Origin of the sequence: Bradyrhizobium sp. 187 (assembly GCF_023101005.1) — a bacterium.
GTDB lineage: Bacteria > Pseudomonadota > Alphaproteobacteria > Rhizobiales > Xanthobacteraceae > Bradyrhizobium > Bradyrhizobium canariense_D.
Window position 1 is genome coordinate 1,312,102 of record NZ_CP064693.1, and the last position, 57,671, is coordinate 1,369,772.

Annotated in this window: 43 protein-coding genes and 3 pseudogenes (2 of these 46 only partly in view); 32 read left to right on the forward strand and 14 right to left on the reverse strand. The window is 59.7% G+C overall.

Features of this window, described 5'->3' with window-relative positions:
• From IVB19_RS06400 to IVB19_RS06415, 4 genes are all read left to right on the forward strand, one after another.
• Positions 1 to 411: the final stretch of an enoyl-CoA hydratase-related protein gene (locus IVB19_RS06400; protein ID WP_247821138.1), read on the forward strand. 441 nt of this gene lie to the left of the window's left edge; only the last 411 of its 852 coding nucleotides appear in the window; its start codon lies beyond the left edge, outside the window; it ends in the stop codon at positions 409 to 411.
• Positions 412 to 450: 39 nt separating this feature from the next.
• On the forward strand, positions 451 to 1,677 hold the full coding sequence (locus IVB19_RS06405; protein WP_247821139.1) for a CaiB/BaiF CoA transferase family protein: 1,227 nt from the start codon (positions 451 to 453) through the stop codon (positions 1,675 to 1,677).
• Between the two features lie 81 nt (positions 1,678 to 1,758).
• Positions 1,759 to 2,544 carry an enoyl-CoA hydratase gene (locus IVB19_RS06410; protein ID WP_247821140.1) on the forward strand — a complete coding sequence of 262 codons (786 nt, stop codon included), beginning with the start codon at positions 1,759 to 1,761 and terminating at the stop codon, positions 2,542 to 2,544.
• A 2-nt stretch (positions 2,545 to 2,546) separates the two neighbouring features.
• On the forward strand, positions 2,547 to 3,110 hold the full coding sequence (locus tag IVB19_RS06415; protein ID WP_247821662.1) for an NADPH-dependent FMN reductase: 564 nt from the start codon (positions 2,547 to 2,549) through the stop codon (positions 3,108 to 3,110).
• A gap of 46 nt (positions 3,111 to 3,156) precedes the next feature.
• Here IVB19_RS06415 and IVB19_RS06420 read toward each other — a convergent pair whose 3' ends face one another.
• The 4 genes from IVB19_RS06420 to IVB19_RS06435 form a co-directional block, all read right to left on the reverse strand.
• Entirely contained in the window at positions 3,157 to 3,606 is a 450-nt protein-coding gene (locus IVB19_RS06420) for a hypothetical protein (RefSeq protein WP_247821141.1), read from the reverse strand.
• A gap of 48 nt (positions 3,607 to 3,654) precedes the next feature.
• Positions 3,655 to 4,992, reverse strand: a complete 1,338-nt coding sequence (locus IVB19_RS06425; RefSeq protein ID WP_247821142.1) for an NAD(P)/FAD-dependent oxidoreductase — start codon at positions 4,990 to 4,992, stop codon at positions 3,655 to 3,657.
• Positions 4,993 to 5,170: 178 nt separating this feature from the next.
• Positions 5,171 to 5,551 carry a threonine/serine exporter family protein gene (locus IVB19_RS06430; protein ID WP_247821143.1) on the reverse strand — a complete coding sequence of 127 codons (381 nt, stop codon included), beginning with the start codon at positions 5,549 to 5,551 and terminating at the stop codon, positions 5,171 to 5,173.
• Between the two features lie 86 nt (positions 5,552 to 5,637).
• Positions 5,638 to 6,117, reverse strand: a complete 480-nt coding sequence (locus tag IVB19_RS06435) for a threonine/serine exporter family protein (protein ID WP_247821144.1) — start codon at positions 6,115 to 6,117, stop codon at positions 5,638 to 5,640.
• An 849-nt stretch (positions 6,118 to 6,966) separates the two neighbouring features.
• Between IVB19_RS06435 and IVB19_RS06440 the strand changes: the two genes are divergently transcribed.
• The 10 genes from IVB19_RS06440 to IVB19_RS06485 all read left to right on the forward strand — a co-directional run bounded on the left by IVB19_RS06440 (position 6,967) and on the right by IVB19_RS06485 (position 21,513).
• Complete coding sequence (locus IVB19_RS06440; protein ID WP_247821145.1) at positions 6,967 to 8,010, forward strand: heme o synthase; 1,044 nt, start codon at positions 6,967 to 6,969, stop codon at positions 8,008 to 8,010.
• 40 nt (positions 8,011 to 8,050) lie between these two features.
• Positions 8,051 to 8,890, forward strand: coding sequence for a ubiquinol oxidase subunit II (cyoA, locus tag IVB19_RS06445; protein ID WP_247821146.1), 840 nt, complete (start codon positions 8,051 to 8,053; stop codon positions 8,888 to 8,890).
• A complete protein-coding gene (gene cyoB, locus IVB19_RS06450; RefSeq protein WP_247821663.1) occupies positions 8,887 to 10,875 on the forward strand; it encodes a cytochrome o ubiquinol oxidase subunit I in 1,989 nt (662 codons plus the stop codon). The genes cyoA and cyoB overlap by 4 nt, the downstream gene beginning before the upstream one ends.
• The gene (gene cyoC, locus IVB19_RS06455) at positions 10,872 to 11,504 is read left to right on the forward strand and encodes a cytochrome o ubiquinol oxidase subunit III (RefSeq protein WP_247821147.1); all 633 of its coding nucleotides are present in this window, start codon (positions 10,872 to 10,874) and stop codon (positions 11,502 to 11,504) included. The genes cyoB and cyoC overlap by 4 nt, the downstream gene beginning before the upstream one ends.
• A complete protein-coding gene (cyoD, locus tag IVB19_RS06460) occupies positions 11,501 to 11,896 on the forward strand; it encodes a cytochrome o ubiquinol oxidase subunit IV (RefSeq protein WP_524536740.1) in 396 nt (131 codons plus the stop codon). Before cyoC ends, cyoD begins: the two co-directional genes overlap by 4 nt.
• 1,091 nt (positions 11,897 to 12,987) lie before the next feature.
• Positions 12,988 to 13,788 (forward strand): acetoacetate decarboxylase family protein, encoded by an 801-nt coding sequence (locus IVB19_RS06465; RefSeq protein WP_247821148.1) that lies wholly within the window; start codon positions 12,988 to 12,990, stop codon positions 13,786 to 13,788.
• A gap of 129 nt (positions 13,789 to 13,917) precedes the next feature.
• A complete protein-coding gene (locus IVB19_RS06470) occupies positions 13,918 to 14,718 on the forward strand; it encodes an acetoacetate decarboxylase family protein (protein WP_247821149.1) in 801 nt (266 codons plus the stop codon).
• A 348-nt stretch (positions 14,719 to 15,066) separates the two neighbouring features.
• A complete protein-coding gene (locus tag IVB19_RS06475) occupies positions 15,067 to 15,654 on the forward strand; it encodes a helix-turn-helix domain-containing protein (protein WP_247821150.1) in 588 nt (195 codons plus the stop codon).
• On the forward strand, positions 15,651 to 18,500 hold the full coding sequence (locus IVB19_RS06480; protein WP_247821151.1) for an ATP-binding protein: 2,850 nt from the start codon (positions 15,651 to 15,653) through the stop codon (positions 18,498 to 18,500). The genes IVB19_RS06475 and IVB19_RS06480 overlap by 4 nt, the downstream gene beginning before the upstream one ends.
• A 115-nt stretch (positions 18,501 to 18,615) precedes the next feature.
• Positions 18,616 to 21,513, forward strand: coding sequence for an ATP-binding protein (locus IVB19_RS06485; protein ID WP_247821152.1), 2,898 nt, complete (start codon positions 18,616 to 18,618; stop codon positions 21,511 to 21,513).
• 14 nt (positions 21,514 to 21,527) lie between these two features.
• Here the strand turns inward: IVB19_RS06485 and IVB19_RS40610 are convergent, their stop codons facing one another.
• The 3 genes from IVB19_RS40610 to IVB19_RS06495 all read right to left on the reverse strand — a co-directional run bounded on the left by IVB19_RS40610 (position 21,528) and on the right by IVB19_RS06495 (position 23,663).
• Positions 21,528 to 21,662, reverse strand: coding sequence for a LuxR C-terminal-related transcriptional regulator (locus IVB19_RS40610; protein ID WP_524536761.1), 135 nt, complete (start codon positions 21,660 to 21,662; stop codon positions 21,528 to 21,530).
• A 1,101-nt stretch (positions 21,663 to 22,763) separates the two neighbouring features.
• Positions 22,764 to 22,937 (reverse strand): hypothetical protein, encoded by a 174-nt coding sequence (locus tag IVB19_RS06490; protein WP_247821153.1) that lies wholly within the window; start codon positions 22,935 to 22,937, stop codon positions 22,764 to 22,766.
• Positions 22,938 to 23,081: 144 nt separating this feature from the next.
• The gene (locus IVB19_RS06495) at positions 23,082 to 23,663 is read right to left on the reverse strand and encodes a PepSY domain-containing protein (RefSeq protein WP_247821154.1); all 582 of its coding nucleotides are present in this window, start codon (positions 23,661 to 23,663) and stop codon (positions 23,082 to 23,084) included.
• 1,474 nt (positions 23,664 to 25,137) lie between these two features.
• On the opposite strand from IVB19_RS06495, the pseudogene IVB19_RS40615 reads away from it, so the two are divergent.
• From IVB19_RS40615 to IVB19_RS40630, 4 genes and pseudogenes are all read left to right on the forward strand, one after another.
• A pseudogene (locus tag IVB19_RS40615) lies at positions 25,138 to 25,557 on the forward strand (GAF domain-containing protein); the annotation flags it as partial.
• Positions 25,558 to 25,638: 81 nt separating this feature from the next.
• Positions 25,639 to 26,769: pseudogene (locus IVB19_RS40620) on the forward strand (PAS domain-containing protein); the annotation flags it as partial.
• Positions 26,770 to 26,829: 60 nt separating this feature from the next.
• A pseudogene (locus IVB19_RS40625) lies at positions 26,830 to 27,249 on the forward strand (GAF domain-containing protein); the annotation flags it as partial.
• An 81-nt stretch (positions 27,250 to 27,330) separates the two neighbouring features.
• Positions 27,331 to 28,104, forward strand: a complete 774-nt coding sequence (locus IVB19_RS40630) for a sensor histidine kinase (protein ID WP_524536762.1) — start codon at positions 27,331 to 27,333, stop codon at positions 28,102 to 28,104.
• On the opposite strand, the gene IVB19_RS40345 is transcribed toward IVB19_RS40630, so the two are convergent.
• The gene (locus tag IVB19_RS40345) at positions 28,007 to 28,528 is read right to left on the reverse strand and encodes a response regulator transcription factor (protein ID WP_346283649.1); all 522 of its coding nucleotides are present in this window, start codon (positions 28,526 to 28,528) and stop codon (positions 28,007 to 28,009) included. The two genes, IVB19_RS40630 and IVB19_RS40345, sit on opposite strands and share 98 nt — an antisense overlap.
• Before the next feature lie 238 nt (positions 28,529 to 28,766).
• Between IVB19_RS40345 and IVB19_RS06520 the strand changes: the two genes are divergently transcribed.
• The 6 genes from IVB19_RS06520 (at position 28,767) to IVB19_RS06545 (ending at position 36,717) form a co-directional block, all read left to right on the forward strand.
• Complete coding sequence (locus IVB19_RS06520; protein ID WP_247821155.1) at positions 28,767 to 29,402, forward strand: response regulator transcription factor; 636 nt, start codon at positions 28,767 to 28,769, stop codon at positions 29,400 to 29,402.
• Between the two features lie 321 nt (positions 29,403 to 29,723).
• Entirely contained in the window at positions 29,724 to 31,295 is a 1,572-nt protein-coding gene (locus IVB19_RS06525) for an ATP-binding protein (protein ID WP_256474591.1), read from the forward strand.
• Between the two features lie 1,477 nt (positions 31,296 to 32,772).
• On the forward strand, positions 32,773 to 33,927 hold the full coding sequence (locus tag IVB19_RS06530; protein ID WP_247821667.1) for an OpgC domain-containing protein: 1,155 nt from the start codon (positions 32,773 to 32,775) through the stop codon (positions 33,925 to 33,927).
• 218 nt (positions 33,928 to 34,145) lie between these two features.
• A complete protein-coding gene (locus IVB19_RS06535; RefSeq protein WP_247821157.1) occupies positions 34,146 to 35,216 on the forward strand; it encodes an adenylate/guanylate cyclase domain-containing protein in 1,071 nt (356 codons plus the stop codon).
• 1,103 nt (positions 35,217 to 36,319) lie between these two features.
• The gene (locus IVB19_RS06540) at positions 36,320 to 36,511 is read left to right on the forward strand and encodes a hypothetical protein (protein ID WP_247821158.1); all 192 of its coding nucleotides are present in this window, start codon (positions 36,320 to 36,322) and stop codon (positions 36,509 to 36,511) included.
• A complete protein-coding gene (locus IVB19_RS06545; RefSeq protein WP_247821159.1) occupies positions 36,508 to 36,717 on the forward strand; it encodes a hypothetical protein in 210 nt (69 codons plus the stop codon). The genes IVB19_RS06540 and IVB19_RS06545 overlap by 4 nt, the downstream gene beginning before the upstream one ends.
• Before the next feature lie 220 nt (positions 36,718 to 36,937).
• Here IVB19_RS06545 and IVB19_RS06550 read toward each other — a convergent pair whose 3' ends face one another.
• Positions 36,938 to 42,802 carry an AAA family ATPase gene (locus IVB19_RS06550; protein ID WP_247821160.1) on the reverse strand — a complete coding sequence of 1,955 codons (5,865 nt, stop codon included), beginning with the start codon at positions 42,800 to 42,802 and terminating at the stop codon, positions 36,938 to 36,940.
• Between the two features lie 323 nt (positions 42,803 to 43,125).
• On the opposite strand from IVB19_RS06550, the gene IVB19_RS06555 reads away from it, so the two are divergent.
• Both IVB19_RS06555 and IVB19_RS06560 read left to right on the forward strand, forming a co-directional pair.
• Positions 43,126 to 44,448, forward strand: a complete 1,323-nt coding sequence (locus tag IVB19_RS06555; RefSeq protein ID WP_247821161.1) for a sensor histidine kinase — start codon at positions 43,126 to 43,128, stop codon at positions 44,446 to 44,448.
• Between the two features lie 280 nt (positions 44,449 to 44,728).
• Positions 44,729 to 46,264, forward strand: a complete 1,536-nt coding sequence (locus tag IVB19_RS06560; RefSeq protein WP_247821162.1) for a PAS domain-containing sensor histidine kinase — start codon at positions 44,729 to 44,731, stop codon at positions 46,262 to 46,264.
• Between the two features lie 200 nt (positions 46,265 to 46,464).
• Here IVB19_RS06560 and IVB19_RS06565 read toward each other — a convergent pair whose 3' ends face one another.
• Positions 46,465 to 47,760: a tyrosine-type recombinase/integrase gene (locus IVB19_RS06565; RefSeq protein ID WP_247821163.1), complete on the reverse strand. Its 1,296-nt coding sequence runs from the start codon at positions 47,758 to 47,760 to the stop codon at positions 46,465 to 46,467.
• A 249-nt stretch (positions 47,761 to 48,009) separates the two neighbouring features.
• On the opposite strand from IVB19_RS06565, the gene IVB19_RS06570 reads away from it, so the two are divergent.
• Entirely contained in the window at positions 48,010 to 48,543 is a 534-nt protein-coding gene (locus IVB19_RS06570) for a 2'-5' RNA ligase family protein (RefSeq protein WP_085349596.1), read from the forward strand.
• Positions 48,544 to 48,605: 62 nt separating this feature from the next.
• Here the strand turns inward: IVB19_RS06570 and IVB19_RS06575 are convergent, their stop codons facing one another.
• The gene (locus tag IVB19_RS06575; protein ID WP_085384409.1) at positions 48,606 to 49,559 is read right to left on the reverse strand and encodes an alpha/beta hydrolase; all 954 of its coding nucleotides are present in this window, start codon (positions 49,557 to 49,559) and stop codon (positions 48,606 to 48,608) included.
• A gap of 1,009 nt (positions 49,560 to 50,568) precedes the next feature.
• Here IVB19_RS06575 and IVB19_RS06580 point away from each other — a divergent pair.
• Both IVB19_RS06580 and IVB19_RS06585 read left to right on the forward strand, forming a co-directional pair.
• Entirely contained in the window at positions 50,569 to 52,059 is a 1,491-nt protein-coding gene (locus IVB19_RS06580) for an amidohydrolase family protein (RefSeq protein WP_247296148.1), read from the forward strand.
• Positions 52,060 to 52,062: 3 nt separating this feature from the next.
• On the forward strand, positions 52,063 to 53,028 hold the full coding sequence (locus tag IVB19_RS06585; RefSeq protein WP_247296146.1) for a CobW family GTP-binding protein: 966 nt from the start codon (positions 52,063 to 52,065) through the stop codon (positions 53,026 to 53,028).
• A gap of 10 nt (positions 53,029 to 53,038) precedes the next feature.
• On the opposite strand, the gene IVB19_RS06590 is transcribed toward IVB19_RS06585, so the two are convergent.
• Complete coding sequence (locus tag IVB19_RS06590) at positions 53,039 to 53,416, reverse strand: tautomerase family protein (protein ID WP_247296144.1); 378 nt, start codon at positions 53,414 to 53,416, stop codon at positions 53,039 to 53,041.
• Between the two features lie 110 nt (positions 53,417 to 53,526).
• Here IVB19_RS06590 and IVB19_RS06595 point away from each other — a divergent pair, with 110 nt between their 5' ends.
• Positions 53,527 to 54,126, forward strand: coding sequence for a TetR/AcrR family transcriptional regulator (locus IVB19_RS06595; protein WP_247821164.1), 600 nt, complete (start codon positions 53,527 to 53,529; stop codon positions 54,124 to 54,126).
• Between the two features lie 3 nt (positions 54,127 to 54,129).
• Here IVB19_RS06595 and IVB19_RS06600 read toward each other — a convergent pair whose 3' ends face one another.
• Both IVB19_RS06600 and IVB19_RS06605 read right to left on the reverse strand, forming a co-directional pair.
• The gene (locus tag IVB19_RS06600; RefSeq protein ID WP_247296140.1) at positions 54,130 to 54,603 is read right to left on the reverse strand and encodes a hypothetical protein; all 474 of its coding nucleotides are present in this window, start codon (positions 54,601 to 54,603) and stop codon (positions 54,130 to 54,132) included.
• A 12-nt stretch (positions 54,604 to 54,615) separates the two neighbouring features.
• Positions 54,616 to 54,966, reverse strand: a complete 351-nt coding sequence (locus tag IVB19_RS06605; RefSeq protein ID WP_018453636.1) for a hypothetical protein — start codon at positions 54,964 to 54,966, stop codon at positions 54,616 to 54,618.
• A gap of 440 nt (positions 54,967 to 55,406) precedes the next feature.
• Between IVB19_RS06605 and IVB19_RS06610 the strand changes: the two genes are divergently transcribed.
• Both IVB19_RS06610 and IVB19_RS06615 read left to right on the forward strand, forming a co-directional pair.
• The gene (locus IVB19_RS06610; protein ID WP_247821165.1) at positions 55,407 to 57,089 is read left to right on the forward strand and encodes a methyl-accepting chemotaxis protein; all 1,683 of its coding nucleotides are present in this window, start codon (positions 55,407 to 55,409) and stop codon (positions 57,087 to 57,089) included.
• A gap of 12 nt (positions 57,090 to 57,101) precedes the next feature.
• Positions 57,102 to 57,671, forward strand: the 5' portion of a protein-coding gene (locus tag IVB19_RS06615) for an aspartate/glutamate racemase family protein (RefSeq protein WP_247296136.1). The gene runs 96 nt beyond the window's last position; 570 of the gene's 666 nt are visible here — the first part of the coding sequence; its start codon is at positions 57,102 to 57,104; the stop codon falls past the right edge of the window.

Below are 57,671 nucleotides of genomic sequence, written 5' to 3' on the forward strand. Positions count from 1 at the left end.
TCGGAGCACGCCAAGTTCGGGCAGCCGGAAGTGAAGTTGGGACTGCTGCCTGGCGGCGGCGGCACGCAGCGGCTGCCGCGGCTGGTCGGAAAGGGCCGAGCGTTGCAGCTTATCCTAACCGGCGAAACGATTTCAGCACAGGAAGCGTTTCGCATTGGTCTCGTCAACGAAGTCGTTTCAGCCTCTAGCCTGATTGACCGTGCGGAGACGATTCTGAAGCAGATCGCCGCTAACGCTCCGATTGCTGTGAAGTTCTCTCTGGAGGCGGCTAACAAGGGGCTGGATGCCAGCCAAGGCGAAGGCCTTGCATTGGAGGCCTCTTATTTCGGCATTTGCGCCGCCACTGAAGACAAGAAGGAAGGCACCGCCGCCTTCCTCGAGAAGCGCGCGCCGCAGTTTCGCGGACGCTGAGACGAGGCCGCTCCCTACGAGGATTTGGAAAGCACACCCATGGCAAACGACAACATTTTCTCCGGACTGAAAGTGGTGGACCTCGCGAGCTTCATCGCAGGCCCCAGTGCCGCCGTGATCCTGTCCGATTTCGGTGCGGACGTGATCAAGGTCGAGCCGCCGAGCGGCGAGCTGTGGCGACACGCGAATCGCCTCCCGCCGCAGCCGGTCGCTGACGATGCCTATCCCTGGCATTTGGCCAACCGCAACAAGCGCGGCATGGCGCTTGATCTGAAATCTCCAGGTGCCCATCAGGTTCTCGAAAAGCTCGTCAAATGGGCCGACGTTCTCATCGTCAACACGCCGCACCCGGCACGCAAGAAATTGAAGATCGAATATGAAGATGTGGCGGCGTGGAATCCGCGGCTGATTTACGCCGATATTACCGGTTTCGGCGACAAGGGGCCGGATGCGAACCTTCCCGGATTCGACATTACGTCGTACTGGGCTCGGAGTGGATTGCTGTCGATGACGCGCGACGCCGGTGCGCCGCCGACCTGGCCGGTTGCTGGCAGCGGAGACAATGCTACCGCCGTCGGGCTCTATTCGGCAATCGTCACCGCGCTGTATCGTCGTGAACGTACAGGGGAGGGGGCGCATGTCACAACCTCGCTTCTCGCCGAGGGCGTGTGGTCCGCCAGCGTCTCGATCCAGGCCGCTCTGTGCGATGCGAAATTCTTCGGGCCGCATGATCGTATGCACCCCGCGAATGCAGCCATGAACGTGTATCGCGCCAAGGATGATACCTGGTTCGTCCTCCTCATCACGCCAGACAAGGTGGAAGCCGTGGCCAAGGCGATTGGCCGCCCCGATCTTCTGACTGATCCACGATTCTCCGACCCGGCGAAGCTGATGGCAAACATGACGGAGCTCACGGCGATTCTCGACCAGACCTTCTGCGCCGAGCCGATGTCACATTGGTACGAAGTGTTCAACGGCGTTCATGTAACGTTTGGTGCGGTGCGTGGGCCCCAGGAGGTAATCAACGATCCCCAACTCCGGGCCAACGACATCATCGTTCCGCTCGACGGTGCCGGTGGCAAGCTGACGTCGACCATCAGCAGCCCGCTTCAGGTGCATGGCGTCACGAAAGTGCCCGCGAAGCGCGCCCCAAAGATTGGAGAGCACAACGAGGAGGTTCTCCGGCAGCTCGGATTCACCGCGACCGAAATCGATGTTTTGCATGAAAGCGGTGCCATCCCGAAAGAAAAGGAACGTGCGGCCTAGCACGACGACCAGTCGGCGCCGCGGAGCCGCTCCGGCTTCTAACGTGCAGCCAAATTCACCAGACGCAGCAGGAGTGCGATAATGGAAGATATTGTTACCGAACACGCAGGAAGCATCCTGCGGGTTCAGTTGAACCGCCCGACCAAGCGGAACGCGATGACATCGGCCATGTACGTGGCTCTGGCAGGCATCTTCAACGAGGCGGCAAATGACGAGAACACGCGTGTCGTCCTCTGGCACGGTGCTGGAGAATCGTTCTGCGCGGGCAACGATATCGAAGATTTCATCAGGAATCCTCCCGGACCTGGAGACTCTCCGCAAGCCGGACTGATGGAGGCGCTTGTCAACTTCGACAAACCGATCGTCGTCGCGCTCCACGGCACCGCGATCGGTGGCGGCACCACCATGCTGACGCACTGCGACTTCATATATGCGGGCGAGAGCGCGAAATTGCAGCTGCCCTTCATCAATCTTGCAGTCGTGCCGGAATTCGGATCGAGCTGCTCGGTGCCAGCGCGGATCGGTCATGTCCGTGCAGCGGAGCTGATTTTGTTGGGGACCCCCTTCGATGCCAGACGCGCTGCGGAATTGGGCCTGGTTACACAGGTCATACCCGACAAGGACGTCCTGGCGAGAGCGACCGAAATGGCCCGGAATTTGGCAGCAAAGCCAGCAGGAGCACTGCAAGCGAGCAAGAGGCTCATGAAGCTGCCATTCCGGGAACAGATCAAGGCTGCGATGAAGGCTGAGAATGAAGAGTTCAGTGCGCAAGTCCGCTCTGAAGACGCAGAAGAGGCGTTCTCGGCTTTCATGGAGAAGCGGAAGCCTGACTTCACCAGGACCGTCAAATCTCAGGCGAACGCATGACCATGGATAAGCCGATGAACGTGTGTGTGCTGGTTGGAAGCCTGCGGAAGGCGTCGTTTAACCGGACGTTGGCGAATGCGTTGATCTCGCTCGCGCCATCGTCGCTCAAGCTCGAGATCGTCGAGATCGGGAAACTGCCGCTCTACAACGAGGATCTCGACATCGATCCGCCGGCGTCATGGACGGCATTCCGGCAGCGCATCAAGGGCGCCGACGCAGTGCTGTTCGTCACGCCCGAATATAACCGCTCGGTGCCGGCCGCTCTCAAAAATGCACTGGACGTTGGCTCCAGGCCATATGGAAGCAGCGCATGGGACCGCAAGCCTGGAGCGATCGTCAGCGGCTCGCCGGGTGCGATAGGCGCCTTTGGCGCTAATCATCATCTGAGGCAATCGCTGGTGTTCTTGAACGTGCCGGCTATGCAGCAGCCCGAGGCTTACGTTGGTCGCCTCGACAAGCTCTTCGATGAACACGGCAACATCGCCAGCGAGGGAACCGGCAAATTCCTCCAGGGGTTCATGCAGGCCTTCGCGAGTTGGATCGAGGCGGTCCGATCCCGGGAATAGCGCATTCGGGGCTGGCGACAGCGCGAGCTGAAATGATGGGGGGCGGTCAGAAATGTACTGGCCGCATCTTCTCGAATTCGTCGCGGCACGCATGACTGAAGCCAAGCAATAGATCGATCGTGCCATCAATGGCCATTTCGCGCAGTTCGACGAAGTTCTTGTCCGGCTCCAGATAGCTGTCGAGAATCTTTCGGGCGACGTCTTCGGCTTGATGGACTACCTGCTTTGACGCCACCGCCCGCATCGCGCTCAACTTAGCGTAAAGACTGACCAGGTTTGGAATGTCGGCCTTGTCGTGCTGGAGCGCATCGATGTAGCACTTGGCGGCGTCCTCGATGAAATCCCTGTAGAGAGTCTGGCGGCGGGTCTCCTCGTGGAGAATCCATTGGGCGCGGACCTGGCTTCGTTGGCTCCGCCAATTTGCAATCCCGCTCGTCAAACCGCCGACGGCTGCCCCGGTGAGGGCGGCGAGGGCGGAGATGATGGAGGCATCCACAGGTGCAGTCCTCAACTAATTGCCGAAAAACGTGACTACCGGGTCTAATCACTGCTGAGACGAGGACGACCGCGGCCCCTCGGAAATCAGTCGTGAGCTTCGCTGTCCCGACAGATATGACCAGAACCATTGCGTCTGAACGCGAAATCGGTTCTGAAGCTGCGGCAGCGCGAGCACGTGCAGCGCGGCCCACACCCACCAGGTCACAAAGCCGCTGCTGCGCAAATAGCCGGCCTCGAGGATGGCAAAGTTTTTGCCGACCACCGCCATGTTGCCTTTGTTGCGGTACCGAAACGGTCGACCGTCGTTGCGTCCCCTGACCCGGTTGGCGATGACATGCCCAACAAATCGTCCCTGTTGAATGGCTGCCTGCGCCACTCCGGGCACCGGGTGACCATCCTGGGTCATCGTGGCTGCGTCTCCTGCAACAAAGACGTTGGCCGCCTCCGGAATGTCCATGAATGCACCAACGAATGCGCGCCCGGCGCGGTCTGTGTGGGTCCCGAGCATTTTAACAACCGGGGATGCGCTGACGCCTGCCGTCCAAAGCACGGTAGCAGCAGGAATCCGGTTGCCGGCCGCGACCACGCCTTGGTCGTCGACCTTCTCGACCTTTACCCCCGTCGACACCTCGACGCCGAGTTTCGTAAGTCGGTTGGCTGCCTTTCGCGCCAGCGATTCCGCGAAGGTCGGCAGAATACGAGTGCCGCCATCCAGCAAAATAATTCGGCTCTTGGCAGGGTCGATCTTGCGGAAATTGTTGCGCAGGGTCACCGAGACCAGCTGAGCGATCGAAGCGGCAAGCTCGACGCCGGTCGGACCGGCGCCCACCAAGACGAAGGTCGTTTGGCGCGCGCGTTCCTTCTCGTCGTCGGTCGATTCTGCCAATTCGAACGCGCTCAGGATCTTTGCTCGGATCGTTTCGGCATCGTTGAGACTCTTGAGGCCTGGTGCGAACCGCGCGAATTCGTCGTGACCGAAATAACTCGGACGCATTCCGGTCGCGATCACGAGGAAGTCGTACTCAAGCCTTCGACTGCCAATCCCCGGACAAGCAACCTCGACGATGCGCGCCGCCAGATTGATGCCCCTGATCTCCGCCAGCAACACGCTGAGGTTCTTCTGTTTCGCCTCAAGCTGCCGGATCGGCGCCGCTATCTCGGATGGGGCCAAAACAGCGGTCGCGACCTGGTACAGCAGCGGCTGAAAGATGTGGTGATTGCGCCGGTCGATTAGCGTGATTTCGACATCGGTCCGCTTTAGGGCTCGCGCCGCCGCGATACCCGCAAAGCCAGCGCCGACGATCAAAACGCGCGTTTTGCCTGCCGCCGGCTTTGTCAGTGGCTGTTTGTCTTGTAGGAACGATTTGGTCAGAATTGTCGTCATGGGTGTACCGACTCTCTAGGGCCAGCCGGCCCGATAGGATCGGATACAGGGAAGCTTCGGATCGATCTTGGACGGCGCTGCGGTGTATTGAACGCGCGTGCCTCATCATTCGGGGCAGGCCTGAGGCGCTCGTACAGCATGCGGGGAAGGATCAGCCCGAAGGCCATGGCCAAGATGCTTAAAATGCCGTGGACCCGCTTGCGGCGATACTGGTCAGCAGAGCTGCCGGTGCGCCTGGGGCAATTGAGACCAATTCGACAAGGCCCGCCGCCGTGTTGAACAGGAAGAAACCCGGCATCAACGAGACAACGGCCGAGAAGGCGACAGCCGCGAAGGGCAGATGCAGGCGATCGACGATGGGCGCCGTGAGGATGCTGGTGAGAGTGCAGGCGACGAGCGCCCCGGCCGGAGCACCTCCGCCGGCGGAGATCACCGCCCACCGTGCGGCATGCGCAAGCATACCGACCGCGATTGGGAAAGGCAGCAGACGCCCCGGCATTGAGAAGAAGGTGCCGAAGGAGGCGGCGGCGCAGCCTGCCGCAACCACGTCGATGATCAAGGACACCGGCGGAGATGATCCAGCTATCGCGAGTTTGCCGCCGGCGGCCGTGAACCCGAACAGGCCGCCGACGCAGATCAGGAACACTATGACGCCGGCATATGCCAGGCGCGCAATTCCCAGCGCGTCGATAGCTGGAAATAGCCCGCTGCAGCCGCCATGATTCCCGCGACAAATGCGGCGCAAAGTGGCTGTGCCAGTGGGTTATGGCTGAAGTCGGACAGCCAACGCCGGACGAGCGCACCGATGGCAGCGCTCACCGCGATCAATAGGAGGCTTGCGGTGTCGAGCCTGCCGAACATGACGCCAAGCGAAGCCGCGCCAGCGGCTGCGAACAAAGTGAAGCGTAGCGTGCAAGCTGGCGGTAGACGGCCGGCCGACTCAAGCGCGGATTGCGCGGCCCCGGCCGGCAATGTGCCGTCGCAGATCTGATCGATCACCGCCGTAACGGCGAGTACCCTGCCCATGTCCACGCCGAGCGGCTTGGCGGGCACGATTTGTGAGACGGGCGCACCGTCGAGTTCTACGATCAGCTCATCCCAGTGCGGCAGCACCTTCACTGTCACGCCGAGCGCGCACCAAGGCGCTCGGCAGAGACAACCGTCCGTTCCGTGGTCTGACCGTGAGCAAACAGGAGCGAGGCCGCCAGCGCGATCGTGTTCAACGCCGTCTCGCAAGACGGCGGCTCGGAGCACGAGCTCTCCCGCCTTTGCTCGCTCAATTGCGTTGCGCAGTCCAGTAGCCAGAGCATCGCGAACTTCCCGCGCGGCCGCTCCATCTTCCGCCACCCGAACTCCCGGAAAGTCTGCCCGTGCCTGACGCGAATTTATCGTGGACCGTCACGGACGCGCGAACCGAACCGGATCTCGCGACGTATCCCTTGAATTTCACGAGATTGGGATGAGTGACGACTCCGTCGGAGATATTGACCGTGAAGTTGTAGCTTGGGTCGCACGCGCCGCCTTGCGTCACGAAGACGAGATCCCAGGAGCCGTCATGAGTCGAACGCGCGTGTGCGGCAGGGGTCATTAGGCAGACGGCTGCAATCATCCCGAGCAAAGGCGTTCTCATTGATAGTTCTCCGTTGGCTGGGCGATCGTTTCCGAACAAACGCAACGAATCTCGCCGACGTTGAAACCAGGGACCCGCGCGTTGCAGATATCCCGACGATGATCCGCTCTAGGAGAAGTGGGCGCAGAGCGCTTGTTGAAATGTGCTCAGATTGTCCTGAATCGTGCGTTCGCGATTGGGCCGTTTGACTGAATTCGGCGGCCGACGTTTTGAGCAGGATTGGCACCAATCGAGCAGCCATGTTCAATCGCGGCCATGGGTGGGAAGACATACTGCATGCACATACTGCGGCTGTTCGAATCGAACACGACAGCTCTCATTCCGAATGAACCTGGAGCGGAGAGATGAACGTCAAATCCATTGTTGGCCAGCTTGGGGTAGGACGAGTTCGCTCTGCCCATCCGCGGGCTGCCCATCCGCATGTGTCCGACTTCGTCGCCCTCACAAAGCCGCGCGTGATGATGCTTGCCGTCTTCACCGCGCTCGTCGGATTGAGCTCGGCTCCGGTTCGACTTGATCCGCTGACGGCTCTTGTGGCGGTTATTGCCATTGCAGCGGGAGCCGGAGCCGCCGGCATGCTCAACATGTGGTACGACTCCGATATCGATGCGATCATGAGCCGCACTGCCATGCGGCCAATTCCCCTCGGCAAGGTCTCCCGGTTCGACGCGCTTGTCCTTGGAACCGTTCTTGGCGGCTTTGCTGTGGTGGCTCTCGCTTTGGTGACGAACCTCATGGCAGCCGCATTGTTGGCCGGAGCAATCCTCTTCTATGTCGTCGTGTACACGGCGTGGCTGAAGCGGTCCACGCGGCAGAACATCGTCATCGGCGGCGCCGCCGGCGCGCTGCCGCCCGTGATCGGATGGGCCGCGGCCACCGGAGAAGTCGGGTTCGAGCCGCTTGCGCTGTTCCTCATTATCTTTCTGTGGACGCCGCCGCATTTCTGGGCGTTGGCGCTAAATCGTACTGAGGACTATTCGCGTGCGGGCGTGCCGATGCTGCCGGTTGTCGCGGGACGTGCCGCAACAACGCGCCAGATCTTGATCTACAGTGGCCTCCTGGCTCTCGCTTCAGCGCTGCCTTGGGCAATGGGATTTGCAGGTATGATCTATGGCGTGACCGTTGCGATCTGCGGGGCGCTCTTCCTTATGCTCGCCTTCCAGCTGGACAGAAGCATTGGGCCTGATCGCCGCCCTGCTCACAGGCTGTTCGTGTTTTCCATATTCTACCTGTTCGTGCTGTTCGCGGCGCTCCTGGTCGACCATGACGGCAATTCATCCTCGCTCATGCGTACCTCGCGTGGCGGCCTTGGTATTACGGTGCATGCCGAAATCCTGCCGAAGGCCGTCCGCACCGCATGGCGCTCCATCAACCTCAGCGAGGTCTAACATGCGATACGGCTTACTGGCTGTCCTCCTGATCGGGGCCATGACACTCGGTGGCTGCACCGAGGGCGTGCTCGATCCGAAAGGGCCGATCGCGCAGGCCGAACGGCAGATTCTGTTCAACGCGCTAGGCATCATGCTGGCGATCGTGATCCCGGTGATCCTTGCGACACTTGGCTTCGCTTTTTGGTTTCGCGCATCGAATGAGCGTGCGCGCTATCGGCCAGATTTCACATATTCCGGACGTCTTGAGTTGCTCGTCTGGTCAATCCCCGGGATGACAGTGCTCCTGGTCGGCGGCGTCGCATGGATCGGCGCACACGACCTTGATCCGGGCAAGCCGATCAACTCAGCGGTCAAGCCCGTCAAGGTTCAGGTCGTCTCACTCGACTGGAAGTGGCTGTTCATCTATCCAGAACAGGGGATCGCCAGCGTCAACAAGCTGGTCGTTCCGGTTGGCACGCCGATCAGCTTCGAACTGACCTCATCGAGCGTCATGAACAGCTTCTTCGTGCCTCAGCTCGGGAGCCAGATCTACACCATGTCCGGAATGGCGACGCGCCTCCACCTGCAAGCGGACCATCTCGGAACCTATGCGGGGATATCCGCCATGTTCAGCGGTGACGGCTTTCCCGATATGCACTTCACGGTTGATGCAGTGACCGACGACGGATTTGCGCAATGGGTTCGGCAGACCGGCCTGACCGGTTCGGTACTCGATCAACCCGCTTACGCCGATCTGGTCAAGCCGAGCAAGGCCGTCGCGCCGTTCACCTATCGTAGCGTCGTCCCCGATATGTTCAACAGCATCGTAAGCGTTGGCATGGGCACCCAAGAATCTTCTCTATCAATGTGTTCAACCTCGCAGAGGGCAGAGCGATGAATCTCCTTGGCAAGCTCGACTGGAACGCGATTCCCCTCCATGAGCCGATCATCATGGGCGCAACGGGCTTCATGGTCCTGGTCGTGGTGGTCGTTCTAGGGTTCGTCACGGCGAAGGGAGCCTGGCTCTATCTGTGGCGCGAATGGCTAACCTCGGTCGACCACAAGCGGATAGGCGCCATGTATTGCATATTGGCGCTCGTCATGATGCTGCGCGGATTTAGCGATGCAATCATGATCCGCGCGCAGCAGGCGCTGGCAGCCGGCGGTGCACAAGGTTATCTGCCGCCGGAGCATTTCAATCAGATTTTCTCTGCCCACGGCACGATTATGATTTTGTTCATGGCAATGCCGTTCGTGGTGGGGCTCATGAACTTCGCGGTCCCGTTGCAACTGGGTGTTCGCGACGTCGCGTTCCCTACGCTCAACTCCGTCAGCTTCTGGCTGACTGCTTCGGGCGCGTTGTTGGTCAACATTTCGCTGGCGGTGGGCGAGTTCTCAAAAGCCACCTGGTGGGGCTATCCCCCCCTGAGCGAAATGCAATATTCGCCCGGCGTCGGCGTCGACTACTATCTTTGGTCGCTGCAAATCTCCGGTCTCGGCACCTTGTTGGCGGGCATTAACTTCGTCACGACAATCCTCAAACTGCGCGCGCCAGGGATGAGCTACATGCGCATGCCGGTCTTCTGCTGGACCGCGCTTGCCGCGAACCTGCTCATTGTTGCGGCTTTTCCGGTCCTGACCGCGACGCTCGCGATGCTGGCGCTCGATCGCTATCTCGGCTTTCACTTCTTCACGCTCGAAGGCCAGGGCAATCAGATGCTGTACTCCAACCTGTTCTGGGTATGGGGCCACCCCGAAGTCTACATCCTGATCCTGCCGGCGTTCGGCGTATTCTCGGAAGTGATGGCGACGTTCTCCGGCAAGCCGTTGTTCGGCTATCGCTCGATGGTAGCCGCGACGATGACCATCTGTATCCTCTCCTTCCTGGTCTGGCTGCATCACTTTTTCACAATGGGTGCCAGCGCAAACGTCAACGGCTTCTTCGGCGTCATGAGCATGATCATCGCTTTGCCGACGGGCGCGAAGGTCTTCAATTGGCTGTTCACGATGTACGGCGGCCGGGTCCGGCTTTCGGTGCCAGTGCTGTGGTCGATTGGCTTCATGGTGACTTTCGTCATCGGCGGCATGACCGGCGTGCTCATGGCGGTGCCTCCGGCCGACTTCCAGTTGCACAACAGCGTGTTCCTGGTCGCGCACTTCCACAACGTCGCCATCGGCGGCGTCGTGTTCGGCGTGATGGCGGGGTACAATTACTGGTTCCCCAAGGCATTCGGGTTCAAGCTCGACGAACGTTGGGGCAAAGCCTCGTTCTGGTGTTGGCTGGTCGGCTTCTATGTCGCCTTCATGCCGCTCTACGTGCTGGGCCTGATGGGCATGACCCGGCGCATGCAACATTACGACAATTTGTCCTGGCAGCCGTGGTTGATAGCGGCGGCCTTCGGCACCGCTATCATCCTGGTCGGCGTCGTTTGCCAAGTCGTGCAACTCGTTGTGTCGATCCGCAATCGCGAGGAGCTAAGCGACTTGACCGGTGATCCGTGGAACGGTCGTACGCTCGAATGGGCGACAGCGTCGCCGCCGCCGGCATGGAACTTTGCGTTCCAACCCAAGGTCGCCGGACTCGACGCGTTCTGGAGCAGCAAGAACCGCGCGCAAGCGACAAAGGACGAGCCAACGCCGACGCGCAAGTACGAGCCCGTTGAAATGCCGAAGAACAGCGCCACCGGCTTTGTTACTGCCTTCTTCGCTGTCGTCATCGGCTTCGCGCTGATCTGGCACATTTGGTGGCTGGCCAGCGTCGGAGTGTTCGGCGCATTCCTGACGTTGCTTGCCTTCTCATTCCGCCGCCACAACGAAATTGAGGTGCCAGCCGAGGAGATCGCCCGGTTCGTACGATCCCATCAGGCAGGAGTTGCAACATGAATATCGCCGTCGCAATTGATCAGATTCCGCAAGACGCACTGCCAAGTGCGAGCAAAGCGGGACCTGCTCCAAAGAGGAGCGTGGTCGCCTATGGCTTCTGGATCTTCCTGCTGAGTGACATCATCATGTTTGCCGCGCTGTTCGCGAGCTACGCGGTCCTCGTGCGCTCCACAGCCGGTGGGCCGACGGGCGCCCAGTTGTTCAATCAGACTACGGTCGCGATTGAAACTGTTTGCCTTCTCGTTTCGAGCTACACTTGCGGACTGATGTCCTTGGCGATCAATTCGCGCCGCTACCTCAAGACCTATTTAGGGGCGCTCATCACCTTCGCGCTCGGAGCTACGTTTCTTGGTCTCGAGATCCGCGAATTCTCAAGCATGATCTCCATCGGTGCGGCGCCGCAGCGGAGCGCGTTTCTGTCCGCATTCTTCACGCTTGTCGGATGCCACGGGCTGCACGTTGCGCTCGGACTAATCTGGCTGACCGTGATGATGGTGCAGGTGGCGGTATTCGGATTTGCTGCGAGGGTGCAGCATCGCCTGCTCTGCTTCTCCTTGTTCTGGCACGCGCTCGACATCGTTTGGGTCGGGGTATTCACGGTGGTTTATTTGATGGGAGTGAGTTCATGACCGAAGCTCGACACGAACGCGCACCCGGAGACAGGCCGAGCCGCGAGATGCACGCATCGGCTCCATCCGAGTTTCTCGTCTACACGGTCGGCCTAGTTGTGGCGGTTCTTCTCACGGCCACGTCGTTCTGGACTGCAAACACAAATCTGCTCTGGCCAGGCGGCGTACTCCTCGGGCTCGCTGTCCTCGCCATCGCCCAAATGGGCATTCACCTGGTGTTCTTCCTGCACATCAGCAGTGGACCGGAAAGTACCAACAACGTGCTCGCGCTCGCCTTTGGCGCTCTCATCGTATTCGTCGTGATCGCCGGCACGATGTGGATCGTGGCAGATATGAACACGAACATGACGATGCCCTCGGGTGCGCCGATGAGTATGAAAATGCAACATTGAAGAGCGTCGCAGGGATACCTGCTGCCAACCGAGCATGCCGTCACTGCGCAACACGTTTCGATCGTTTTGCCGGCCTCGTCGAACAGTAGGGAATGTGCGCTCGGCGGCGCGAACCCGCCGTTTCATTGGCAGAGTCGGTTCGAATGCGTCTCAAGCGTGAGACGCGATTGTTGCCCCACGCGATGTCGAACAGCGCTGAGGCGGCGGCGACGGTCAGTATCGGCCAAGCGATCGCGAGCTCGAACGGGTTCATTGGAGCGATTGATCCGACGGTGCCGCTCATCATTTGTCTAGGGTAGCACTTGATCCCGCAATAACGCTTTGAGCTGAAAAGATCGTGCTAATAGCCGCTTTCCAACGGTCGCGAACACGTCGCGCAGACAGTGGGACTACGCGGCGCCATATTGTTCACCACCACAAATTTCATCATGGGACTTGACATCTAATGATCCGTCGGTCCCGTGGTGCGTTTGCGAGTGCTATTGCCATCTCTAGCGCCGGGCATTTGCGTGGCGTCCACCTAGATCACCTGCCTGTAAACATCGCTGGGTGCGAAGCTGCGCTCTCTGAGACAAGCCGTGTCGTCCGCATTGGGGATGAACGCACTGCAAAGTCTGAACACGCCGGGCGTGCATGCCAAACGCTGCTCCGCTGTCCCCTGCGAGAGCGAAGGGGCGGGCCAGGCCGTTGCGAGCAGCAAGCACAGGGACACACACGCGCGCGTTAACGATCTCGGCCCCGCCGTATCGACCGTCTTGGCTATCCGTTTTCATCAACAATCTCGCGATGGCTAGCCTAAGCCGACTCGACCTCATCAACGAAATATCGATACGCTCTTGCCGGAGCTCGGGCTTGTCGCAAGACGTCAGAGCTTGGAGTTTTCGAACCCCGCTGCGGCCCTCCGGCTTCCTGGAAGCAAATTGCGCAGGATTTGGCAATACGTGGTTGTTCGGATCAACTTTTTGTATCGACACCGGTTAGCACGAATCATCAAGCCAATACACGTTTGTCCAAGCTTTGGAGTCGACGCCAACGCTAACCTTGGGTGCGAAAATGATGCGCTTAATGCGGATTGCTGGCGGGGCGAGGACATGCTCAAGGGATTCACGGCTCCGCGGTCCCCTCGGGGCGCTGCTGCATTGGTCCCGTCGCCCCCGTGGCATTTCGCTGGTGACGTTCTGGCGGTTGAGTTCTGGAATGATCCCGATGTATCGGTCGACATCCTTCCGACAGGCGTCCAGCTCGACGAGAAATGTCCTGGTCACGCAGTCGCGCTCTTCACAGACTACCAGTTCACCGCGCAGGGCGATGAATATCTGGATCCTGCCAGATACCAATGTCGCGGATTCAGCGTCCTCCTAGACGCGATGTGGCAGGGCACACGAATAGCGTGGTGTCCATATTGTTATGTCGACAATGACGCTGCCTTGATGAGAGGTTGGATCCAGGGCTATCCAAGAAAGTTCGGCGCCGTACACCAGACCCGCTCGTTTCCCACGATGGGCGTGGCGTCGGCGCCGCTCGTCCACGACAGCAGGTTCTCGGCCTGCATGTCGGCTCATGGTCGGTTGTTGGTGCAAGCCCGTGTTACCTTGCGTGAAAGAGCGGAGCGTCTTGTTGGCTTGCTCGATCGCAGAATTGTCGGACGACGATATTTCCCACGGGTCTCAGCGGGCATGCATGATAGGCCAGCCGTGGATGAACTTGTTCGATCCGTTTCGGACCATTTGCTGACCACAAACATCTGGATTGGAGAGGGTGAGCTCGATTTCCCGGAAGCGTATGGTGAGGAATTGGAAGTGCTGGGGCCAGTCAGGGTGGGACGCGGATATCGGTTCTCGTTCTCCTATTCCGTCACCGATATCGAGATTCTGGCAGATCTGACTCCCTAGCAATCGCACTGATCGCACTGAGTTGCGTTCGGGATTGAGGCAGGAATGAACAAGCCGACACACTTCAATCAAATCAATTATGGGCGGTTTCGGTAACCTCCTGACGAAAGTGACGCGTAGGACGTGGGAATGCTCAAGGGCTTTACAGTTCCGAAGTCGCCATTCGGCCAAGCCGCTCTAACTCCGCCACCACCCTGGCACTATGCCGGCGATGCCGTTGGTGTCGAGTTCTGGACGGACGGAGACGCGACGGCAGCGACTTTGCCGAATGGTCTTTCCCCGGATCCGAACTCAAGCGGTCACGCGGTCATGATGTTCCTGGATTGGCAATTCACCGCTCAGGACGACGAATATCTTGAGCCGGCCCGTTATCAATATCGCGAGGCATTTGTTTTGGTTGACGCCATGTATCGCGACGTGCGGGTTATGTGGTGTCCATACATTTATGTCGACAATGACGCCGCGCTGGCGCGCGGTTGGACGCAGGGCTTTCCAAAGAAGATGGGTAGTATTTTTCAGACGCGCTCCTTTGCGGCCTCAGGCCCTGCCGCGGCCCCGGTCGCGTCGGGCAGCCGGTTTGGCGCCAGCCTCTCGGCGCATGGCCAGCGTCTTGCGGAAGCCTGCGTTACCTTGCACCGGCCGGTTGAAAAGGGACTGTCTCTCCTCAGTCGCCCCACGGTCTTGTTGCGATACTTCCCGAGGCTGGCGGCTGGCTACCAGGACACGCCTGCGGTCAACGAGCTGGCAATGTCGATCACTGATAATCTTACCGTTGCCGGCGCTTGGATCGGGAAGGGCGAACTTAACTTTCCGAAAGCGAACGGCGAAGAACTCAACGCGCTCGCGCCGAAGAGGATCGGGTCCGGGTTTCGTTACTCACTTTCTTACTCGGTTAGCGATCTGGAGATCCTAGAGGATCGGGGCTCGTAGTTGACTGAAACCATTTCGGCCGTAAACGGGGAAGCGCCAAGTCCCTCGCTCGCGGAGAGGTCTCCCGGCACTCCCGTCGCGCAGAGAGCCTCGGCCGGAGCGTCTTGCGGTGAGGAAAAATTGTTCACGCGTCTTTACAGAATTTTGGATCGGATCAACCTGCGCGGTGTTCTGAACGTTGCCAAGTCAGGTTCGATAAGAGGTAAGGCTGTGATTTATAATGCCGAATCCGTTTCGTGGCACGAAGCAAGATTAACCTTCCATAACGCTGATTAACGAGCCAAGAGGCGCTCCTTACTGCACTCTTCCCGTCGATCCGAAGGCTCGGATAGACGTCGAGGAGTGTCCATGGAAGGACTTCAAACCGCCGCAACAGAGTATTCCCTTGCAGACGGTCAGCAATTCCACCTCATTGCGAATAGCGTGGCCAAGCTGCTTGAAACTGCAAGGAGAGAGTTGGGGCACGATCAGGAGGCTGCCAAGGCGTCGCTGGTCACGGCATCCCACATCCTGCAAGCAGAGATCGACCGTTGTTCGGGCGCTAACGGCGCCACCAGGGGCGGTCTGGCGGCTTGGCAGATCGTCCGCGTGCGAGCTTACATTGATAGCAACTTACACCGTACGATTCACATCGGGGATCTCAGCGGGATCGCGCGCCGAAGCAAGGCGCACTTCTCTAGAAAGTTCAAACTGGCTGTCGGCGAATCGCCACATGCCTACGTAGTGAGAAGGCGTCTGGAAAGAGCTTGCCACCTGATGATGACCAGCGCGGCATCACTCAGTGAGATAGCCTTGAGCGTAGGATTTTCGGATCAGGCGCATCTATGCAGGCTCTTCAGACAGGCCTTTGGTCAAAGTCCGGCCAACTGGCGACGGGAGCGCGGCGTTCCTGGCGAGAGCAGCTCAAGAACCGGCTTGGACGGAAATATCCCATGAGCGACCAGCGTGACAAAGTGCTGAGCTTCGGCCCTTTCGAACTGTCGGTCGCAGGCAGGATTTTGACGAATGGCGCAAACGTCGTGCCGCTCGGCGCGCGCGCCATGGACCTTCTCATTGTCCTGGCGGAGCAAGCAAACAAGGTCGTCGGTAGGAGAACCTTGATCGAGCAGGTTTGGCCGAAGGGCGGAGTTGAACAGGTCAGCCTGCGCGTTAATGTCTCGGCGCTACGCAAGGCGCTCAATCGGAGCGATCCAGGCAGGCGCTATATCGCGAACGTGCCAGGGCGGGGATACAGCTTCGTCGTACCGGTAACGTCACTTTCCTCGCCTATGTCCGGGGATTTCAGTCCATCTTCGAGGTCCCGATTGCCTGCGCGCCTGGTCCGAATGCTCGGACGAAGAGAGGCGCTCGCCGCGATCCAAATGAAGCTGGCCGAGCAGAAATTTGTGACGATCGTCGGTCCCGGGGGGATCGGCAAGACCACGGTAGCGGTGGCGGTTGCTCACGAGATGAGCGCCACTTTCGCTAACCAGATCTATTTTGTCGACCTGAGTGCTCTCGGTGGCGCCTCGCTCGTCGCTCCAGCAATGGCCGCAGCACTAGGTGTTTCGGTGCAAACAAACAATGCCTTACCGGCCCTGATCGATCGGCTGCAGGGAAGGCCAACGCTCATCCTTCTAGACTGTTGCGAACACCTTATCGATGAGGTGTCGGCTGTGGCGGAAGAACTGATTTGCCGCGTCCCGACACTTCATTTGCTCGCGACTAGTCGGGAGGCGATGCGAGTTGAAGGTGAACATGTCTATGAACTCTGCGCGCTCGCATGCCCTGGGGAAGACAGCACTTTGTCGGCACATGACGTCCTGCAATATCCCGCGGTCCAACTGCTGGTCGATCGCGCGCGGGCCGTACGTGGTGACTTCGAGCTAACAGATGCGGATGCGCCGATTGCTGCAAGGATCTGCCGGCGGCTCGATGGAATTCCATTGGCAATCGAACTGGCAGCCGGAAGAATTGACATATTTGGCCTCAGTAAGACCGCAAGCTTGCTCGACGAACGGCTAAATCTGTCATGGGTCGGGCGCAGAACGGCGCCGCCCAAGCACCAGACCTTGAACGCCGCGCTGGAATGGAGCTATGACCTGCTTGGCTTGAGAGAAAAGCGCATACTAGGCCGGCTCAGTGTTTTCGCTGGTGGGTTCACATTCGAAGCAGCGGTCGCTGTTGTCGCCGACGGAGCGATAGAGGAAGCAAACGTCTCGGATTGCATCTGGGAGCTCCGCTCGAAATCGATGATTGCCGCACAGGGACAGGGCGCAAGGCTGCGCCTACTCGACACTACTCATGCCTTTGCATCACAACGGCTCGCGGAAAGCGGCGAGGAAGTTGGTTGGCGCCGGCGGCACGCGCTCTACTTCGGCGAATTGTTCAAACAAGGCGTTTCAATGGACATTCCTGAGAGGCTCCAGGCGCTTGGGGACGAGGTCGGCAATGTCAGAGCGGCTCTGAACTGGGCTTTCTCGGTCCAAGGCGATTCGAAAATTGGCGTTGAACTTGCCGCCGCCTCGGCAAGCACCTGGATGGCAATGGCCCTTCTTACCGAATGTCGGGAGTGGATGACGAAAGCCATCAGTCGGCTCGACGATGCGAGTACCGGCTCGCGTCAAGAAATGGTCATTCAGTCCGCACTCGCCAGTTGCATGATGTTCACGGATGGTATGACAGAAGAGTCATATGCAAGCTGGGCGAAAGCGCGCGTTCTTGCCGAGTGTCTCGACGACACCGAATGCCAGCTCGATTCTCTGCTTGTTCTGTGGGCCCACCAAATACGGCTTCCACGTTATTCCGAGGCAACAGAATTGGCAGATCGCTGCGGCGATGTCGCTGATATGAGCGACAATCGTGGCGCGATCGCAACGGCCAATTACATGCGGGGCGTGACCTACCATCACACTGGACGAATATTGCAGGCCGAAGCTTACTTTGAATCGTCCCTGCATCGCGATGATGAAGCGTCTCGGCGGTCTCTCATTAAGCGGTTTGGCTACGATCGGAAAGTCGACGCCTTGGCCGTATTGGCCAACCTGACCTGGCTCCGGGGATGTCCTGATCAGGCGCGGCGCCTTAAACTGACGTCGATCGCTGAGGCTCGCCAACTAGACCACGTGGTACCGCTCTGCGTGGCGCTGGCCTGGGCAAGCTTCAACACGTATCTGACTAGTCCGGACGATCCCGAGACAGAATCGCTTGCCAACGAACTCGTCGACCACGCCGGAAAATACGCGGTGGAGAGCTATCACGGCTTCGGCCTCAGCATGCAGGCTCTCTGCAGCGTCAGACGGGGTGGGGCCCATACAGCTTCCGCGACGCTGTACCGCGGTTTGGAGAAGTTGTCTGCGGCGCGATACGGAGTGTTCAATTGGATCCTGCAAGCAGAGTTTGCAAGATGTACGGCCGTCGCGGGTCACCCACGGCAGGGACTTGCTGTCTTCGAACGGGCCAAGATCGATCTTGACGAGGCGCAGTGGTACGCTGCGGAATTGCGTCGCATTAGAGGCGAGCTGGCCCTTCATAACGACGAGGGGCTTGCAGTTGCCAGGCAGTATTTTTTGTCTGCGCTCGAACTATCCGCTAGCCAAGCCAGCTTGTCGTGGGAGCTCAGGGCCGCGACCAGCCTGGCTATTGCGGAAAAATCGGCCGAGCGAAAGGAACGCGCGCGGCAGGCCTTGCAACTCACGCACGCAAAATTCCGAGAAGGCCTTGAGACCGTCGATCTACGGTTGGCCAAGCAGGTATTGACCGTTTCACATTTGCACGATGGCGCCGCCAATTCGATGCACTGAGCTTGTTGCTGGAGGAGGTTTCGGGTAACCCTTGATGGGCCGGGGGTGTATTTGCTCAAGACTGAGGACGAACGGTGCAACGACCGAATCGTCGAGGCTCTTGGCGGAATGGGTTATGTCGGTTGAACAAATTGGCTCACCGGGTGCAATCCGGCTTCGGTTTGGTCCATTCGAGCTGAATGTCGCCGCGCGCTCTCTCAAAAAGGCGAACGAGGTCATTCCCCTGGGTGGAAGGGCCTATGACATCCTGATTACTCTTCTCGAAAAGGCCGGCGAAGTTGTTGGGAAGGCCGAACTGATCGCGAGGGCATGGCCTGATGTATCGGTCGACGAAGGTAGTCTTCGCGTTCATCTAGCGGCACTGCGCAAGACGCTGCGCGACGGTCAGTTCGGTGACAAGTACATCGCGAATATCCAGGGCCACGGCTATAGCTTTATGGCACCGGTCAAGCGCCTTCCGGCGGACCGTGGCAGAGGTGAGGCATCTTCGGGATTGTCCAGCCTGCCGCCCACGCTGGGCCGCATGGTCGGCCGTGAAAATGTTGTTCGTGAGATGCAGGCTTGGCTTCAGACGGACCAGCGCCTGATTACAATTGTGGGTGCCGGCGGGACAGGCAAGACAACGGTTGCTGTGGCAGTTGGGCGCGGGGCAGTGGCCGACTTCTTAGAGGCCGTATTCTTCATCGACCTTTCAACCGTAAGCGACGAGCAGCATGTCATTGGCGCAATCGCTTCCGTGGTCGGGCTCGATTCGCAGTTGATCGATCCAAGGGAGGCGTTGGTGACTTTTCTGCGCCCTCGCAGAATGCTCATCATTCTTGATAGTTGCGAGCATCTGATCACGAAGGCCGCGGAGATATCGAACCATATTCTACAGAATTCCCGCGACATCTACATACTCGCTACCAGCAGGGAGGGCTTGCGTGTTCCTGGCGAACGCTTACTTCGCCTTTCTCCACTGGAGTGTCCACCAGAGCAGGCCGGGCTGACTGCATCAGAAGTACTTGTTTATCCGGCAGCACGATTGTTCGCCGAGCGCGTCAGCGCTCGTCGCGGCAACTTTACGCTCAGTGACGACGAAGCCCCCATGGTTGCCGAGATTTGCCGTAAGCTCGACGGGATTGCGCTCGCCATCGAGCTCGCCGCCGGAAGAGCTGCCGTCTTTGGCGTCAGGAATACCGTGGCAAAGTTGGGTTCGCGTCTCGATCTTCTGAAGCGTCTCGATCTTCTGAAGTTCGGCCGCCGAACGGCGAATCCGCGGCATCAGACACTCGCAGCGACGCTGGACTGGAGCCACGATCACTTGTCCGAGGCGGAACGAGTTGTACTGCGACGTGCCGCGATCTTCGTCGGGCACTTTTCATTGGAAGCTTTATTTGCGGTTGCGGAGCGAGGAGGATTTGACGGGCCCGAAATTGCGAGCGCGGTGGAAAATCTTGTCGACAAATCGCTCATAGTGGCGTGCCCGAGCTACCGGCGGGTGCTCTACCGGTTGCTCGACACGACACGGTCCTATGCGTTGGAGAAACTCGCTGCGAGCGGCGAACAAAACTCTATGGCAGCGCGTCACGCGAGCTATTTGAGCAGGTCGTTGGGAGACAGCCAAGGCAATTGTTTCGATCTGGAGCCCGGACAATCTCTGGCAGACGCGAGACAGCGCTACCTCGGAGATATCCGTGCCGCGCTTGAATGGAGCTTTGGCCCCGACGGAAATGATAGCGCGGCTATCCGAATGGCGGCGGCGGCCGCGCGGTCGTTTCTGGCCAAGTCGCTTTTCGTGGAGTGCCGGGATTGGATGGAGAGGGCGATCAGTAGGATAGCTGCGGAATGCGACCCGCGGGACAAGATGGAAATCCACGCTTCGCTTGCCTTGTCGCTCATGTTCACTGCCGGGAACAGTGAAAGGGTTCGCGTTGCCTTCAATATGGCACTGACGTTCGCAGAGCGGTGCGAGGATGCCCACCAGCAACTACGTCTTCTCAGCGGGCTGTCGATGTATCTCCATCGCACGATCGACGCGGTGGGCAGTCTTGAAGTTGCGATACGCGCGGAGTCTGTTGCGAACAAGACTGGAAATCCGGAGGATGCCGCGCTTGCGGACTCGATGCTGGGAGCAGCGTACTATATGCTTGCCGACCACGTTCGCGCGCCAAAATACCTAGAGCGGGCCCTACAGGGGTCGTCGGTTGGCCGACGGTTCAACGCAACTCAATATCTGTTTGATCTGCGTACCACGTCGTTATTCAATCTAACCCGAACGCATTGGTTTGCTGGCAATCTCGATAGGGCCGTTAGTTATGCTGAAAGAACCATCGAGGAAGCAGAGAGGGCAGATCATCCGATCGCTCTCTGTCGAGCCCTAATTCTGACGATGCCTCTCCATTTCTGGATTGACGACCTAAGCCGGGTCGAGCAGAACCTCTCCGTGCTTGAACTCACCGCCGAGAAATATTCGTTGGTGCCATTTCGTGCTGTCGCCGTGGGACTTCGGGGGCGCTATCTAGTCCGCGTCGGCCAGACGGACGATGGCATGTGTCATCTGCGGGACAGCTTGAAAAAGCTGAAGAGCCTGCGATACGAGATGCTTGTAACGGATTTTGTTGCCGAATTGGCGGTCGGCCTGGCTAAACAAAGCAAGGGCGCGGAAGCGCTGGCCCTCATCGATGGTTCGATCGCCACGCAGCTTGGATCGAAGAGGCCTCTTCATCTTCCGGCCCTCTTTTTGGCGAAAGGCTTAGCGCTTGTGGACGGAGAGTTCCAAGGGCGCGATCTAGCTGTGAAGTGTTTCGAAGAAGCAATGAACCTGGCGGCGCAACAATCGGCGCTTTCGTTCGAACTGCGGGCGGGATTGCAGCTTGCGCGGCTTTGGATTGATCTCGGTCAAGTCGGAAAAGCTCGTGATCTCATTGGGCCTATTTACGGACGGTTTTGCGAGGGTTTCGGAACGCCGGATCTCGTGCTGGCAAGGCGGATGCTCGGGCAGGTGAGCGTTCGTGCGCGGCAAGCCGGCTGAAGGGAGGCGAAATTTCATCGCGTGGTGACGATGCCCAGGGTCCGTGCACGTGATACGGCGTGCGCGCGTCTTTCCACACCCAATTCGGTGAAAACGCTTTGCAGGTGCGACTTCACGGTCTCGGGACCGATATGAAGGCTTCTGGCGATTGCCTTTTGGCAATCCGTCCGCGATCCGCGCGAGAATGTCCGTCTAGCGACGGCTCAATGCGTTGAGAATACGAGCGCTTGAGCTCGGCGCCGAACGATCTTGCCGTGCTCGCTTCAGACCCGCCGCGAGCCGATCGACGTAGGGGATCAGATCCGTTTTGACGCTTCCTCCCTCGTGGGTTGCCCGGAGAAGCTCGGAAACGACCGGCCCCTCGTCCACAATACTCTAATAATGACCGGCGACGGCACGTCGTAGGGTAACCCGGCGAAGACACCGGTGAAATTTTGACGCAATCGCCGGCTTGGTCGACAAGTCATTGATAGCAAAACTCGGGTTGACGAAACGCAGGCACCGGTTGCTGGACACAACCCGGGGCGTATGCGCTTAAAAAACTGGAGGAGCATGCTGAGGTCAACTCGGTCTTCCGCCGGCTTGCGGAATACATTGCCGGCTATCTGGCGACGTCTGATCGCATTCGGGCAAAGCGGATACTCGAACAAGCGAACGCTGCGGCGCCACAAGCTGGACGGGAGGCGCAATAGTCAAGCAGAGAGGAAGCTCCGTGAAATCACATCTTGAGCAATGGCAAGCTTGGCGACTGGAGCCTGCACTGGCAAAAAGAGTGGCTGAGCATACGAGGCTCAGGGTCTACGTCAGCGACCGGCCTGCGCTGGAGATCTACAAGAGGACGGTAAATTGGCGTCGCTCAAGGTGGATGCAAATGCCGTCGCTCTTGCGGACGCCGACAGCTTTGCCATTCAAGGTCAGCTGATTGTTTGCTTGGGTATATGGCTATCCCAATGCTTATCGCAGCAGGCACGACGGCCGGGTGTGCGTTGAACCAGTGCTGGCGCGATATTGCTTCGGACGTGACGGCATACACAAAAAAGAAAGGCCGCTTGCGTCGCCACAAGCAGCCCAAGTCTAGGGAGGAAACGCCCAAGGAGGGCAGCAATAGCGGGAGCGCTACCGCATGACTCAGCTAACTCGATCGCGATCAGCGGTTCAATTGGATATAGGTAAACTCCAGCCATCTAAAGGGAGCACGGAGCGATACGAAGGTTTATGGCGCTCGTCCTTACAGCCGACCGCATTCCGCACTAAATGGAGGAAAGCCCCAGCACGATGGCGGGCTTGTCGCTTTCAATAGCCGCGTCGAAGTCACCGGCTGGACGTTGGCGACGCGAACGGCCTGTTTGAACACGCGCGAGGGTGATTTCTTTATGCTGATTGTTGCCCCCCTTGCCATCAAGCTGCTTCAGCAACTCGCCCATGCTGCGAATGGCGCGAGCTTGAACGCGATCAGCAAGTCCCGATCCACATTCCGGGCGGTCTTGCCCTGCGAACACCGATAGGACCCCCACGCTGCAAAAGCAGTCGGAGATACGGAATGGCCAGCATTCTGATCGGCCGCGGCGTCATCGGTCTCGGACTCGAGGGGGCTCTAGAAGCACCTGCTTTAGACCCTCGGCGGTATCCACGACAATCACAAAATACAGCGTCCCATCCTCATCCATTAAACCTCCGCTAACTGCCTTTCCGTGCGCCGATCGTTCCGCGACGACTATGGCATCCGACAGGTTTTGCCGAGCAGATTTCAACGCCAATAAGTTGCGCCGATCCTGTGGCTGAAGGCCTTTAACCGACAGCGCCTGTTTGTCACCTGCAATGCTGCTGCCTGTCCTAGAGTCGATAGAATTCTCCCAAATTTGCTCTTTTTGAATGTTCTTCACTCTATAAACCGGTGGGTTCGACGCACCATCGAAGCTGATGTCAACAACTCTCGATCCGGTGTGTAATCTCTCGGCAATCAGCAGTGCCTGCTGTAGGGATATTTGCGCGTTGCGGAACATCTCCAGCTCACGATCAATAGTCTCTTCAAGTTCAGAATTCTGTCCGCCTAGCGTGTGCGGAGGTTCGTTCGATTTTGCGGTAGCGTGCGGCGAACCCAATGCCAAGGCCGACAAAATCACAGACGCGGTGAGACTCGTTTTCAACATCAGACAGCTCCCGCAGAAGTCAACTTTCTCAATTTCATAGTAGTGCCTTCGGTTCAGTCGAACGCCATCCACGACGACGGGTGTTGTTTCTGCCGGACGTGGTGACACATCGGCCCTTTCCCTCGTGGAGAACGACAACAGCTTTAGGAGGCTGGCGCATGTTGCGATACTCAACATGGGCTGTCTGTGCCACGCTGGCACTATCCGTGCGCGGAATCAGCGCGAGTCAGCCGGCCGTTTGTATTCATCGCATCTATAGGAGGTCTCAGATCAGAGCGCTTGTCGAAATGTGCTCTGAGCAGCATGGTTCCTGCGGATTTCCCGTTTGCTCGTTATCTCGATGCAACACCTTGATCACCAAAAGACGCGCGCAACTCGCGGGAGGCGTTTGCCGGTTTGATTTGCTCGTTCTTGGTGGTTCCGGCGGCACGGGGGCCGAGCGTCAGATACCTCCAAATCCGAACAGCCGCGTACAAGAGCGAGTCTCGTTGAAGACGCATAGTGGGATGCGCCGACGAACTGTGGATTCCGCTGCTCGAAACTATGTCGTGCGGGAGGGGACCGAAGGATCAAAAGGCTGGGTGCGATAGACGCTAGTCAGTTTTCCGAAGAAAGGGGTCGCATCTTCATGTCAGTGAACGTATCGAAGCTGCTGTTACGAGTTGGTCGCCGCCCCGTATTCTTGAAATGATACCGCAGGCAAGCCCCACGACAGCGATTTGCATTTAATTGGAGAGCAGCGGGGTGAAAGAATTTGCTAGTCTAGGTTTAGTTGCGGTCGGGGCCCTATTGTTTCTGGCGTTCTTAACGACCTTAAGACCGAGCGCGATCGTGGCGGTACAGGTGGACAAGGTCATAGATGTCGTCTCACGAGGAGAGATCTCAAAAGGCCAAGACTGATTGTACAGCTGAAATAAGGTCACGCTCTAAGCGCGTCGACGACCAAACGTCGAAACAGAACCGATTTTCCTTAGATAGAAGCGGCTCCGTTGGAGGCGGGCCCGCTCACGCCCTTCGTGACGGCCAGCCAATGCTCCCTGGCGAGCGGCAGCGCGCCACTGGACAGCCATCTAGGTAGTAAGCACAACGATCGTGCGGCCAGCGCGGTTCGACGAGCTAATCAAAGATCATTAAGGTCGCGCAAACCGATGTCAATGACGCGACCCAGCTCTCGGCTCTGGCGATCCTACAACTAGGCGTCCGGTAAAGGCGCCGTTGGCGGCCTCGTTGAATTCGAGTTGGCACAAAGCATCAATTATTGCGGCGTAGCGACATGTTTGGAGTCGCGCTTACACCGGAAGTGAGCGACACAGAGCCAAAGTGTCGATTTCGACCCACAGCGGGCGTTAGATGTTTGGCCGCACCTTGGTTTGGACGGACAAGAGACCTGTCGCGAACTGCGGCTGGAGCTGTTATACTGCCTCACCGTCTAAGCCCAGGAACGCTCCACATGACCGGGAGTATTCATCGAGGGATGGCTTCCGAGCTGCAAGATCGCGGTTCGAGTGCGGCACATTCGATCGCAGTGCCGCCTGAAATTGTCCGAAAATGGCAAGAGTTTGTGGATCTCCTTGCCGAAATCATGCACGTTCCCTCTGCCTCCATAATGCGGGTCGAGCCCCCTCACATCAAAGTTTTCGTCTCAAGTACGTCCAAAGGAAATCCTTGCGAACCGGGCGCTCTTGATACGGGACCTTATTGTGAGACCGTCATGAAGACCGGTCAGCCGCTGCTCGTCCCTGACGCTCGCGAGAACGAAGCATGGAAACTGAACCCGCATGTCAGGCAGGGGATGATCTCTTACCTGGGCGTCCCGATCGCTTGGCCTGATGGCCGCTTGTTCGGCACAATTTGCGTTCGCGACAATAAAAGGAACGAATACAGTGCCGCTTATCTCAAGCTGGTGCTGCACTTCCGGGACATGTTGCAGGCTGACTTGAAGTCATTCGCAACACTGCAAGGCCAGCTCGAACAGCACGAGGTAAAGATTCGGCGCCTGATGGACGCGAACATCATCGGAATCATCATCTGGGATCTCGAAGGTCGCATTCTCGAGGCTAATGACGCGTTTCTCCGCACGGGGGGATACAATCGAGAGGATCTTATCTCGGGCCGCCTGAACCGAACGGACCTGACGCCGCCGGAATGGCGGGAGCGCGACGCCCGGACTGATACGGAGCTGAAAATAAATGGGGCAGTCCAGCCATTCGAGAAAGAGTACTTTCGAAAAGATGGGGGCCGCGTGCCCGTGTTGATCGGTTTGGCTGCGTTCGGCGAACAACGGGACCAGGGCGTCGCATTCGTGCTCGATCTGACGGAGCGCAAGCGGGCCGAGGGAGCATTGCGGGAGCGCGAGGCGAAGATTCGGCGTTTAGTCGACGCAAACATCATTGGAATTTTCATCACGGGCCTGGAAGGTCTGGTTCTTGAGGCCAATGACGCGTTTCTTCGTCTCGTAGGACACGACCGGGAGGATCTTATTTCAGGTCGCGTACGCTGGACGGACCTGACCCCACCGGAATGGCGGGAGCACGACAAGCGCGCCCTGCGGGAGCTATACTCCAATACGGTTGCTCAGCCCTATGAGAAAGAGTTCTTCCGAAAAGACGGCAGCCGCGTATCCGTGCTGATTGGAGGGGCGCTGTTCGAAAAGGGCCGCGACGAGGGCGTCGCGTTCGTCCTCGATTTGACGGAGCGCAAGCGCGGGGAAGATGCGTTGCGCGAGAGAGAGGCTCAACTCGCCGAGGCGCGGCGAGAGCTGCGGCAGATGATCGATACCATCCCAATCCCGGTGGCGAGCTATTCGGCAGATGCCAGGCGCGACTTCGTCAACGCCGCCTGGAAAAAATACACGGGCCTTTCCGACGAGGCTGCGCTCGGCACGAAATGGTCCGTCGTGGCGCATCCCGACGACGTCACTACCGGCGAGAAAATGTGGCGTAACGCCCTTGCCTCCGGCGAGCCGTGGCATGCGGAGGAGCGCGTCCGGCGTGCCGACGGACAGTATCGCTGGTTCGCTATCGACCGTGTCACTGCGCGGGACGAGAACGGCAAGATTATCAAGTGGTACGGTACCGCCTACGATATCGAGGATCGCAAGCGCGCCGAGGAACGCCTCCGCGTGCAGCACACGGTCGCGCAGATTTTAACGGAAGCGACCACGATCGAAGAGGCCACGCCGAGAATACTGTGGGCTATGGGCGAGTGTCTGGGATGGGACGTGGGCGCGCTTTGGCGCTTGGATCGGGAGGCCGAGGCGCTGCGCTGTGTCGAGCTCTGGCATAAGGCCACGATAGAAGTCCCGGAGTTTGAAAGAGTCAGCCGGGAATTCACTTTCCTGCCGGGCTTGGGACTACCGGGCCGAGTGTGGTCCAGCCTCCAGCCCGAATACGTTCCCGATGTCGTTCCTGATGAGAACTTTCCGCGCGGCCCCATAGCCGAGCGAGAAGGGCTACATGCAGCCTTCGGCTTTCCGATCTTGCTCGGGGGCGAGGCCCTGGGCGTGATTGAGTTTTTCAGTCGCGAGATCAGGCAGCCCGATCAGGAATTGCTCAATACGCTGGCTACCATCGGCAGCCAGATCGGTCAGTTTATCGAGCGTAAGCGCGCCGAAGAGGCCTTGCGCAAGGTGCAGATGCAGCTGGCGCACGCCAATCGCGTCGACACCATGGGACAGCTCACGGCTTCGATCGCTCACGAAGTCAAGCAACCGATCGCTACGGCACGCAACAACGCCCGTGCGGCTCTGAATTTCTTGGATAAGCAGCCGCCAGATCTTGGCGAGGTCAGGGAAGCCCTGGGCTGCATCGTAGGCGATGCCGATCGAGCCGGAGGCATCATCGACCGCATCAGAGATCACATCAAGAAAGCGCCACCACGCAACGATTGCTTTGATCTCAATAGGGCTATCGACGAGGTCATTGAACTAGCCCAGAGCGCAATCGCCGAAACAGGCGTCTCCGTCAAGACTCGCCTAAGGGAGCGGATGTATCCCATTCAAGGTGATCGCATTCAAGTGCAGCAAGTCGTCCTGAATTTGATTTTGAACGCGATCGAAGCCATGGGCTCGATCGAGGCGGGGGTACGAGAGTTGTTGATTAGTACCGAGCAAAGTCGGACAAATGACATTATCGTCGCAGTGCACGATACTGGGCCTGGCATTGATCCAGAATGTCTCGATCGCGTTTTCGAGGCCTTCTACACTACGAAGTCAGGCGGAATGGGAATGGGGTTGTCGATCTGCCAGACCATCATCGACGCACATGGGGGCCGGCTGTGGGCAGAAGCGAACGAACCCAGGGGAACCGTATTTCAGTTTACCCTCCCCAGCCCGGTAAAAGAATTCACGAATTATCCTCAGTCGGCTCCCGAGACTGGAGAGCCGCATGAAGACAGGCTAGTAGCCGCTTCTCGTCGACCGGCTTCGGAAGGTAGCAAATGATCCCATCCTTCAAGGCGCGAGCCCGGACCTGATCATCAGCATAGGCCGTCACGAGGATCGTCGGAATCTCATACCCTGAAGCGATGAGATGCCGGTAAAGGTCCGGTCCGGTCATTGCAGGCATATGAACGTCTGCAATCAAGCAAGCGGTTTCGCTGAGATAAGGAGAAGCGAGGAAATCGGCTGCTGACGGAAACGCCTCGACGCGGTAGCCCCGCGATCTCATAAGCCTCCTCATGGAGTCGAGAAAGAAACGGTCATCCTCGACGACCACGACCAAAGTCGGTTTCGGCATACGGTTGTCCAGTTCTTCGATCGAACCCGCGATACGTGTGGCGCTATTAGCTGTCGTATCCACGGGTGGAGTCGATAAACGCAACCTGCGCCCAAGAGTGCTACTGGGCAATGCTAATGCCCTATACATTTTGGTTTAGCCGCCGCCCTCGCGAATTCTTTGACCGCGCACGAGGGATGCAGCCGAATCGCAGCGACTTAGCAGTTTGTTCGTGTAAGCTTTGGTGTATGCTGCCCAAGTCCCATGGCGTAAAACAGTGCTATTCACGCCCACAGATTGGGACTACGCTGCGAACCGCACGGCCACTCCGAACCGGCGAACGGCGACAAAGGATCATTTCCGTGGTCTTTAATCGTGAGTAGCTGCTATGCAGGAGAAAACGTCCACTGTTTTGATCATAGAGGACGATGTCGAGCTTCGCAATTCGCTCGGGCGACTGTTGCGCTCGGTTGGCCTTCATGCCCAGCTATTCGGGTCCGTTTCCGATTTTCTAAAATCCGAGTCCCCGGATGGGCCGGCCTGCTTGGTGCTTGACGTGAGATTGCCGGGGCAAAGCGGTCTCAATTTTCAGCGCGAGCTCGCTGCGGCGAATAGGGAGATCCCAATCGTCTTCATCACGGCACACGGCGATATCAGGATGTCAGTGCAGGCGATGAAGGATGGTGCTATTGAATTTCTTACCAAGCCGCTCCGTGACGAAGAACTGCTCGAGGCTATTCATCTCGGTCTGGCTCGCGATCGTGCGCGCCGGGAGGGTGAAATGGCTTTGGCCGTGCTCAAGGAGCGGTTTGGATCGCTCAGCCCCAGGGAGCGTGAAATCATGATTCACGTCGCACGGGGACGCCTTAGCAAACAGATTGCTTGCGATATCGGTATCAGCGAGCCGACGGTGAAGGTGCACCGCAGCCACGCAATGCGAAAGCTGAACGCCCGTTCGCTTCCCGAGTTCGGCAGAATGGCGGCCAAGCTCTGCTTGGTACCCGAGAAACCGCACCAATCTTAAGCTGACGTATCCGTCCTGCCGACCTCCGGCTGGGTTCAATCCGCTGGCGGGGCGGTCAGCGGCAAACAGCCTCCATCTCTTTGGGTCCGCTCGCTTGTGAAAGTGACGAAGATACAGCTTAGCGCGTGAAAGTTCTTCCCCGAGCGGCTTCTAAACCAAGGCTTAGGCAACGCGATACCACATGCGTAACTTGCATTACTCACGTGCAATAGATCGCTCGGCCGAAAGCTATCCATGATGCTGGCTGCGCGCAACAGCAGTACGCACAAGCGCGGCATTCGCCGGCATGCAGGCCGGGAAAATCCGTCATTTGGCTGACATATGTCTGGGACCGTAATTCATAGGAAGCTGAGGTTCGGCCCTTTCGAGCTTTCGATTGGCGAGAGGGTGCTCCGGCGCGACGGTCAGGTGCTTCCCCTCGGGGATCGTGCGCTGGATATCTTGATCTACCTTGCCGACCGCCCGGGGGCAGTCGTCGCGAAGCAGGAACTAATTGATCGCGTTTGGTCAGACGTCACCGTGGAGGAGGGGAATCTCCGGGTCCACGTCGCTGCGATCCGCAAAGCGCTTGGTGACGGCCAGTTCGGCAACCGATACATCACGAACGTAAAGGGACGGGGCTACTCGTTCGTCGGCGCAGTGGTCGCCCTCGGAGGCGCCAGGGAAAGCCGGAATGCTGAGTCCCGGCACCAAGGCAGGCTTCCAGTGCGACCGATCATGATGATCGGACGCGAACTCGTGGTCAGCGAGGTTAGCAGCAAGCTTCGAAATGAGCGTTTCGTAACCCTGCTCGGCCCCGGCGGCATCGGCAAGACGACGATTGCCTTGGCCGTTGGCCGCGCCGTGGCGGAGGAGTTTGGCAGCGAGATATATTTCGTTGATCTGGAAAGGATCAACGATCCACACCAGGTTGGGGGGGCTGTCGCGACATCTCTGGGAATCTCACTTAAATCGAGCGATCCTGCTCTGGAACTGGTCGACCTAGTTCGGTCTCGAAAACTCCTTATCATTCTCGATAGCTGTGAGCATGTGATCGAGGCGGTCGCCTTGATTGCCGAACAGCTCTACCAAGAAACGCAACATGTCTATCTTCTGACCACAAGTCGCGAATTGCTGAAAGTCGAGGGCGAACATTGTTGCCGGGTGCTCCCCCTTGATTTTCCAACAGACGGCTCAGAGCAGACGGCAAATGCCGTGCTTCGATATCCGGCCGTGCAGTTGTTTGTACGGCGGGTGGCGGCAAGGGCAGGAAGCTTCGTTCTCACCGACCAAGAGGCGCCGCTTGTTGCAGAAATGTGCCGAAAGCTGGATGGTATGCCGTTGGCAATTGAGTTGGCGGCGGGTCAGGTAGCCGCAATCGGCCTCGAGAACACCGTTTCCCGCTTGGTGTCTCATCCGGAATTGTTGAAACTAAGCCATCGGACGGCAGTTCCCAGGCATCGGACCCTTAAGGCTACACTGGATTGGAGCTACGATCTGTTGTCCGACGCAGAGAGGATTGTTCTTCGACGCATTGCTCCTTTCGTCGGCCATTTCACCCTGGAGGGCGCACGGCACGTCGCAGGCGAACCCGGCGATAACACCGGCGAAATTTTTGACGCAATCGCCGGCTTGGTCGAGAAGTCGTTGATAGCAACTCGGGTCGACGAAACGCAGGCACATTACCGGTTGTTGGACACGACCCGGGCGTATGCGCTTGAAAAACTGGAGGAGCATGCTGAGGTCAACGTGGTCTTCCGCCGGCTTGCGGAGTACATAGCCGGATATCTGGCCGCGGAAAGAGTAACGCTGTTGGCTCTGGTAAAGGCCGACAGAACCGCAGCCTATTCCGATCCGTCGGGAAACGCTCGCCCGGCGCCGGCGTTGAGCATTGGGCCGCGCGGCGATAACTAGATTGCGATGGACCTTCGACCATTTCAGCGCATTCCAGCCAATTGGGTCACATCCGCGCGGCGCTGGAATGGAGCTTTGGACCAAAAAGGTGCGGCATCCGCAGCCATGCGCTGTCTCAGCAGGCGGGTTCAAATCCTCGCATTCCGATACAAGCCCCGGGGTGCAATTGGGTGCATGTTGTGGCAGGGATGGCCTCAGCGTGGGTCGAACGCAATGGACAAGCTGGTCGCGGATATCATTGTGGAAACCTTGCAGAGTGCGGGCGTCAAGCATTGTTACGGCGTGGTGGACGACACGCTCAATCTAATTGCCGTTCGCTCGATAAAAGCGAAATCGAGTGGGTGTCGATCAGACCAAGAAGCAGGAGCAGTCGCTGTGCAGGCGGAGGCGCAGGTCGCGGATCGCTTGACGGCGGTTGCAGGGAGAGCGCAGCTCCGCTGGTCTGCATTTCATCGACGGCTTGCACAACCTGGGAGGACACGTCCGGCAGATGCTGAAAGACATTCTCCTCTAGTCAAGGTTCCTTTCCCAGAGCGCGGTGGGGCACCCTGGTGGATTTTCTGCACTGCGTGAACGTGGCCAAGCGTTGCTGTCATGGGTCAATCGAGATCGCTCAGATTGGCTGAGCTTACCACGTTGCCTGTGGCAGGGTATTTTGGGGTTTGCGGGAGCACACTCGCCGTTCTTCTGCTGATAGCCGGGTGGTCGTTGCCGGAGCTCCCGGACCGGTTTCCTGATCGACCGGCGATCATCGATAGCGCGTCCATCCGGATCGAATCCGCTCGCAAATGGCCGGAGAAGGTTGTTCTGGATACCAACCACTCCACATTCTTGCCACCATCCATCGACATGGCGCCGGCCCGAGATCTGGTCGAGAGTCTGCCCGATGAAATGACAGATCTAACGAGTGTAAACTCCGTGGCTAACCCTGTGGGGCAACCAAAACCAGATGCTCGGCCGCGAGCCAAGCATAGGAGGGCCAGGTCGGTAGCATCGGCGCACGTGGCAAGAGCGCGCGGTACCAACGGGTTCCAGAAATCGGCCGAGGTGTGCTGTTGGCTTGAGCCGACAGATAGGCGCTCGACGTCGAGACCTGCCTCGCGTAATCGCGTCGCACGTCGTGAAGCAAATTAAAGGCCATGCTTCTGTCGGTGTCATCCTGCCCCGAATCGACTTCCGGTGCAGCGAGCGCGACAGTCGCGATGGTGGAGAGTTCATCTGGCGACATATCTCGGCAAGGGCCATGCCCCTATCTCGAGCTGCCTGGCGGCATTGCCCACAACCAGCAGACGCCGACGTCACCTGCTTCCTTGAACGAGAGCTAATCGAGCGTGCGCACGAATGTACAATACGCGTAGTCGTCGGGCAGCGATGCTCGGCGCGATGACGTCGAAATGCCGGCGTATGCTCTATGGGCGCTGCGCGGGTAAGCAAATGGCGGACCTGATGCCGCGCGTTGGAGCTTCGGTGCATGACGATGAAGATTCTCGCTACGCTCCCGACGAAAGGCCGTGATCTCCGGCTGGACCTGTTCCGAGGTGTGGCAAACTGGGGAATCTTCCTCGATCATATCCCCAACAACATCGTGAACTGGGTGACAACGCGGAACTACGGCTTCAGCGATGCTGCGGATCTCTTCATCTTCATTTCCGGTTACACTGTCGCTTTTGTCTTCGCGCGGATGATGCTTGAACGCGGGTTTATCATCGGCGCATCGAGGCTTCTCAAGCGCGTCTGGCAGATCTACGTCGCTCACGTCTTCCTTTTCGTGCTCTACCTCGCCGAAATCGGATATGTCGCGCAGAGCTATGGCAACTCCAGTTTTACGGACGACTTTAATATACGGGGTTTCCTGGTAAATCCCGCGCAGTTTTTGTTCGAGGGATTGATACTTCGCTTCAAGCCGGTGAACATGGATGTGCTGCCGCTTTACATCGTTCTGATGGGCATCTTCCCCCCGATACTATGGCTGATGCTGCGCAGACCCAATATGACGCTCGCCGCTTCGGCCTTGCTCTATCTGATGGCCAGGTACTTCGGATGGAACGTTGCGGCCTATCCAACTGGCGTCTGGTATTTCAATCCATTCGCATGGCAGTTTCTGTTTACGTTCGGGGCTTGGTTCGCGCTTGGTGGATCGGCACAGGCGATGCCGTTCATCCGGTCGCGTACCGCGTTGGTGATCGGCATCGGCTATCTTCTTTTCGCTCTGGTGATGACAATGACGGTCCGGTCTGACGAACTGCGCGCACTGATCCCGCCGGATATCTATGGTGCGTTCAATCCGAACGACAAGACCAACCTCGCACCTTATCGCCTGCTGCACTTCGTTGTGTTCGCGTTCTTTGTTGTTCGTTTGCTGCCACGCGACTGGCCGGGGCTCGAATGGCGGATGTTTCGACCCGCGATCAAATGCGGTCAACAGTCGCTTGAAGTGTTTTGCGCCGGGATATTCCTGTCCTTTGCTGCACATGTCGTTCTGGTCGAGAGTTCCGGCGCGATCTGGATGCAGATCGTGGTCAGCATTGTCGGAATCCTGATGATGACCGCGCTGGCGTACTACCGGTCCTGGTCGAAGAACGCGGACAAAGCACCGGCGAAAATTAAACCGATCGTCGCAGTGGCGGGTTGAGAGGTGCCTAGGCGGCGTTGGGAAGCACTATACTCGGGCGGACGGCATTGGTTTCAAGTCTCGTCCGATCGGCGAATGGCCTAGGATGGGCGGTAATGAGCCATCCACGCCTCGGCGGTCCGAGTTCTTGCCTTAGCGTACAGCTCCGAAGCCGTGCGGTCACTTCGGAGGTCGGCGGCGGCCGTTAGCCGATCCGTCGAAGGGAAAGCGATGATTCGATGCTGCTGCGTTGTCTTGCCGGGCTCCGTTCTCTTTCCGTGGCGGTCGCGCTCGCGGCCAGCATTTTTCTTATCGATACGCTGACGTCCCTCCACTTTGCAGTGGCGTCCCTGTACGTGATCGTTGTCTTGATTTCCGCTCACGACCTACATCGCCGCGGCATCGTGACCACGGGCGTCACCTGTGCACTCCTTACGGTCCTCAGCTACGCGCTCATGCACGGATTTGAGGCGGATGGAGCCGCCCCGTTGCGGTTTGGCGTGAGCCTGATTTCGATCCTGATTGCCACCGTCCTGGTGCTCCGGAACGTTTCGGCAAATCTGCGCGTCAAGGAAGTTGAGCGGCAGCGAGCAAACCTCACTCGTTTCTTCTCGCCGAAGATTGTCGACCAGCTTGTCGACATTCGTGCTCCATTTTCCTTCGCACGCCGCCAACCCGCCACGGTGCTTTTTGTCGATATGATAGGTTTTACCGCGTATTCGTCCGGAAAGTCTCCGGACGTTGTCATCAGTATGCTGCGCGATCTGCTTCAGTTGTTGAGCGAGGCGGTTTTCTCGAATCATGGATCGGTTGACAAATATCTGGGCGACGGGCTGATGGCATTTTTTGGCCCGCCCCTGACGAGTCGGCGAGATGCGACAAATGCGGCTATGTGTGCTCTGGAAATCGTGAACTCAATCGAATGCTGGAACCAGCGGCGCGTCCGCTGCAACAAGGCTGCCGTTCGCATCGCCGTCGGCATTCACTGCGGCGAGGTCGTCCAGGGAGATGTCGGCAGCGAAAGGCGGCTCGAGCTCACCTTGGTCGGCGACACCGTGAATATCGCAAGCCGCGTCGAAGCCCATTGCCGAATTATCGATGCTCCGGTGCTGGTTACCGAAAAGTTCGTGGAGGCGTTGTTGGTAGAGGGCAGTCTGGAGATCGCAAAAGCGTTTGTCGACGAGGGTGTCCACCTATTGCGCGGCTGCAAGGAGCCAATCCGTCTCTTCAGCATGAGACAAGAGCCAAGGTCCGCTAGAAGACCCGACGATTGGTTAGTCGGCAGCCGTCCGGGGGGCGAAGTCGGGTGAAAGATGGACGCACGGACTGAGCGCCGGGCTGCGTAAGGAAATGCGTTCCTCCGGAGCTAACGCAGTAGCGAGCGTTCGCTGAATTGCTGCGATCCCCGAGAATGGCGGACGATATGACTTGCCTCTCTCGAGGGGAAGAGCGAAACCACATTGTCCCTCTAAACGGGTCACGAATGATCAAGAGTCCCCGGGTGTGTACGATACGCTAGAGACCACGACAGGAGCATGATCCCCATACCGCCGGCAAATCGAAGTGCCGCATCGATTGATGTGATCGGCCTAAGCCTAAGTATCGTTCGAAGATGACTTTGGCTCCATGACGAGTACCCACGTTCAATTCAATCGGGGCTCGCGATCATCTTAAGTGGGATGTGGCGGAAAAGCGCACAACGAAAGAGATGCGGTGGGTGCAAGAAGAATGCTCGACGAGCAACGACGATAACACCAAGAGGAGTCGACAATGCCGAACTGCTCCGACAGTCTCAGATGTGGCAGAGCCGCGCGATGCGCGGGCTGTGATGGCAGGTTTGGTCTCGTTCGGTACTACTCGTGGCGAGCCCCTCTTTGTTCCAAGAAGTGCGTCGATCGATTCAGAGATCGCCGGGCAAGTGACCGAAATTGGCTGCCCTGGCGCCAACCCGCTTCAGACCAAGCGACACAGAACAGTGCGAGGGCCTTATGACGGTTCAGCAGATCTCGCAACGAGGCAAGGAATACCTGAAAACAGCAGAGACTTTGCTTCGCGCTGCCCAAGCCATGACGACCGAGCGATTGCGGGTCAGCTTAAGGGCCTTGCCGACGACTACCAGCGGCGAGCTGAGAACGCCTTGCATGTTGATGCGACCAAAGTAGCCGCTCGATCGGCTGCTAACGCTGAAGGCGATTGACGTATGTGGCCTGATCGGCAGCTCCACGGCTCAATTGCGGAAGAAATGCGTGGCGAAGGCAGGAATGTGCTGGGCGCGGTCCAGACTTTGCCGTTCGTGATCGCCTGCAGAGCGTCAAAGTCGGGATCGCTGTCCTAATCGAAATAAGATGAGTGACATCAGTTTATGGCGGACGTGAACTGCGGATTACTTGTCTAACCGGTGTATGGAGCGGATATGGACGAAATTGTTCGATTTGTCCCGAAGTCTGAGCGCGAGCGCGCCCGTCTCATTCGAGAGGCCCGCGCGGTATATGACAGCATATTTCCGCCAATTGATTTGTTCAACGAACAGCAGGACAAGGCACCGGTCAATCATACGGTCAACGACGCCAACGCCCATCGTAGCAACGGGATTCTCCTGTCGTGATCAAGATCATCGCCGTGCTTTGCAGTCTCTCTTCGCCGACAAAATGCCACGAGCAGACCGTCACCACCTCGGACTTCGCTAACGTGTCGATGCAGTCCTGCCTGATGGGCGCGCCGCAGCTCGCCCAGTGGATGAAGCAACATCCTGGCGAGCGCCTGGCAGCATGGCGATGTGTGACTGGCAAACCGGATAGCAGGGGCGCTTAGGAGGGGAAGCCGCGACTAGCGTAGCATCGTTCGAGGCTCCGTCTGGTCGCTTGATACACTTGCAAACCGACGCCCTCAACCGGCAAAACCGTAGAACCGGTACTTCCGAGATTACCCCCGTGGTGGGACCTATTTCGGACTGCCAAAATCGACGCCAATGATCCACAGCAGAACTCGCCGTCGGGTTGCCTGTTCTTTACGACGGCTCGCGAGTGCAGCATTACGATGCGGTGTCTGCGATCGCTGGCAGGGCGAATTGAAAGCTGGCGCCGCGGGGCAGGTTCGCGCTCGCCCATAATCGGCCGCCGTGCGCTTCGATGATCGAACGGCAGATCGACAGGCCCATCCCCAAACCGCCAGGCTTCGTCGTGTAGAAGGCGTCGAAAATGTGCTCGAGAGTCTCCGGCGCCAGTCCCGGACCCGAATCTCGCACCGCTACGAGCACGCCTCCCGGATCAGCCTTCCGACTGCTGACGAGCAACTCTCGCGTCCCGTCGCCGGCGTCGCTCATAGCCTCGACGGCATTCACGATCAAATTGAGGATCACTTGTTGCAGCTGTACCCGGTCGCCCTCAATGAGCGGCAAGCCGTCCGCGAGGTCTGCCTGCATTGAGATGCCGTTTTTCAGCCATTCGTCGCGGGTAAGCTCAATCATATCGCGGATACCCGCGTTGATGTCCAAGCACTCTCTTCGGGGTGGCGCCTTCTCGATGTGATCTCGGATCCGGTCGATGATGTCTCCCGCTCGATCGGCATCGTCCACCACACAGCCGAGCGCTTCCGTGACCTCGCCCAGATCTGGCGGATTTTTGCCCATAAAATTCAGGGCGGCACGCGCGTTGTTACGTGCTGCGCCGATCGGCTGTTTCACTTCATGGGTGATCGAGGCCAAGAGCTGGCCCATGGTGGAGACGCGGTTCGCGTGCGCCAGCTTCATCTGCATGTCCCGCAGCGCCTCTTCTGCTCGTTTGCGCTCGGTGATGTGCCGCGCGACGCCTCGGTAGCCGATGAAGCGCCCCGCCTTATCAAACACCGGCAGGCCCGAAACGGATATGTAGCGCTTGCCGCCGTCGGCGGCGGGTCGCGCGAGCTCAAAGTCGCGGAAAGGCAGGTGGGCCTCGAGGGTCTCCCGGTGCTTGCGCCAGGCCTCCGCGTCAGGCTCCAAGTAGGGCACCTCCCACCTTGTCTTGCCGATTTCAGAGCCCGGCGCCGGCGGGTCTGCAAGGCCTTCCGCGAAATCCTGACGGATGAAGCGATGCTGCGCATCCGATTCCCAGTACACGTCGAAGGAGAATTGTACGAGCGTGCGAAAGCGCTCCTCGCTCTGCCGCAGACCTAGTTCAGCCTGCTTGCGGTCCGTAAGATCGAGGACGAAAGAGACTCCATGATCTTTACTTTCTTCGAAGCTCGCTACACCGATCAGCACGGGCACACGGCTGCCATCTTTCCGGAGGTACTCCTTCTCGAACGGCTGTCCGCTCCCCATCATCTTTTGCTCCGGGATCCACCATCGCTCATCGCTGTCGAGCCATTCCGACGGTGTGAAGTCGGTCCAGCGCAGGCGGCGTGAAACGAGATCCGCCCGGTCGTATCCCACGATGCGGAGAAACGCGTCATTGGCCTCCAAAATCCGGCCTCCACGCTCCCAGATGATGATCCCGATGATGTTGGCGTCGACTAGGCGTCGGATCTTCGCTTCGCGTTCGCTGAGATCGCGGTACAAACTCGCATTTTCCAGCGCGATGGCCGCCTGCGAGGCGAGCAGCTTCAGTACCGCGATCCGGGCTGGCGCGAAGACTCTGGGGGCCAGGTTGTTTTCAAGGTAGAGCACGCCGATGAAATTGCTCTGATTGATTAAAGGAACGCAGAGAATGGACCGGCATTGGTGCTGCCGAATGTAGGGATCGGCGGCAAAGGCGAGTTCAACCGCGGCATCGTCGAGTATCAACGCCTCCCGCGTGCGAAGGACGGTCCGAACGAGCGCTTCCGGCAGCGCCGTTGTGGTCACGGGCTGCTCAGGCAGGCGCACGATGATTGTATCACCACTCGTTATGGCTTCCGCTGCGATTCGTTGCTCGTTTTCCTGTGAAACAATCAGCAGACCTCGCTCGGCGCCTGCTTGCTCAATCGCGGTGCGCATCAGCGTGTCGAGCAGTTTTTCGAGTACGATCTCGCTCGAGACGGCTTGCGACACCTTGATCACCGTCGCGAGGTCGAGGTGTTCAACCGGCGCACCAATGGTGCTCATCGGGCCGGGAAATGGGTCTTCCTGTCTGAGGTCTGGATACGTCTGGTCGAGTTGTCGCACCTTCCCGATGGCGCCCCAACGGAGATAGCCGTAGCGGGCGTTCCGCAGATACAGGTCCGCGATCTGCTTGAACCCACGCGCTGCGTAAAAGCGTGCGGCCAGTTCGTAAGCGAGCGCCTCATTGTGAATAAAGCCATTTGCGCGGGCCGAGGCGATCGCTTGCTCGTACAGACGAGCAGCATCGAACTCACGGCCTTCGATCCGGGCGATCTCTGCGCCGACAAGTGCAACGCGGTTCTCGAAAGTCTCCGGACAATTTTCCGCCCAAACAGCGATCTGCCTGTAATGATCCGCCAGCGCCGCCAAATGCTGGGATCGCTCCTCGGCCGGAGTTTCATCGCACCGTGCCGCCCGCGCAAGGGCACCATAGAATTGATATTCAGACTGCTCCACTTGCGTGGGCGCTGTCCACAGCAGCGGCGCGAGTTTCGTTGCCGCCGCGATCGCACGTACGGGGTCGCTGCTGTAGACGCCGGCTTGCAGCTTGCGAATCCAATACCAGCACGCGCAAATGCTCAGCCCGCGAATGTTTTCAAATCGCTGTACGAAGCGGCTTTCCTCGAACTTTGCTTCATTGAAGGAACCAAAGTCCAGTGTCAGTCCACGCAACATTCGGACGAGCCTAAACTGTACAGTAAGATTGTTGCCGGCAAGACCAAAGCCCACGTCCTGCGCGAATTTCATCCCAATTTCGGCCTCTCGTTCGACTTGGTCGAGTGGAGCACCGGAGGCGAAGAGGTTCGCCGTCAGGTCAATGCAACTGTAAGCGGCATAAGAAAGATCGCCCGCTTCCCGTGCGGCATCGAAAGCGCGCCGCAGGAAGGCGCGGCTCGTGGCCAAGGGCTGTGTCCAGTGCGCGACATGGACTGCGAAAACCAGGTAGACGCGGGCTCGGAACCGATCAAGGCCACGCTTCTCAACCAGATCCAGACCAAGCTTGCCGAAGCGGAACCCTGCCTGGTAATCGCAGAAGTGTGTCCCGAGCACACCACCCAGCCATGCATACGCAAGGGACGATCCGTCGCTGTTGCCATACTCCAGGCTGAGACTCGCCATCCGGCCGACCACGAGGCGGAAAAGATTCAAATCGGTGAACAAGGCGGGCGATGTTAGTACCGTGAGCACGTCCATGGTTGCGCGCCGGTCGAGATCGGTCATCAGCGGCAGGTCGAGCAGCCCCTCGATCGAGCCGGAGCCGAGCCGTTGCCGCAGCCTATCATACTCCTGCTGGACGTCCTGGGCTGTCGCGTGCTGCGGCCATCGGGCGTCAACCCGGCGGAGATATTTCAGTCCTACGTCGACGGCCCTGTTGCTCCGGTCGAGGGTCGTATACAGATTGATGCGCACGCAAGCGCCTGCGGCGGCATGAACAATGGTTCGCGCCCGCGTCGACAGTTGCGAGAGCCGTTCTTCCGCTGCCGCCAATTCCCCGGTCAGGTATTCGCACTCGCCCCAGTTGAGTTCGAGGTCGAAGGTGAGCTGGTAGCACCGCTCCCAACCATTTTCCCCCAGCAGCAGCCGTCCGACGGCAAAATACCGCAGGGCTGCGGCGTAGGCGGTTGCCGCCTTGGCGCGCTTACCTGCCATTAGATTGAGTGTGGCGACCTGCTCGCGCTCCCGCTCTGTGTTGATCAGCGCCGCGCCACAGCCGAACTGGTGCACAATGTCGAAGATGTTCTCTTTGAGGTGCTCCGGTGGGGTGCGCGCGGCAAGTAATCGGCCAATGCGAAGATGCGCCATGGCCCGCTCGTCCTCGGCGACGAGCGCATAGGCCGCCTCTTGGACGCGATCGTGGAAGAATGCGTACGTGCCGCCCGAACGAAGGATGAGGCCGGCCCGAACAGCTTCCCACAGCGCTACGTTTGTCGCTTCGTCGTTCGCGTCGTGAATCAGCGCCAGCGTTTCCGACTCGGCAGCATGCCCCAGGCAGGCCAACTGGCCGAGAACCTTCTGAGTCGCAGGCGGCAGACGGCTCAGCTTCGCCGCCATGAGATCAGCGACGTTGTCGGTATAACCCTTGGCACGAATGCTGTTCAGGTTCCAGGACCATCGTCCTTCACCATAATCGAATGTGAGCAGACCCTCCTCGACAAGTACGGAAATCAACTGAATGGCGAAGAATGGATTGCCCGCCGTCTTCTCATGGATCAGCTCTGCCAGCGCGGTGACGCGTTCGGGTTCGCAGTGAAGAGCATCGCCAATCAACCGTCCCAGGTCTTCACAGGCGAGAGGCGCAAGGATGATTTCTTGCACGACCACCCCCGCCTTGCGGATCGCTGCGAGCTTGCGGATCAGAGGATGGGCGGAATTGACCTCGTTATCCCGGTAAGCCCCGATCAACATCAGATGCTGCACGTCCGGTTGGGTCAACAAATCTTCCAGCAGGTCGAGCGTTGCCGAGTCGAACCATTGCAAATCGTCGAGGAACAGCGCCAGCGGGTGCTCCGGCCGAGCGAACACTGAGAGAAGGCGTCGGAAAACCAGCTGAAAGCGGCGTTGAGCGTCACGGGGTGGCAGCTCAGGGACCGGTGGCTGGTCGCCGACGATGAGCTTCAGTTCCGGAACTAGGTCTATGATAAGCTGCCCGTTCGGGCCCAATGCTTCGCGAAATGCCTGGCGCCATCCAGCTAACTCTGGATCGCTCTTGCCAAGCAGTGGCCGGACCAAGCTCTGAAAGGCTTGCGCCAGCGTGGAATAGGGGATGTCACGCTTGTACTGGTCGAATTTGCCTGATGCAAAGAGCCCGCGCGCGTCAACAAGCCCTCTATGAAGTTCGTTGACTACCGAGGATTTTCCGATGCCGGAATATCCGGAGACCAGTACCAGCTCCGTCGCACCGCTGCTGACTATGCGGTCGAAGCAGGCGAGCAAGGACTCTATCTCGCGCGCCCTTCCGTACAATTTCTCGGGAAGTAGCAGCCGATCGGGCGCGTCGTGTTCGCCAAGCGCAAACGGGTCGATGCACCCTTTACCCTCCCGTTCGACCAGACAGTGCCGAAGATCAGCCTCGACGCCAGCTGCAGTCTGGTAGCGTTCCTCGGCGGTTTTCGCGAGGAGTTTCACAACGATTTCGGAGACCGGAGTGGGAATATTCTCCAACCGTTCACTGGGCGGCAGCGGTTTTCTGGCGATATGGCAATGCACCCACTCCATCGGATCGGCCGCGGTGAACGGCAGGGAGCCAGTAAGCATCTGGTAGAACGTGACGCCGAGCGCGTAGAGGTCGCTTCGGGAGTCGACCGAGCGGTTCATCCGGCCAGTCTGCTCCGGCGCCATGTAGGCGAGCGTGCCCGCGATCACCTCCGGTGGGGCGGGGGCTTGGCGCTCGCGCGGCAGACGCGAAGCGATGCCGAACCCCGTCAGCCACACGTTGCTGCTTGCCGATTCCACGAGGATATTTGCCGGCTTGATGTCCTTGTGGATGAGGCCACGCTCATGCACATGGCGGAGCGCGCCCGCGAGCGGGATCGCGATGCGCAGGAAATGCGATACGTCCAGCGGCTGGCCAAGCAGTCGATCGAGCGGCGTACCGCCGGGATCCTCAAGCACCAGTGTCATACGGCCGTTATCGTGCGTAAGCGCGACGGGCCGCGCCGCCCAGTCGGCGTCTAGTTCGGACTTGAGCGCATATTCGTGTTCAAGTCGCTCGACGCAACCGGGCGAGGTTTCTTCTGCAGCAACAAGCAGGATCGGCGTCAAGCCGTTGCCGGAGCCCCGGTATAGAGCAATGTCGCCCTCCCGCAGCGGCGAGAATACGTAGCCCGAGAGCTCGTTCATGAAGGCCTCCTGCCAGGAGGACTATTTTAAGGCATTGATTAGGTTACATTTGCTTTTGCCCGTCAACCCAAAAACAGGCACCCAAAAATGCGATCGGTGCCATATTGTGGCTAGACGAGAGCCTCTCGCTTATAGAGCCGAGATGCTTGGGCAAGGAAGAACGCACCGACGAAGTGATCGAGAATCAACTGACTTCCGGTGTTAGCCCAGACCAGACGTCAATTGTTTGGCCGCATCCTCGGTTTGGACGCCCCTGAGAGCTATCGCGAACTGCGGCTGGACCTGTTATGCTGCCCTCACCGTTTAAGCTGAGGCTGCTCCGCATGAACGAGGGTGTCCGCGCTGAAATGACCGCTTCTGGGCCGCAAGATCGGGTGACCGAACTCATCGAGCAACAGACGGCAATTTCGGAAGTGCTGCGCGCCATTGCGAGCTCGCCGCACGACTTGCAGCCCATCTTCGACGCCATCCTCGACAGCGCCAAACGTCTCTGTCGAGCAGACATGGGCAGCTTGCGTCTCTTTGAAGAAAGCGGCCTTCGTCTCGTTGCGGTGCGAGGGGACTCCTCTTTGGTTAGTCAGGTGAGATCATCATTCCCAGTGCTCGACAAGGAGAGTTTTCTGGGTCGATTAGCCACAAGCAGATTACCCGCGCACATCCCAGACTTGACAGCACTTGAAGGCGATCATCGGGCTGACCTTTGGGTCACGGCGGCGAAGGCTCGTTATCGAACGGCCCTGTTTCTGCCGTTGCTCAAAGATAATGAGATAGTCGGGGTAATTAGTCTGGGCCGCACGCGGGTACAGCCGTTCACCGAGAAACAGATTTGCTTATTCATGGACTTCGCTGCGCAAGCCACCATTGCCTTGGAGAGCACCCGTCGCGAGCGGCAATATCGCGAGATTCAGAGCGAGCTGGCGCATGCCAACCGCGTCGCCACCATAGGCCAGCTCACCGCCTCGATTGCTCATGAAATCAAGCAGCCCATTGCGACGGCACGCAACAACGCCCGTGCGGCTCTGAATTTCTTGGATAAGCAGCCGCCAGATCTGGGTGAAATTAGGGAAGCGTTGGCCTGTATTGTAGGCGATACCGACCGAGCCAACAACGTTGTCGACCGGATCGGGTCTCTCATCAAAAAAGCGCCACCCCGAAAGGAAGCCGTCGACCTCAATGCAGCGATTCTGGAGGTGACCGCGCTAACCCGCAGCGAAGCGGTCAAGACCGGCGTCACAGCCAGCACGCAGCTGGCTCCCGCGTTGCCACGTATCCAATGCGATCGGGTGCAACTGCAACAAGTGATGTTGAACCTAATCCTCAACGCCATCCAGTCGATGAGTAGCGTCGAGGAAGCTAACCGCGAATTACACATCAGCACCGTGAGTATCGAGCCGGAGGGAGTGTGCGTCGCGGTGCGGGATACCGGCCATGGGCTGCGCCCGGAGAGCCTGCCGCGTCTCTTTGAACCGTTCTACACGACGAAGCCCGACGGCATGGGCATGGGGCTCTCGATCTGCCGCTCGATAATCGAAGCCCACGGTGGGCGGCTGTGGGCGACCGGGTGCGAGCCAAGGGGGACGCTCTTTCAGTTTACGATCCCGCTGACTGAGCCGCCATCCGTGATCGATGTCGCTTGTTGGCCCTAGCGGAACTATCAGCCCTGCGCCGGATGTTGCTTTTTGAACCCGAAGCGGACATCGAACGCAGGTCAGGGCGATACCAACCAACCGACGGCTGGCAATTCTCAGGCGATGCAGTAAAATCCCTTTCAGGGCGGACAGTGGACGCGGTGCGCACCTAAGGCCCTGTCTGCCGGATTCTGGTCGAAAGCTCCACGCCGGAGCCGGCAGATGGTGCCGTATTCGATGAACGGCGCTAGCGGGCCGGTACGACGCTGGGTCGCTGCACTAAACCCGCGGGCTGAAGATGACTGTCGACGTCGATGAAGGCAAGAACGCCGAACATCGGACCGGATACGTGGCACAGTTGCAAGCCACTCTAAACGTGATTCCCGCGCATACCTGGTACGCGTCTCGGTCCGGCGGGCTCACCTTCGTGAACAAACGAACCGCGGACTACCTTGGTCTTCCGAAAGATCATCCTCTGCGTTTCGGCATCGACGTTGGCGCACAGTGCGACGCCCATCTTCCCTTCGTGCATCCGGACGACCGCACAGAAACACAAGAAAATTGGGCGACCCGTCTGCGCACGGGCGAGGGCGGTGAGGGGAGTTTTCGAGTTCGTAACGCTCAAGGAGGCTACCGCTGGTTCCTCAGTCGCGCCGAACCGCTCCTGGCGGACGATGGAACCATACTGCAGTGGGTCGGAGTGAATCTTGATATTGAAGACCTCAAGTGCGCCGAGGAAGCCCTGCGTGAAAACGAACGAAGTTTGCTTCTAGCAATTGACGGGATAGCCGGCCTGGTTGCGGTCTTGGCCCCGAACGGTGAACTCAAAGCCGCCAACCGTCAACTTTTCGAGTATTTTGGCCGATCGCTGGAAGAGCTACAGAACTGGGGAACAAACGATACGGTGCATCCCGAAGACCTTCCCCGTATTCTTGAACTCGTCCAGAGAGGGGTAGCCTCGGAGATCCCCTTCAACTTCGAGCTACGCGTGCGGCGCTTCGACGGCCAATATCGGTGGTTTGAAAACCGCCACGTCCCAATTCTCGATGACTCCGGACGCATCGCCCGCTGGTATCTTCTACTGACGGACATTGAGGATCGCACGCGAGCACTGGCGCGATTAGATCAAATGCAATCGGATTTCGCCCACATGAACCGCGTGAGCATGATGGGAGAATTGGCCGCCTCGCTGTCTCACGAAATTACGCAACCGATTGCCAGCGCGCGCAACAACGCCCGTGCGGCTCTGAATTTCTTGGATAAGCAGCCGCCAGATCTTGGCGAGGTCAGGGAAGCCCTGGGCTGCATCGTAGGCGATGCCGATCGAGCCGGAGGCATCATCGACCGCATCCGAGATCAGATGAAGAAGGCGCCTCCGCGAAAAGAGCGATTTGATCTCAATGCAGCAATCGATGAGGTGATCATGTTCGGGCAAGGCGCAATCTTCAAAAATCGCGTCTGGGTCCAGACCCTGCTTTCTGAGGGATTAGTTCCCGTTCACGGCGATCGCGTTCAATTGCAGCAGGTGGTCCTAAACCTGCTTCTGAACGCGGTGGAAGCAATGGGCTCGGTCGAGGCAGCGCCCCGAGAGCTATTGATCAGCACCAAGCAAGTCCACACAGGTGTCGTTGTGGCAGTACGCGATTCCGGGCCAGGCATCGATCCGGAGCATCTCGATCGCGTTTTCAATTCTTTCTACACCACAAAGCCTAGCGGAACAGGGATGGGGCTGTCGATTTGCCGGTCTATCGTCGACGCCCATGGTGGCCGGCTGTGGGCAGAGGCGAATGAATCTCGCGGTGTGACATTTCAGTTCGCATTGCCCGCCGTGTAGTCGCCCGGGAGCGATGGCGTCGCCTTGAGACAGGGTTGGTTGATGCAGCAGACCACCGATTGACCACCGAAACCCCGTGAACAAATGGCGATAAAGGTGGTCAATGCCGCGCAAAGCTCACTGTTGTCGTTGATCTTTTCGATCGCTACTTACGTTCGGGACGCAGGGGTCGCAGGTGTCTGAAACAACCTGGTTCGGAACTATGCTGTGAGCTTTCGAAATGCGATGACTTGCGTCGAGGCTGGAGCGAGGCCGAGAGATGGGAAACTTTCGCGGATTGTTTGAGCTACATAACTTGGCGCGAGGTGAGCGTAGTGCTTTTCCGTCATTCGCGTATCTGCATGGCCAAGTTGTCGCGCGACCACCCCCATGGGCACGCCGGCCATGGCGAGATAGGACGCGTGAGTGTGCCGTAGGATGTGAAAGTTCACTGCTGGAACTATCTCAGCCAGGTCACTCGCCTCATCAAGCGGTCGCTGTTGGTGAGAGGTGCCCCACGGCCTTCCATCACTCCTCAAAAAGATGTGCTCGCCAAAGGTAATGTTCGCTGTCCAGTGCCGGAAAGCCATCTTTCCTTCCTCCGCTAGAACGACGTGTCGGTTTTTGCCCTTGCTTAGCCGGACGGATAGTGTGCCGCTATCATCGTTGTAGTCTTCGCGCTTGAGGCGGCCGAGTTCAGCATAGCGGCATCCGGTGTGCAAAGCTGCTTCGACTAACTTCCGAAAGTCCTGAGGACAGGCATCAACCAGGCGACGGATTTCAGTGAGAGTGAGGTAGCGAACAACGGCCTCGTCAACCTTCTTGAACGGCTTCACTTTGCGCCAAGCAGTATCTGACGATGCGCGGTCGGCGTAAAATGCTCGGTTCAGCGCCGCCTTGAGTACGGTAAGAATGCGGTTGGCGGTAGCCTTACGAGCACGGCGCGCATCCTCCTCATCAGGGGTTTCTCGCGTGGCTGGCTTGGCCGCGCCGCGTCTGGTTCGCACGCGCTTAGGGTCCGTTGCGATCTTGTTGCGCCACCGAGTCAACTTTTCAGTCGTCAACTCATCGACGATAAGCGACCCCAGATCAGGCAGGATCCAAGCATCGAAGACGTATTTTGCACCCTTGACGGCAGCAGGCTTCTTTTCGGCGGCTATCTCCGACAGATAGTCGTTGATGGCATCCTCAACCTTGTACGGTCCGGTCCGAACAATTCCCGCCGCGACCAAGCGTTGCTGCTCCGCCCAAATTCGAGATCGATCCTGTGCCTGCCAAAAATCGAAGACAGTGACGCCGTCAGCGTCGATAGTGTCGTCGGCCGGACCGATTGCCTTCGTCTCATAGCCCGGTGTGCCACGATAAAAGCTTGCGACCCACGATCCCGAACCTGCGCCGCGATAGTAACCGAGACGCAGCCCCTTCGCGATCTTTGCGAAGTAGGGCGTCCGCCGAGCTGGCAACCGCGCACGAGCGGTACGGGTTTCAAGCGAAGAATGCCGCGCTGAGCGTGCCAACTGCCGTTCTCCATTTCTTCAAGTTTTCTTCAACAGGCGGTCGAAGATGCTCACGAACAGTACCAAACGAGTACGAACTAAGCAATTGAAACTACAAGTGTTATCCTTGTTCGCCAACGTTCGCCAACGTACGAGATGCAATTCTCTCAAGGCTGAAACAGGGGTTCGATTCCCCTAGGGAGCGCCATTGTCTTGAAGCCAGCCTTTCCCCTGATCTCGATTTGATTGTTCCGCCCCTTGGGTGCGCCTGTGGCATTGGCGATCAATATCCGGTCTGACAACGATTCAGCAGGCGAGATCGTGCGGCTGTGGCATCAGGTTGCCGTCTTCGAGGCCGAGCCCTCGATGCGTGCCCTTGGCTACCGGCCTCATTTTACGTTTGCCATCTACGATTCCCCGGCGGCTCACGAGAAGGCTGCGTGCGATGCAATGCTGGCAGCTAGTTCTGGCGAGAGGCAACTGCGGATCAGGTTCAAACGAATTCGCTGGTTCGAAGCTTCTCCGCTTGTCCTCTGGGCGGAGCCGGAGGCCAACGAATCCCTGGCTCGCATCCACGGCATCATCAGCGCGGCAATCGATCCAGCGCATTGTCGTCCTCACTACCGGCCCGGCGCTTGGACGCCCCATTGCACGCTCGGCACTGCTATTGCCGATGAACGCCGCGATGATGCGATGGACTTCGCGCACGCGTTTGACCGCAACATTGAAGTGTTGTTCGACGTGGTGGATTGCGTCGCCTTTCCGCCTGTGCGGATCATCGCCGAGCGAAAATTGCCATTGTAGTTGGTTGTCGCTTCGGTGTCATTGATCGCGACGCATCAAACTCATGCCGCGCAGGCGCTCTCCTAAGCGATCGTGCCGTCGATCGAGCGGCGGATCACCCGCTGCACTTCGGCATTCGACAGAAAAAGATCGTGGTTGATGATGCCCCAGCCTTCCGCTGACGCATCGACCACGCGTACGCCGAGGCGCGCGATGACGGCTTTTTCGGCGGCGCCGACCCTGGTCATTCCACCTGCGATCTGTCCCGACAACGCCAGTGCGCGATCGTTCGTCGCGGCGATCACGGTGATTTTGCCCGCAAGCGGACCGATGCGCTGGATCGCTGACGAGAACACGTCCATGTCGATATCGGGCGCGGCAAACACCACGGCGCCGATCTTGCTCGTCACTGTGTCGCCGTATCGCGCATAGAGCTGACGCAGGCTTTCGAGCGACAGCATGGTTCCCATGCTGTGCGCAACGATGTTCACGCGGCCGGTGCCTGGCGCCGACACGAGTGTGGAGAGCACGCGCTCGAACTCGTCGCGGGACCACATCGCACTGTCGCGGTCATAGGCATAGTCGAACAGTCCTGCCTTGGAGGGCCAGGAGAACACCATGGTCCGGCCGCGGAACTTGATCCCATCGGAGAGATGGGCGCCATCCAGCACCGCCGTCTCGAACGTCTGCTTGAAGCCGTGCACATAGATCAGCACGTCTCCTCCGCCGGCCTGCGCAACGAGATCGCCAACGTCGGCCGACACCGGTTCGACCCGGTCAAGGCGCCAATCGCCAAGTCCAACCGAGGCCAGAGAAAGGCGGCTCTCGTCCGGCGCCCCCAGCTTCGCCCGCGCGATTGTCATGGTCGTCGCGCGCTCCGGTCCGAACCAGGGCTTCGTGCGACCGCCGTTCACCGGCTTGCGCGTGGTGGTGACGAGCAATGTGGGGTCAAGGGATAACGATGACGCGTCGAAACGCGCCCCGGTCGCACCCAAGCCGGCGCATCCGCCAAGCGCGAGGGCGGTCCCCGCCGACATAAATCCGCCGAGGAGAGCGCGGCGCGAAATAGAATGACGAGGGTCGCGTTGCAGGAGACGTCGAGCGATCACACAAAACCTTTGGGAACTTTGCCCACCGTAGCGCCCCGCTACATCTCTGAATGATAATGGGGGCGAGAAGACGGCGGAGCTGCTCTGCGGTCCATTGCATGGTCGTGCAGTCCGTCGTCTCCGCCGGTTGGGCGAAACAGCCGCAAACGCAAGTCAATCCCTCTCCGCAAAAATATTCCAGTTTACCGAAATTCGGAAATATCGTATGTGTCGGCCATCCCAGCCCACAAAAGGGGCGGTCGTACGTCGTCACGAACGCGGGCTGGGAGTTGCGGTGGACGCGGGCGGCGTTAAAGGCGGGCTTGTTGCGTGCAGGGCGAGATGAACCTCGTGAGCACGGCACGAACCGCATCGACGGACGGCGCCCAGACCTCGCGAAGCCTCTGGCGAAGCAGGCATGTCCTGCGAAGCCTCTTGGCGAAGCAGGGTCAGCCTGCGTACGGCGAAACCGTGTGGTCCTGGCCGTCGTTGCTACGGTCAAGCCTTTGCGAAGGCGTCAGCGCGTCAACCGGCGCGGTGCCGTGCATTTCGCGGGGGTGACGGAGACAAAAAGGAACTCGTCTCCGGGGAGAGCGCGGCATAGGCCGTCAAACCATCGCGCAGGGAAGGCCTGGTCTCGGCTGCCCTGTGTCTCCCCTATGCATTGCGTGTGCAATCAGTTCGCATGGGGGTTTTTATGGGTGCCAGCCGGCGCCCGGTCTTCCCTGCGCCCTTTCTTTTCGTGGGGGTGAAGCGAGAAGCATAGCTCGGGCAAAACATGCCGCGAGGCTGCGAGCGCGTATCCGCAACCCGCATGCAAACTGACCTCCCTTTCGAGCCTCCCTTTCGAGCCTCCCTTTCGAGCCTTCCTTGCGAGCATGATGCGTCAGCATCGGTGGAGGTGGTCGTCCCTCCCGGAATCTGCCTTGATGCGAATTCAGCGCGGAGGAATTTTGATATGAGCGGCTTGGTGATCTCTGGCGGCCGGGTGGTGGATCCCGCCAGCGGAATGGACGCGGTTGGTGATGTGGCGGTCGTGGACGGCAGGATCGCCGCGATTGGCGCCTCGCTCGGAAGCGCCGAGCGGACGATCGACGCGACCGGGCTCGTGGTCGCCCCCGGCTTCATCGACCTTCATGCGCATGGCCAGTCGCTCCCCGCGGATCGGATGCAGGCGTTCGACGGCGTCACGACCACGCTCGATCTCGAAGCGGGCGTGCTGCCGGTCGGATCCTGGTATGAGCGCCAGGCGCGGAAGGGGCGCGTGCTGAACTACGGCGCGGCCACCAATTGGGCTTTCGCGCGTATCGGCGCGATGACGGGCTCCAATGCGGAGAGCTCGCTGGAGGCGTTCGGCAACGCCATGCGCGATCGCCGCTGGATGGACAATGTGGCCAGCGATGCGGAGGTTGCCGGCATTCTCGAGCGCCTTTCGCGCGGTCTGAACGAGGGCGGCATCGGCATCGGGATCTTGAACGCCTATGCGCCGGGCGCCGGCGTGCAGGAGCTGACCGCGGTCTGCCAGCTCGCGGCCGCGCAGGACGTGCCGACCTTCACCCATGTCGCCTACATGTCGCGCATCGATCCCGAGAGCGCGGCGGAAGCCTATATCCGCCTGATCGGCTATGCCGGAGCCACCGGCGCGCACATGCACATCTGCCATTTCAACTCGTCGAGCAAGACCGACGTCGAGCGCTGCCGCGTGCTGATCGCGAAAGCGCAGGCGCAGGGCCTGCCCATCACGGTCGAGGCCTATCCCTACGGCACCGGCTCGACCGTGCTGGCGGCCGCCTTCTTCAGCGACCCCGAATTCGTCGAGCGCAACGGCACCGGTTACGATTCCGTGCAGCGGGTCACCGACGGCCATCGCTTCAGCGATCGCGAGGAGCTCCTGAAGGCGCAGGCGGAAGAGCCGTCCTCGCTGGTGCTGTGGCACATCCTCGACACCGAGAACAATGCGCATCACCGCGACCTCCTCGACATGTCGGTGCTCTATCCCGGCGGCGCGATCGCCTCCGACGCGATGCCGTGGACGACGTCGGACGGCAAGACCTACACCGGCGATGCCTGGCCGCTGCCGAATGACGCCACCTCGCATCCGCGCTCGGCGGGCTGCTTCACGAAATTCATCCGCGAATGGGTGCGCGAGCGCAAGACCGTGTCGCTGCTCGAAGGCGTGCGCAAATGCGCGCTGATCCCGGCGGAGATCCTGTCGCAGAGCACGCCCGCGATGCGCGCAAAAGGTCGGCTCGCGAAGGATGCCGATGCCGACATCGTCGTGTTCGACTACGAGAAGCTCTCGGACCGCGCGACCTTCACGGCGATGAACCGTCCCTCCGAAGGCGTGCGGCATCTGATCGTCAGCGGCCAGCCGTTAATCACAGATGGTGTGCTGGACGTCGCGGTGCGGCCCGGCCGTCCCGTGCGCCGTCCCGTCGTCGGGAGCTGAGACATGCCGGTCCCCATTCTCCTGGTGACGGGCTTTCTGGGGGCCGGCAAGACCACTGTCGTGAACCATCTGCTGGCGCATGCGGAGGGGCGGCGGATCGCCGCTGTGGTCAACGATTTCGGTGCGATCAACATCGATGCCGAGCTGATCGCCGGCGCGAGCGACGGCGTGGTCAGCCTCGCCAATGGCTGCATCTGCTGCTCGCTCGAAGGCGACCTGCTGCGCACGCTTGCGACGCTGCTGCGGCGTGATCCGAAGCCGGAATACATCGTCATCGAGACCAGCGGCGTCGCCGATCCCGCCGAGATCGTCCGCAATTTGATGGATCCCGTGATCCTGCGCGAAGCGCCGTTGGAAACGGTGCTCTGCGTGATGGACACGGCGACACCGCCGGCCGCTCTCGACGACGCGCTGCACCGCTCGCAGCTGCGCGTCGCCGACATCGTGGCGCTGAGCAAGCTGGATCTGGCGGATGAGGGTGCGGGCGGGCGTATCCGCGAGGCCATCCGCGCACAGCGCGTTCCTGCCGTGGTGGTCGACGCGCAGCACGGCGAGATTCCGTCCGCGCTGCTGTTTCCCGCGACCGTCGATCGTGCGCCCGCGCCGCGCAAACCCGGACCGAAACGTCCGGCAGAGCAACGCTTCGAAACCCTGAGCTGGACCTCGGACCAGCCACTTTCGCTCGCCCGCTTGCAGCAGGCCATCGGCCGCCTCGCGCCAAAACTCGCGCGGGCAAAAGGCCTGTTGGAGACCGTCGAGCAGCCCGGGCGCCAGATGGTGTTTCAATTCGCGGCCGGCCGCGCCACGCTCGCCCCTGCAGATGCCGCGCTCGCCGTTAGCGATGCCGCGCTCGCCGTTGGCGATGCCCCGGCTCTGCCGTGCGCGCGGATTGTTTTCATCGTCGAGCTAGGCGTGCTCTCGAAGGCGGAGCTCGACGGGATCATGGAGACCTGCGTTGCGGATCGGTGAAGCTGCCGCTTCAGGCGAATTGCGCGATGCCATTTCCAACGGACCAGTTCTCCGCGGGCGCATCGAGGACGTTGACGAACACGTCCTCGGGGCGGAGGCCCGGGTTTTCGCCGAGCAGGTCCGCGATCCGCCGGTACAGGGCCTTCTTCTGCTCGGGGGTGCGCGAGGCGAACACGGTGATCTGGATCAGCACGGCATCGTCGCTGCGCGTGACGCTGTAGGCATTGCCGCAGCGGAAGTTCGCGGGCGAATGCTCGCTGATGGTCATGAACTCGTCGCCTTCAGGGACGTTCAGGGCCTCACGCATGGCGCGGTAGAGGCCGCCGAGGATTGCCTTCCGGTAAGCTTCCGGCTTTCCGGCGCGCATCGAGATGTGGAGGAGAGGCATCGCGAAATCCTCATTGACGAAAGGGCGCATCGGCCCCAGTTTGTTTTTGACGCGGCGTCAAGAAATCATGTTTTTGACATCGTGTCAAATATGCTTGATAGGGGCAAAGCTTGAGGCCGCGCGAGTTCGACCACGACGATGTCCTGCGTATCGCCTTCGACCAGTTCTGGCGCAAGGGCGTGCGCGGCACCTCGCTGTCGGACATCGCGCGCGACGCCGGTGTCCAGCGCGGCAGCCTCTACAACGCCTTCGGCACCAAGGAGGCGCTGTTCCTGCAGGCCTATGAGCGCTATGCGGCCGATTATCTCCTTGCGCTGCAAAAGGCGCTCGGCGCGGGCTCATTGCGAAAGCGCCTCACCGCGTTCTTCGACCTGACCATCAGCAACTTCCGCGCCGGCACGCCGCCGCGCGGATGCCCGACGACGCGCGGGCTGATGGAGCTCGGCGCGGCCGAAGGCGAGGGGCTGGACGAGGAGGCGCGGCAGGCCTTCGCGAACCTCATCTCGCGCATCACCGTTCTGGTTCAGGAGACGTTGTCGGCAGGTGCGGCGCGCGGTGAATTCAACGGCAATTCCGCGGCCGCGGCGCTGCACATCATCACGGTGACGCGCGGCCTCGCCGTGCTCGAACGTGCCTTCGGCGACGAGGCGCAGCTGCGCAAGATCGCGTCCCACACCATCGATCTCGTGCTCGGCAGGAAGGGCGCCTAGGTGTCAGCAGACCGCGAGCGCGTTGACCGCCCGCGTCGTCACGGTCTCGTTCTCGTTGCCGACGAACTGGCAGACGACAGTTTGGAGCTCGCCCGGCTGCTTGCCGCGTGCCACCGCCAGCAGTCGCATCAATTCCGCCTCGTCCTTCGACAGGCGTCGGCACGACGGCGGCATGAAGCACAATTGGCAGGGCCGGCCGCTGCGCAGGATTCTGACGAGCGCGGCAACGCGTGCGACCAGCAGCGGGCTGTCGGTGATGCCAGGCGCCTCGTCGGCAAAGCGATAGGCCGCCTCCCAGCAATCGGACGCGCCGGTCGTATAGGCGGCAGCGATGAACCGGAACAGCGAGAGCGTGACGCGGCCAAAATCATCGTAGCTCTCGACGTCAGGCCGCGTCGCAAGCGCGGCCTGAAGCGGACAGAGCCGCGCCTCGCCGGCTTCCGTGGCAGGCACAGAGCCGCAACTATCCTGCATCATGCGCGATCCCGGTCAGTGCAACGTGGGGCTTCCGACCAGCCAGCTCTTCATCGCCATCGTCTGGTCATGGTCCAAAGACGGAACGTGCCGGTCGGGCAGGATGAGACCCGCCATGCGGAAGATCGTTGCAAGCCCCCGCACGGGTGCGAGAGCCCAATCGGCGCCGACTGGCGGCAGCCAGCATTCGAACTGCTCGCGCGCGATATCGTCGCGCTCTTTCTGCGCGGCCGCGATCGCCCGTAACATGCTGTGCTCGCTGTCGGACATGCGGGGGCAGGTCGGGCAGTGCACCGCGATGGCCGTATGCGCCGTGCAGGCAAAGATCTCGATGATGGATTCCAGCGAAGGCACGGCGTCGCCCACGCCAAAATGGTCGTCACTTGCTGGATGTCGGCCGCGGTCGGAACGGCGCTTCCGCTGCGCGCCTTGGCCCGAAATCCCCAAATGAAGAGCCGCTCCGCTGCGCTCAGCGCCGGAAGGTCGAGAGACCCTGTCGATGTCGATTGGTGCATTGAGCCTCTGGCCTCCGGCTGCGCCCATGCCCCGGCTGGCGCCGATGATCTGCGCCGATCGTTCCGTCAGAGCCCCCTGCAAGTCAACGCTCGGAGGGGCGATGTCGAGGTCTTCTAGTTTTGAAGAGTTCGCATCTCGGATGCAGCCAGCCTCGCGAGCCTGCGAGCCGTCTGCGGCATGCCGGTAGGATGCATGGAGTTTTGCGGGGTGGGGGAACCCGAATGCTTAAAGCTTTGCTAAGGGGCGCGGGATAAACTGGCATATCAGCCTTCCAAATCTTGCGAGCACCAATGTTTTTCTCCCGCATCAGTTTCAAGCTGGTCCTGATTGTCGGCATCAGCCTCCTTGGCATGATCGCGCTGGCGCCGATCGCGCTTTCGACCTTGCGCGCGCAGATGATCGCCGATCGTCAGGCCAAGACGCAGCACTTGGTCGACGTCGGCTACGGCATCCTGGCGCACTACCAGAAGCTCGAGAGCGAAGGAAAACTCCCGCGCGAGCAGGCCCAGGCCGGCGCGATCGCGGAGATCAAGAGCCTGCGCTACGACAAGGTCGAGTATTTCTGGCTGAACGACATGACCCCCAAGATGGTCATGCATCCGATCAAGCCCGAACTCGACGGCAAGGATCTCTCCGGGATGAAGGATCCGTCCGGCAACGCGCTGTTCGTCGGCTTCGTCGACGTCGTCAAAAAGCAGGGCGCGGGCTTCTACAGCTACCTCTGGCCGAAGCCCGGCTTCGACCAGCCGGTCGGGAAAATCTCCTATGTGAAGGGCTTTGCGCCCTGGGGCTGGATCATCGGCACCGGGATCTATCTCGACGACGTCGACGCCGTTTTCCGCCAGAATGCGATGACCTTCGCCCTGGTGTGCCTGGTCGTGTTCGTGCTCGTGCTCGGCGCCTCCTTCGTGATCGGCCGCAGCGTGACCCGGCCGCTGGCGAAGATCACGGCACTGACCGACCGCCTCGCCGCCGGCGACAGCGCGTTCGACGTGCCCCATACCGATCGTCGCGACGAGATCGGCGGGCTCGCCAAGGCGCTCGCCGTGTTCAAGGACAATGCGTCGGCGGTCGGCCGCATGCACGCCGAACAGCAGGAGACGAAGCAGAAGGCCGACGAGGAGAAGCGCAAGACGATGACCGACCTCGCCGGCAAGTTCGAAGCGAACGTTCAAGCCGTCGTCCGCGACGTGTTCAAGGAGGCGCGCGCGATGCAGCAGGCCGCGCAGGGCATGTCCGAGACCGCCGACAAGGCGACCGACCGTGCGAGCCTCGTCGCCACCGCCTGCCAGCAGGCCTCGAGCAACGTGCAGACGGTGGCCTCCGCCGCCGGGCAGCTGTCGTCCTCGATCGCCGAGATCAGCCAGCGCGTCGCGCAGGCTGCAAGCGTGGCCGACAAGGCCGCCGCCCACGGTCAACGCACCAACGACACCGTGCAGGGACTTGCTGCAGCCGCGCACAAGATCGGCGAGGTCATCGACCTCATCAACCAGATCGCCTCGCAGACCAATCTGCTCGCGCTCAACGCCACCATCGAGGCGGCGCGCGCCGGCGAGGCCGGCAAGGGTTTTGCAGTGGTGGCAAGCGAAGTGAAGTCGCTGGCGAGCCAGACCGCGAAGGCGACCGACGAGATCGGCGCGCAGATATCGGCGATCCAGGCCGAGACCAACCAGGTGGTCGGCAACATCGACAGCATTCGCAAGACCATCATGGAGGTCAACGAAATTTCCTCGTCGATCGCCGCAGCCGTCGAGGAGCAGGGCGCCGCGACGGCGGCGATCGCGCACAGCGTACGGGAGGCCGCCTCCGGCACCGACCAGGTTTCGCAGAACATCTCGGGTGTGACCGACGCGACGGCGGAGACCGGCCAGGCCGCCGGCCTCGTGCTGCAATCGAGCGGCCGGCTGTCGCAGAAGCTGCAATCGCTGGAAGACGAGGTCAGTGCTTTCGTTGCGGGGGTACGGGCGGCCTAGTATAGCAGGAGAATGAGCGCGCGCATTCTCCTGATCAATCCGAACAGTTCTGTGGCGACCACTGAGATGATGGTCGCCATCGCGAGGTCGGCCGCCGTGGACGGCTTCGACATCGACGGCGCGACCGCAACGCGCGCGCCGCAAATGATCGTGACGCCGGATGCGCTGGATGCAGCTTCCATCGAAGTTCTGGAGATCGCGCAGTCGAACCGGCATGCATGCGACGGCATCATCGTCGCGGCGTTCGGCGATCCCGGGTTGGCCGGGATCAAAGCCGCGGTTAAACGGCCCGCGGTCGGTATCGGTCAGTCCTCCATGCTGGCAGCCGCCGAGAACGGCCGTCGCTTCGGCGTGGCGACCACGACGCCGCTGCTGGAATCGAAGATCGACGCCGTGCCGGACGCGCTGGGGTTGCGATCGCGTTATACCGGCGCCCGCTTCGCCAAAGGCGATCCGCAAGACCTGATGGGCGATCCGGCGCGATTGCGTGCGGCGCTTGCCGGCGCGGTCGAGGCCTGCATCGCACAGGATGGCGCGGAGGCGGTCATCATCGGTGGCGGCCCGCTGGGCGAAGCTGCGTGC

Coding starts and splice junctions, on each gene's coding strand:
- IVB19_RS06405 (WP_247821139.1), top strand. CDS start 451: ATGGCAAACGACAACATTTTCTCCGGACTGAAAGTGGTGGACCTCGCG.
- IVB19_RS06410 (WP_247821140.1), top strand. CDS start 1,759: ATGGAAGATATTGTTACCGAACACGCAGGAAGCATCCTGCGGGTTCAG.
- IVB19_RS06415 (WP_247821662.1), top strand. CDS start 2,547: ATGGATAAGCCGATGAACGTGTGTGTGCTGGTTGGAAGCCTGCGGAAG.
- IVB19_RS06425 (WP_247821142.1), bottom strand. CDS start 4,992: ATGACGACAATTCTGACCAAATCGTTCCTACAAGACAAACAGCCACTG.
- IVB19_RS06440 (WP_247821145.1), top strand. CDS start 6,967: ATGAACGTCAAATCCATTGTTGGCCAGCTTGGGGTAGGACGAGTTCGC.
- cyoA (WP_247821146.1), top strand. CDS start 8,051: ATGACACTCGGTGGCTGCACCGAGGGCGTGCTCGATCCGAAAGGGCCG.
- cyoB (WP_247821663.1), top strand. CDS start 8,887: ATGAATCTCCTTGGCAAGCTCGACTGGAACGCGATTCCCCTCCATGAG.
- cyoC (WP_247821147.1), top strand. CDS start 10,872: ATGAATATCGCCGTCGCAATTGATCAGATTCCGCAAGACGCACTGCCA.
- cyoD (WP_524536740.1), top strand. CDS start 11,501: ATGACCGAAGCTCGACACGAACGCGCACCCGGAGACAGGCCGAGCCGC.
- IVB19_RS06465 (WP_247821148.1), top strand. CDS start 12,988: ATGCTCAAGGGATTCACGGCTCCGCGGTCCCCTCGGGGCGCTGCTGCA.
- IVB19_RS06470 (WP_247821149.1), top strand. CDS start 13,918: ATGCTCAAGGGCTTTACAGTTCCGAAGTCGCCATTCGGCCAAGCCGCT.
- IVB19_RS06475 (WP_247821150.1), top strand. CDS start 15,067: ATGGAAGGACTTCAAACCGCCGCAACAGAGTATTCCCTTGCAGACGGT.
- IVB19_RS06480 (WP_247821151.1), top strand. CDS start 15,651: ATGAGCGACCAGCGTGACAAAGTGCTGAGCTTCGGCCCTTTCGAACTG.
- IVB19_RS06485 (WP_247821152.1), top strand. CDS start 18,616: ATGTCGGTTGAACAAATTGGCTCACCGGGTGCAATCCGGCTTCGGTTT.
- IVB19_RS06490 (WP_247821153.1), bottom strand. CDS start 22,937: ATGGGCGAGTTGCTGAAGCAGCTTGATGGCAAGGGGGGCAACAATCAG.
- IVB19_RS06495 (WP_247821154.1), bottom strand. CDS start 23,663: ATGTTGAAAACGAGTCTCACCGCGTCTGTGATTTTGTCGGCCTTGGCA.
- IVB19_RS40630 (WP_524536762.1), top strand. CDS start 27,331: ATGGGACAGCTCACGGCTTCGATCGCTCACGAAGTCAAGCAACCGATC.
- IVB19_RS40345 (WP_346283649.1), bottom strand. CDS start 28,528: ATGTATAGGGCATTAGCATTGCCCAGTAGCACTCTTGGGCGCAGGTTG.
- IVB19_RS06520 (WP_247821155.1), top strand. CDS start 28,767: ATGCAGGAGAAAACGTCCACTGTTTTGATCATAGAGGACGATGTCGAG.
- IVB19_RS06525 (WP_256474591.1), top strand. CDS start 29,724: ATGTCTGGGACCGTAATTCATAGGAAGCTGAGGTTCGGCCCTTTCGAG.
- IVB19_RS06530 (WP_247821667.1), top strand. CDS start 32,773: ATGAAGATTCTCGCTACGCTCCCGACGAAAGGCCGTGATCTCCGGCTG.
- IVB19_RS06535 (WP_247821157.1), top strand. CDS start 34,146: ATGCTGCTGCGTTGTCTTGCCGGGCTCCGTTCTCTTTCCGTGGCGGTC.
- IVB19_RS06540 (WP_247821158.1), top strand. CDS start 36,320: ATGGACGAAATTGTTCGATTTGTCCCGAAGTCTGAGCGCGAGCGCGCC.
- IVB19_RS06550 (WP_247821160.1), bottom strand. CDS start 42,802: ATGAACGAGCTCTCGGGCTACGTATTCTCGCCGCTGCGGGAGGGCGAC.
- IVB19_RS06555 (WP_247821161.1), top strand. CDS start 43,126: ATGAACGAGGGTGTCCGCGCTGAAATGACCGCTTCTGGGCCGCAAGAT.
- IVB19_RS06560 (WP_247821162.1), top strand. CDS start 44,729: ATGACTGTCGACGTCGATGAAGGCAAGAACGCCGAACATCGGACCGGA.
- IVB19_RS06575 (WP_085384409.1), bottom strand. CDS start 49,559: ATGTCGGCGGGGACCGCCCTCGCGCTTGGCGGATGCGCCGGCTTGGGT.
- IVB19_RS06580 (WP_247296148.1), top strand. CDS start 50,569: ATGAGCGGCTTGGTGATCTCTGGCGGCCGGGTGGTGGATCCCGCCAGC.
- IVB19_RS06585 (WP_247296146.1), top strand. CDS start 52,063: ATGCCGGTCCCCATTCTCCTGGTGACGGGCTTTCTGGGGGCCGGCAAG.
- IVB19_RS06590 (WP_247296144.1), bottom strand. CDS start 53,416: ATGCCTCTCCTCCACATCTCGATGCGCGCCGGAAAGCCGGAAGCTTAC.
- IVB19_RS06600 (WP_247296140.1), bottom strand. CDS start 54,603: ATGATGCAGGATAGTTGCGGCTCTGTGCCTGCCACGGAAGCCGGCGAG.
- IVB19_RS06610 (WP_247821165.1), top strand. CDS start 55,407: ATGTTTTTCTCCCGCATCAGTTTCAAGCTGGTCCTGATTGTCGGCATC.